The 57,496-nt window shown below is 56.3% G+C and carries 54 protein-coding genes, 1 riboswitch and 1 other annotated feature (1 of these 56 cut by a window edge); of the genes, 3 read left to right on the plus strand and 51 right to left on the minus strand.

Going from position 1 to position 57,496, the window contains the following annotated elements:
• Positions 1-144: 144 nt before the first annotated feature.
• The 8 genes from H6A20_RS08195 to H6A20_RS08230 form a co-directional block, all read right to left on the minus strand.
• Entirely contained in the window at positions 145-873 is a 729-nt protein-coding gene (locus tag H6A20_RS08195; RefSeq protein ID WP_204906642.1) for a 3-isopropylmalate dehydrogenase, read from the minus strand.
• On the minus strand, positions 833-1,084 hold the full coding sequence (locus tag H6A20_RS08200; protein WP_204906643.1) for a hypothetical protein: 252 nt from the start codon (positions 1,082-1,084) through the stop codon (positions 833-835). The genes H6A20_RS08195 and H6A20_RS08200 overlap by 41 nt, the downstream gene beginning before the upstream one ends.
• A 282-nt stretch (positions 1,085-1,366) precedes the next feature.
• A complete protein-coding gene (locus H6A20_RS08205) occupies positions 1,367-2,332 on the minus strand; it encodes a PfkB family carbohydrate kinase (protein ID WP_204906644.1) in 966 nt (321 codons plus the stop codon).
• A 134-nt stretch (positions 2,333-2,466) separates the two neighbouring features.
• Positions 2,467-3,798, minus strand: a complete 1,332-nt coding sequence (locus H6A20_RS08210) for a glycoside hydrolase family 32 protein (protein ID WP_204906645.1) — start codon at positions 3,796-3,798, stop codon at positions 2,467-2,469.
• A gap of 53 nt (positions 3,799-3,851) precedes the next feature.
• Positions 3,852-4,955, minus strand: a complete 1,104-nt coding sequence (locus H6A20_RS08215; protein ID WP_204906646.1) for an ABC transporter ATP-binding protein — start codon at positions 4,953-4,955, stop codon at positions 3,852-3,854.
• 4 nt (positions 4,956-4,959) lie between these two features.
• Positions 4,960-5,811, minus strand: a complete 852-nt coding sequence (locus H6A20_RS08220) for a carbohydrate ABC transporter permease (protein WP_204906647.1) — start codon at positions 5,809-5,811, stop codon at positions 4,960-4,962.
• A complete protein-coding gene (locus H6A20_RS08225; RefSeq protein WP_338106645.1) occupies positions 5,783-6,661 on the minus strand; it encodes a carbohydrate ABC transporter permease in 879 nt (292 codons plus the stop codon). The genes H6A20_RS08220 and H6A20_RS08225 overlap by 29 nt, the downstream gene beginning before the upstream one ends.
• A gap of 24 nt (positions 6,662-6,685) precedes the next feature.
• On the minus strand, positions 6,686-8,008 hold the full coding sequence (locus H6A20_RS08230) for an ABC transporter substrate-binding protein (protein ID WP_204906649.1): 1,323 nt from the start codon (positions 8,006-8,008) through the stop codon (positions 6,686-6,688).
• A gap of 269 nt (positions 8,009-8,277) precedes the next feature.
• Between H6A20_RS08230 and H6A20_RS08235 the strand changes: the two genes are divergently transcribed.
• Positions 8,278-9,303 carry a LacI family DNA-binding transcriptional regulator gene (locus tag H6A20_RS08235; RefSeq protein WP_204906650.1) on the plus strand — a complete coding sequence of 342 codons (1,026 nt, stop codon included), beginning with the start codon at positions 8,278-8,280 and terminating at the stop codon, positions 9,301-9,303.
• Between the two features lie 46 nt (positions 9,304-9,349).
• Here the strand turns inward: H6A20_RS08235 and dnaJ are convergent, their stop codons facing one another.
• From dnaJ to hrcA, 4 genes are all read right to left on the minus strand, one after another.
• On the minus strand, positions 9,350-10,534 hold the full coding sequence (gene dnaJ, locus H6A20_RS08240) for a molecular chaperone DnaJ (RefSeq protein WP_204906651.1): 1,185 nt from the start codon (positions 10,532-10,534) through the stop codon (positions 9,350-9,352).
• A gap of 134 nt (positions 10,535-10,668) precedes the next feature.
• Positions 10,669-12,558, minus strand: a complete 1,890-nt coding sequence (dnaK, locus tag H6A20_RS08245; protein WP_204906652.1) for a molecular chaperone DnaK — start codon at positions 12,556-12,558, stop codon at positions 10,669-10,671.
• A 44-nt stretch (positions 12,559-12,602) separates the two neighbouring features.
• Positions 12,603-13,241, minus strand: a complete 639-nt coding sequence (gene grpE / locus H6A20_RS08250; RefSeq protein ID WP_204906720.1) for a nucleotide exchange factor GrpE — start codon at positions 13,239-13,241, stop codon at positions 12,603-12,605.
• A 71-nt stretch (positions 13,242-13,312) separates the two neighbouring features.
• Positions 13,313-14,356: a heat-inducible transcriptional repressor HrcA gene (gene hrcA / locus H6A20_RS08255; protein ID WP_204906653.1), complete on the minus strand. Its 1,044-nt coding sequence runs from the start codon at positions 14,354-14,356 to the stop codon at positions 13,313-13,315.
• Between the two features lie 201 nt (positions 14,357-14,557).
• Here hrcA and H6A20_RS08260 point away from each other — a divergent pair, with 201 nt between their 5' ends.
• Positions 14,558-15,451, plus strand: coding sequence for an RluA family pseudouridine synthase (locus H6A20_RS08260; protein ID WP_204906654.1), 894 nt, complete (start codon positions 14,558-14,560; stop codon positions 15,449-15,451).
• 47 nt (positions 15,452-15,498) lie between these two features.
• Here the strand turns inward: H6A20_RS08260 and H6A20_RS08265 are convergent, their stop codons facing one another.
• The 33 genes from H6A20_RS08265 to H6A20_RS08425 all read right to left on the minus strand — a co-directional run bounded on the left by H6A20_RS08265 (position 15,499) and on the right by H6A20_RS08425 (position 51,535).
• The gene (locus H6A20_RS08265; RefSeq protein ID WP_191428191.1) at positions 15,499-15,792 is read right to left on the minus strand and encodes a hypothetical protein; all 294 of its coding nucleotides are present in this window, start codon (positions 15,790-15,792) and stop codon (positions 15,499-15,501) included.
• Between the two features lie 463 nt (positions 15,793-16,255).
• Positions 16,256-17,191: an MOSC domain-containing protein gene (locus H6A20_RS08270; RefSeq protein WP_204906655.1), complete on the minus strand. Its 936-nt coding sequence runs from the start codon at positions 17,189-17,191 to the stop codon at positions 16,256-16,258.
• Positions 17,192-17,200: 9 nt separating this feature from the next.
• Positions 17,201-17,926, minus strand: a complete 726-nt coding sequence (locus H6A20_RS08275; protein WP_204906656.1) for a HesA/MoeB/ThiF family protein — start codon at positions 17,924-17,926, stop codon at positions 17,201-17,203.
• Positions 17,927-17,944: 18 nt separating this feature from the next.
• Positions 17,945-19,852 carry a molybdopterin biosynthesis protein gene (locus H6A20_RS08280; protein WP_204906657.1) on the minus strand — a complete coding sequence of 636 codons (1,908 nt, stop codon included), beginning with the start codon at positions 19,850-19,852 and terminating at the stop codon, positions 17,945-17,947.
• A gap of 17 nt (positions 19,853-19,869) precedes the next feature.
• Positions 19,870-21,102 carry a molybdopterin molybdotransferase MoeA gene (locus H6A20_RS08285; RefSeq protein ID WP_204906658.1) on the minus strand — a complete coding sequence of 411 codons (1,233 nt, stop codon included), beginning with the start codon at positions 21,100-21,102 and terminating at the stop codon, positions 19,870-19,872.
• Entirely contained in the window at positions 21,099-21,704 is a 606-nt protein-coding gene (locus H6A20_RS08290) for an ATP-binding cassette domain-containing protein (protein ID WP_204906659.1), read from the minus strand. Before H6A20_RS08290 ends, H6A20_RS08285 begins: the two co-directional genes overlap by 4 nt.
• Positions 21,691-22,374 (minus strand): ABC transporter permease, encoded by a 684-nt coding sequence (locus tag H6A20_RS08295; protein ID WP_204906660.1) that lies wholly within the window; start codon positions 22,372-22,374, stop codon positions 21,691-21,693. Before H6A20_RS08295 ends, H6A20_RS08290 begins: the two co-directional genes overlap by 14 nt.
• A gap of 19 nt (positions 22,375-22,393) precedes the next feature.
• On the minus strand, positions 22,394-23,296 hold the full coding sequence (locus H6A20_RS08300; protein ID WP_204906661.1) for an ABC transporter substrate-binding protein: 903 nt from the start codon (positions 23,294-23,296) through the stop codon (positions 22,394-22,396).
• Between the two features lie 97 nt (positions 23,297-23,393).
• A riboswitch (molybdenum cofactor riboswitch) is annotated at positions 23,394-23,515 on the minus strand.
• Between the two features lie 71 nt (positions 23,516-23,586).
• Positions 23,587-24,564, minus strand: a complete 978-nt coding sequence (gene moaA / locus H6A20_RS08305; protein WP_204906662.1) for a GTP 3',8-cyclase MoaA — start codon at positions 24,562-24,564, stop codon at positions 23,587-23,589.
• Between the two features lie 44 nt (positions 24,565-24,608).
• Positions 24,609-25,355, minus strand: coding sequence for a 2Fe-2S iron-sulfur cluster-binding protein (locus H6A20_RS08310; RefSeq protein WP_204906663.1), 747 nt, complete (start codon positions 25,353-25,355; stop codon positions 24,609-24,611).
• A complete protein-coding gene (locus H6A20_RS08315; RefSeq protein WP_204906664.1) occupies positions 25,352-27,154 on the minus strand; it encodes an NADH-ubiquinone oxidoreductase-F iron-sulfur binding region domain-containing protein in 1,803 nt (600 codons plus the stop codon). The genes H6A20_RS08310 and H6A20_RS08315 overlap by 4 nt, the downstream gene beginning before the upstream one ends.
• Before the next feature lies 1 nt (position 27,155).
• Positions 27,156-27,629 carry an NADH-quinone oxidoreductase subunit NuoE gene (nuoE, locus tag H6A20_RS08320; protein WP_204906665.1) on the minus strand — a complete coding sequence of 158 codons (474 nt, stop codon included), beginning with the start codon at positions 27,627-27,629 and terminating at the stop codon, positions 27,156-27,158.
• 20 nt (positions 27,630-27,649) lie between these two features.
• On the minus strand, positions 27,650-27,925 hold the full coding sequence (locus H6A20_RS08325; protein ID WP_204906666.1) for a MoaD family protein: 276 nt from the start codon (positions 27,923-27,925) through the stop codon (positions 27,650-27,652).
• Between the two features lie 51 nt (positions 27,926-27,976).
• Positions 27,977-29,779, minus strand: a complete 1,803-nt coding sequence (locus tag H6A20_RS08330) for an aldehyde ferredoxin oxidoreductase family protein (RefSeq protein WP_338106648.1) — start codon at positions 29,777-29,779, stop codon at positions 27,977-27,979.
• Positions 29,776-30,255, minus strand: a complete 480-nt coding sequence (locus tag H6A20_RS08335; RefSeq protein WP_204906667.1) for a 4Fe-4S dicluster domain-containing protein — start codon at positions 30,253-30,255, stop codon at positions 29,776-29,778. Before H6A20_RS08335 ends, H6A20_RS08330 begins: the two co-directional genes overlap by 4 nt.
• Before the next feature lie 250 nt (positions 30,256-30,505).
• On the minus strand, positions 30,506-30,973 hold the full coding sequence (locus H6A20_RS08340; RefSeq protein ID WP_204906668.1) for an MOSC domain-containing protein: 468 nt from the start codon (positions 30,971-30,973) through the stop codon (positions 30,506-30,508).
• Between the two features lie 84 nt (positions 30,974-31,057).
• Positions 31,058-32,125, minus strand: a complete 1,068-nt coding sequence (locus H6A20_RS08345; RefSeq protein WP_338106653.1) for a branched-chain amino acid aminotransferase — start codon at positions 32,123-32,125, stop codon at positions 31,058-31,060.
• Between the two features lie 81 nt (positions 32,126-32,206).
• Positions 32,207-32,704: an acetolactate synthase small subunit gene (gene ilvN / locus H6A20_RS08350; RefSeq protein ID WP_476739009.1), complete on the minus strand. Its 498-nt coding sequence runs from the start codon at positions 32,702-32,704 to the stop codon at positions 32,207-32,209.
• A gap of 28 nt (positions 32,705-32,732) precedes the next feature.
• Positions 32,733-34,454, minus strand: a complete 1,722-nt coding sequence (ilvB, locus tag H6A20_RS08355) for a biosynthetic-type acetolactate synthase large subunit (RefSeq protein WP_204906671.1) — start codon at positions 34,452-34,454, stop codon at positions 32,733-32,735.
• 65 nt (positions 34,455-34,519) lie between these two features.
• Positions 34,520-34,784 (minus strand) — a binding site (T-box leader).
• Between the two features lie 56 nt (positions 34,785-34,840).
• The gene (gene aspS, locus H6A20_RS08360; protein ID WP_204906672.1) at positions 34,841-36,649 is read right to left on the minus strand and encodes an aspartate--tRNA ligase; all 1,809 of its coding nucleotides are present in this window, start codon (positions 36,647-36,649) and stop codon (positions 34,841-34,843) included.
• A gap of 27 nt (positions 36,650-36,676) precedes the next feature.
• Complete coding sequence (hisS, locus tag H6A20_RS08365; RefSeq protein ID WP_204906673.1) at positions 36,677-37,942, minus strand: histidine--tRNA ligase; 1,266 nt, start codon at positions 37,940-37,942, stop codon at positions 36,677-36,679.
• Positions 37,933-39,408, minus strand: a complete 1,476-nt coding sequence (gene hemZ, locus H6A20_RS08370) for a coproporphyrinogen dehydrogenase HemZ (RefSeq protein WP_204906674.1) — start codon at positions 39,406-39,408, stop codon at positions 37,933-37,935. The genes hisS and hemZ overlap by 10 nt, the downstream gene beginning before the upstream one ends.
• Before the next feature lie 124 nt (positions 39,409-39,532).
• Positions 39,533-40,153 (minus strand): MBL fold metallo-hydrolase, encoded by a 621-nt coding sequence (locus H6A20_RS08375; RefSeq protein WP_204906675.1) that lies wholly within the window; start codon positions 40,151-40,153, stop codon positions 39,533-39,535.
• A 21-nt stretch (positions 40,154-40,174) separates the two neighbouring features.
• A complete protein-coding gene (locus H6A20_RS08380) occupies positions 40,175-42,463 on the minus strand; it encodes a RelA/SpoT family protein (RefSeq protein WP_243426182.1) in 2,289 nt (762 codons plus the stop codon).
• Positions 42,464-42,598: 135 nt separating this feature from the next.
• Positions 42,599-44,365 (minus strand): single-stranded-DNA-specific exonuclease RecJ, encoded by a 1,767-nt coding sequence (recJ, locus tag H6A20_RS08385; protein WP_204906677.1) that lies wholly within the window; start codon positions 44,363-44,365, stop codon positions 42,599-42,601.
• Positions 44,366-44,431: 66 nt separating this feature from the next.
• The gene (gene secD, locus H6A20_RS08390) at positions 44,432-46,612 is read right to left on the minus strand and encodes a protein translocase subunit SecD (RefSeq protein WP_204906678.1); all 2,181 of its coding nucleotides are present in this window, start codon (positions 46,610-46,612) and stop codon (positions 44,432-44,434) included.
• 48 nt (positions 46,613-46,660) lie between these two features.
• Positions 46,661-48,073: a thioether cross-link-forming SCIFF peptide maturase gene (gene scfB / locus H6A20_RS08395; protein ID WP_204906679.1), complete on the minus strand. Its 1,413-nt coding sequence runs from the start codon at positions 48,071-48,073 to the stop codon at positions 46,661-46,663.
• A 130-nt stretch (positions 48,074-48,203) separates the two neighbouring features.
• Positions 48,204-48,347, minus strand: a complete 144-nt coding sequence (scfA, locus tag H6A20_RS08400; protein WP_033126632.1) for a six-cysteine ranthipeptide SCIFF — start codon at positions 48,345-48,347, stop codon at positions 48,204-48,206.
• 75 nt (positions 48,348-48,422) lie between these two features.
• Positions 48,423-48,785, minus strand: coding sequence for a TIGR04086 family membrane protein (locus H6A20_RS08405; RefSeq protein ID WP_204906680.1), 363 nt, complete (start codon positions 48,783-48,785; stop codon positions 48,423-48,425).
• Positions 48,786-48,865: 80 nt separating this feature from the next.
• Positions 48,866-49,414, minus strand: coding sequence for a stage V sporulation protein T (gene spoVT, locus H6A20_RS08410; RefSeq protein ID WP_204906681.1), 549 nt, complete (start codon positions 49,412-49,414; stop codon positions 48,866-48,868).
• Positions 49,415-49,504: 90 nt separating this feature from the next.
• The gene (locus H6A20_RS08415) at positions 49,505-50,041 is read right to left on the minus strand and encodes a hypothetical protein (RefSeq protein WP_204906722.1); all 537 of its coding nucleotides are present in this window, start codon (positions 50,039-50,041) and stop codon (positions 49,505-49,507) included.
• Positions 50,032-50,700 (minus strand): DnaJ domain-containing protein, encoded by a 669-nt coding sequence (locus H6A20_RS08420; protein WP_204906682.1) that lies wholly within the window; start codon positions 50,698-50,700, stop codon positions 50,032-50,034. Before H6A20_RS08420 ends, H6A20_RS08415 begins: the two co-directional genes overlap by 10 nt.
• Positions 50,681-51,535, minus strand: coding sequence for a DUF5685 family protein (locus H6A20_RS08425; RefSeq protein ID WP_204906683.1), 855 nt, complete (start codon positions 51,533-51,535; stop codon positions 50,681-50,683). Before H6A20_RS08425 ends, H6A20_RS08420 begins: the two co-directional genes overlap by 20 nt.
• A gap of 225 nt (positions 51,536-51,760) precedes the next feature.
• Between H6A20_RS08425 and H6A20_RS08430 the strand changes: the two genes are divergently transcribed.
• On the plus strand, positions 51,761-52,204 hold the full coding sequence (locus H6A20_RS08430) for a GatB/YqeY domain-containing protein (RefSeq protein ID WP_204906684.1): 444 nt from the start codon (positions 51,761-51,763) through the stop codon (positions 52,202-52,204).
• 73 nt (positions 52,205-52,277) lie between these two features.
• On the opposite strand, the gene H6A20_RS08435 is transcribed toward H6A20_RS08430, so the two are convergent.
• From H6A20_RS08435 to H6A20_RS14085, 6 genes are all read right to left on the minus strand, one after another.
• On the minus strand, positions 52,278-53,453 hold the full coding sequence (locus H6A20_RS08435) for an amidohydrolase (protein WP_204906685.1): 1,176 nt from the start codon (positions 53,451-53,453) through the stop codon (positions 52,278-52,280).
• 4 nt (positions 53,454-53,457) lie between these two features.
• Positions 53,458-54,642: a MalY/PatB family protein gene (locus H6A20_RS08440; RefSeq protein ID WP_191384637.1), complete on the minus strand. Its 1,185-nt coding sequence runs from the start codon at positions 54,640-54,642 to the stop codon at positions 53,458-53,460.
• Positions 54,643-54,667: 25 nt separating this feature from the next.
• Positions 54,668-55,402, minus strand: coding sequence for an amino acid ABC transporter ATP-binding protein (locus H6A20_RS08445; RefSeq protein WP_191384636.1), 735 nt, complete (start codon positions 55,400-55,402; stop codon positions 54,668-54,670).
• A 65-nt stretch (positions 55,403-55,467) separates the two neighbouring features.
• Entirely contained in the window at positions 55,468-56,151 is a 684-nt protein-coding gene (locus H6A20_RS08450) for an amino acid ABC transporter permease (protein ID WP_191384635.1), read from the minus strand.
• A 10-nt stretch (positions 56,152-56,161) separates the two neighbouring features.
• The gene (locus H6A20_RS08455; RefSeq protein ID WP_191384634.1) at positions 56,162-57,013 is read right to left on the minus strand and encodes a substrate-binding periplasmic protein; all 852 of its coding nucleotides are present in this window, start codon (positions 57,011-57,013) and stop codon (positions 56,162-56,164) included.
• A gap of 233 nt (positions 57,014-57,246) precedes the next feature.
• Positions 57,247-57,496: the 3' end of a hypothetical protein gene (locus tag H6A20_RS14085; RefSeq protein ID WP_338106650.1), read on the minus strand. 269 nt of this gene lie beyond the right edge of the window; 250 of the gene's 519 nt are visible here — the last part of the coding sequence; its start codon lies beyond the right edge, outside the window; it ends in the stop codon at positions 57,247-57,249.

Genomic DNA, 57,496 nt, shown 5'->3' on the forward strand with positions numbered 1-57,496 from the left:
CTAATTATACCACGGATTACGGGCTCTTCGGGGCCTGTTTTCTGTTTTTAGGTATAAAAAGTGGAGCTGTTGCTCCAGTAGATTATCTATCTACTTTTGCAACAGCCCCAAAATATTGTTTCAAATATACATGCAGACCGTCTATTACGGTTTCTTCACTTCCCTTGTCTCTTTTTTGGCAAGGGCTACATAGATTTGGTCTGCGTCATAGTCCGGGGCAAACCGGCGGGCCGTCTCACAGATAAGACTTATCTTTTCCTCCGGCTCTTCAAGCTCTTCCGCTATGACTGATACTGCCTTGTTTTTCCTGATCTTCTTGCAGACCAGTGATATAAGCTTTGTCTCCTCCCCCTGCTCCTTCCCCTTTTCTTTTCCTCTCTCCTCTGACTCCTGCAGCTCATCTGCAAACAACTCTCTCAACGCCTCGCACATTTCCTTCTCCTCCTTCATCCTGTCCCAGTTGGCACGCACGATCAAATCCATGGCCGCCTGGTACCACTTTGAATGTCTGTGCCGCTCGTATCTCTCCATCAGGTCCTGCAGCTCGCGGCCCTCCTCCAAGTCTCCCCTTAGGTGCTGCAGCCAGTAGTTGTCTCTCTCCGACAGCTCCCTTGTGACCAGGAGCTGCATCGCAAGGGCATCTCCCTCAAGATAGTAAATTCCGTCACCCTGCCTGCTGACCCGCATCCCCCTCGTCTTCTTCAGGTGCTCAAGCAGCTTCCTGGGGTAGCGCATACACACGAATGTCAGAGTGATCTCCTCCGGATCCACCTCCATCACCCGGTCCGTGTCCGACTGATACAGGCAGGCGTAGGCATACACCTTGTAAAAATCATTGATGCTCAGATAGTCCTCCGGGGGATTTGTACTCAATGATATTGTAGCTCTTGAATATCCTTCCGATATTCTTCTCTAGCCGGATGCCTTTCTCCTTTTTCACGACAAGCACATCCATCTGCAGGGGCTCCTTTGTGAGCTGACGCTCATCCACGATCTCCAGCAGCTCAAGCTCCTTTTCCAGTTCGATCCGCAGCACCGCGCCGAACGCCGGATGCCAGGACAGTCTTCTCTTCTCCTGCTCCATCCCTCTCCTCCTTGTCAGTATAATACAGTTTCTTCCCTCCGTGCAACTTTTACATAAATTTTTCATCATTTCCGGGTAATCCGGCAGATATGCCCGATACGTCAGATATGAATGGGAACCGCTTTTGAACGATGCGGTTCAAGAAATGTTTCCTCAAAAAAGAAGATACTCCAAGCTTACATCAGCTTATGTCTTCTGTCAACAAAAAACAGCGCAGCTGCACGCCTTTCCTCTATTTAGGCACGCATCCTGCGCTGTTCTTATTTCATTTTAAGTCCGGTCTTATCTCTCCCGGATAACCTTCTCGATCTCCTCTTTCTCCGGCATAACCTTCAGGGCTCCCTTTCTCGTGGTGATGATGGAAGCGCCCGCGTTGGCAAAGGTGAGCATCTCCTTTAAGTTCTCCTCTGTCAGATCCTCCAAGCCGTGCTCCAGGATGTAGTTCAGGGTGCAGGCCTCAAAGGTGTCCCCCGCTCCTGTCGTCTCGATGGTGTCCTCCCTCACAAAGGGGGCCGCCTCCACGATCAGATCCCGGTAGTAAGCCCGGCTTCCCTCTTTCCCGAGCGTCACGCAGATGAGGGGAATGTCAAACTGCTCCCGCAGCATCTCCACACCTTTATTGTAGTCTGTCGTTCCGGTCATGAACTCCATCTCGTTGTCCGAGATCTTCAGGATGTCACACTTGGACATGCCGTACAGGATCTCCTCTTTCGCCTGGTCCAGGCTTTCCCAAAGGGGCTCCCGCAGGTTCGGGTCAAAGGAGACGAGAAGGCCGTTCTCCTTCGCCACGTCAATAGCATAGCGTGTGGCCTCCCTCACGCCTGCATGGGTGGAGGAAAGAGTTCCAAAGTGGAAGATCCTTGCGTTTTTGATGATTTCCGGGTCAACCTCCTCCTTGGTCAGCATCATGTCAGCGCCCGGATTCCGATAGAAGGAAAATTCCCTGTCCCCGTCCGGAAATGTGTGCACAAATGCCAGTGTCGTGTGTACCTGTTCATCCATGGCAAGGCCGGACACGTCCGTACCGCTTTCCTCCACCACTTCCTTCAGCATCTTTCCGAACTGGTCATTTCCTACCTTGCCGATAAAGGCTGTCTTTTTCCCCAGCCTGTTCAGCATGGCCAGCACGTTGCAGGGAGCTCCGCCGGGATTCGCCTCCAGCAGAGGGTTGCCCTGGCCGCTCAGGCCATTCTCTGTAAAGTCGATCAAAAGTTCTCCGAGCGCCACCACATCGTATTGTTTATCCATCTGTGTCTCTCCTCCTCGCATGTTTTGCTCTAAATATCATATAACATTTCCCGCCATATTTCCATACTTTTCGTACTCTTCAAAACAGCAGCTTAAAAATGGCCGGGACGACCTCTTTTCCTCATGCAAGGATGTCAGCTCTGTGCGCTGAAAATGTGTATCCTCCTCTCTTTCCCCTCACCGCTGTACCCTACCTGGTCCTCCAGGCCGTACACAGCGTTGGTGATCACGTACTCTCCGTCGTTCACGAAGACCTCAACCAGGTTCTTGTCCACCACCACGTCCAGGTGGAAGCCCCCTTTCAGGGCCGGCGTCTCCGAGCGGATGTGGGCTCCCGGGAAGGAGGGGAACACGGCGCTCCGGTCCGTGCAGATGCAATCGCCCTCCCGGCGGATGACAAATCCGCCCACATCAAGCTCTTCCCCATCCTCCAGGTCAAGGGACACCAGATAGCCATCCGCCGCCCGCTGGGAGCCTGCCGGGATTTCCTCCGAGTAGGCAGCACGCACGTTGGGGTGCATGCGGAAGAAAATGTGGCCCTCCTTCATCTCTACAACCCTGGGGGTGGAGAACATGCCGATCCAGCCCTCGTCTGTGACCTTGGGCATCCTGACCCAGGCGGAGAGGACGCGCCTTCCCTCCCTGTCCATCGTTGTCTGGGGCGCATACAGGTCCAGGCCGTAGTCCAGGAACTGATACGTATCCGGTATCTCCATCCGACAGGAGGACTGGTCAAACTCCACATGAAAGCAGATAGACTGGTTTTTCTCCTTCTCCCCGTTCTTAAGGAAGCCCATGGCGGAGAGGATCAGCACCTTGCCGCCCTCTGTCTCAAAGTAGTCCGGGCACTCCCACATCCAGCCAAACTCGGGGCCCTTGAAAGCCTTGTCCACGTAGGTCCAGGTGTGGAGGTCATCGCTCCTGTAGAAGAGCACCTCCCCGTACTTCTCCTCCACAGTGCTCCCAAGGACGAGATACCAGTGGTCCCCGCTCTTCCAGACCTTGGGGTCCCTCGTGTGGGTCCGGTCCCCGATGGCCGGGTCCGTGATAGGCGGGATGATCACCTTTTTCCCGTTCTCATTGTCAAAGTGAAAGCCGTCCTCAGAGGAGATCATAAGCTGTGCAGACTCGAACTGCTCATCCAGACAGGTGTGCGGATCCTCCGGGTTCACCACCTCGTAGCGGACGCCCGTGTAGATCAGGTACAGTTTCCCGTCCTTCTCCACCGCGCTGCCGGAGAAGCACCCGTTCCGGTCCTCCCGCACAGTCGGATAGAGGGCCAGCTTTCTGTGCTCCCAGTTCACCAGGTCCCGGCTCACCGCATGACCCCAGTGCATGGTCCCCCAGCGGGGTTCAAAAGGAAAATACTGGTAAAACAGATGGTAGTATCCCTTGTAGTATATAAAGCCGTTCGGATCATTGATCCAGTTGTCCGGCGCTTTTAAATGTAGTCTCTGCGTCTTCATACTGCCTCCGTAATGCTCATCATAGTAATTCCTGTTCCGTCTGCTGCAGACTCCTACTGCAGTTCCGTATAGTTGACCCCCGTCTCCCTGTCAAAGAAATGCATCTTTGAGGGCATGAACACGAAGTCCACCTTGTCGCCGATCTGGCTCACCTCGTACTTGGATACCCTGGCGACAGCCTGGGTCCCTCCAAAGCTGAAATACAGGTTGTTCTCATTTCCCATGACTTCTGTGTCCGTGATCACCGCATGGAGATGGTTCTCATCATTGATGTCCATATTCTGGGCATCCATCTTGATGTCTTCGCCCCGGATGCCGAGGATCATATCGCCGCTGCGGCCGGCAAGCTTCTTCACCATGCCGTCGGAGAGGGTGATCTGGTTGCCGTCGCTGAAGTATACTCTGCCGTCCTCCACCTTTACATCAAAGAAATTCATCTGCGGGGAACCGATAAATCCCGCCACAAACTGGTTGACCGGGTGATCGTAGAGTTCCATGGGCCTGCCCACCTGCTGGATCACGCCCTCTTTCATGATGACGATCCGGTCCGCCATGGTCATGGCCTCCACCTGGTCGTGCGTGACATAGATGGTGGTTGCTCCCAGCTCCCGGTGCAGTTTGCTGATCTCCGTGCGCATGCTGACGCGGAGCTTTGCGTCCAGGTTGGAGAGGGGCTCGTCCATGAGGAACAGCTTCTGGTTCTTCACGATGGCGCGCCCCAGCGCCACCCTCTGGCGCTGGCCGCCGGAGAGGTTCTTCGGCTTGCGGTAGCGGTACTCCTCCAGGCCCAGGATATCGATGGCCCAGTCCACCTTCTTCCTGATCTCATCTGCGGGCAGCTTCATATTCTTCAGGCCGTAGCCGATGTTTTTCTCAACTGTCATATGGGGATACAGGGCGTAATTCTGGAACACCATGGCGATGCCTCTGTCCCTGGGTGCCATCTCGTTGACCTTCTTCCCATCTATGTAGAGCTCACCCCCGGTGATCTCCTCAAACCCCGCGATCATGCGCAGGGTTGTGGATTTGCCGCAGCCGGAGGGTCCGACAAAGGCAATGAACTCTTTCTCTTCGATCTCCAGATTTACGTTGTCGACTGTGTTTTTCTCTGAACCGGGATACCTTTTACATATATTTTTAAATTCTATAAAACTCATCTTCTTATCCTTCCTTTGAACCTGTTGATGTCACACCTTCCACGATCTGCTTGGAGAACAGGGAGTAGATGATGATGACGGGGATAGTTACAAGTGTGATGACTGCAAGGGTCTGACCCATTGTCGTGTTTTCATTGGATGTGATGGAGTTGAGGCCGATCTGCGCTGTCAGAAGATCGCTGGATGTAAATACCAGTGACGGCCAGAGGTAATCGTTCCACACATTCAGGAATGTAAATACGCTGACGGTCGCCACGACGGTCTTGGACATCGGAAGGACCATGGTGAAGAAGTATTTCACAGGTCCGCAGAAGTCCAGCTGCGCCGCCTCGTACACATCGTCCGGGAGGCTTACGAACACCTGCCGGAACAGGAAAATATTAAATGGATTCACGATGGCCGGCAGGATATAGCCGAGGATCGTGTTCAAAAGCCCCGCTTTGGCAATGATCAGGAAGTGGATGGTGATGACCGTCTCTGTGGGCACGATCAGCAGCATCATGATGATCAAAAGCCACTGCTCCCGGAAGGGGAAGTTGATCTTCGCCAGGGCGTACCCTGCAAGTCCGTTCACGATGATGCCAAGGACGATCAGGATCGCCGCGTAGAGGAGCGTATTGCCCATGTACCGCAGGAAGCTCGTGTTGGTGATGATCTCGATATAGTTGTCAAAGAAATTTCCGTCCGGCGCCGGCGGGATGAAGGCCGCCACCGAGTTCATGTCCGCCGTGATGGCCGCATCCGGCTTGAAGGAGTTGGCCAGCATCCAGATCACAGGGAAGAGGAAGAACACGGACAGCACCAGCAGCACGGCCACCAGGATCCAGTTAATTCGCTTTTGCTTTTTTGATACCATGCTTCTTTCCCTCCTTGTCTTTCGTCAGAACATTCTGGATGATCGTAAGAATGACGACAAATACTGTAAATACAATGGCCATGGTGGAAGCAAGTCCCATCTCCCAGTTGACCGTACCTGTCTCGTAAATATCGTACACGATCGTGTAGGTGGAGTGGTCCGGTCCGCCGCCGGTCATGACCATGGGCTGCACCAGCATGCGGAACGCGCCGATGGTGACCGTGATAAACACGAACACACACAGGGGCTTCAGTTCCGGCAGGGTGATATCCTTGAACTGCTGCCAGCTGCTGGCGTGGTCCATCTCCGCCGCCTCATAGAGGGCCGGGTTGATGTTCTGCAGGCCGCCCAGGAAGATGATCATCTGGTAGCCTACGCCCTGCCATACGCTCATGACGGCGATGGAGGGAAGCGCCTGGCTGGCATTGTGGATAAAGGGCTGGGCGTCGATGCCGAAGTTCGCCAGCAGCGTATTTAAGATGCCCTCCGGGCTGTAGATCTGCATCCACAGGGTGGAGACAACTGCCAGGGACATGACCACCGGCACGAAGAAGGCCACCTTGAAGTACTTCTTGCAGTGCGCCGCCTTGTTGATGGCCAGCGCCAGCACAAGGGCGCCGATGCACTGGCAGGGCACGATGATGATGACAAATTTGACTGTGTTCAAAAATGACTGTACAAAAAGTTCGTCTTTAAAAATATTCAGGTAGTTTTCCAGTCCCACAAAGTGGGTCAGCTCCGGATTCAGCGCGAAGTAGTCCGTAAAGCTGAACACGAGCGTGAGCACCATCGGCAGAAAGAGAAAGATGGTGAGCAGCACAAGCGCAGGCCCGAAAAACGCCATTCCCATGATTGAATTCTTCTTTTTCATCCTTTACTCCCTTACATATCGTTCCAGTTTCTGATCGATCCGTTCCACCTGCTTGTCCAGCTCTGTCTGCGCATCCTTGCCGCCCAGCGCCACGCTCTCCAGCACTTCCTGGAAGGAGGTGCTCACCTGGGGGTACACCGGCGTCTTCGGTCTCGGATGGCCGTAATTTGTAAGCTGCTCGTACAGGGCATTGTAGTTCTCATCGGTCTGGAACACATCAATGTTTTCAAATGCTTCATAGGTGGACGGGAAGTTCTTTGTCATCTCCCAGATGCGGATCCCGCTGTCCACGCCGCTCATCCACTTGACAAGCTCTGTGGCCGCCCCGATATCCTCCGTTTCGGATGAAGCCGCGAAAGCCCAGGATCCGGTCGGCGTGTAGGTGCCGCCGTCCCAGTCGTCGCTCACAACGTAGGGGGCGACTCCCAGATTGAGATCCGGATAACTTGTGTAGACTGTGTTGACCTCCCAGGCCCCGTCGAACTTGAAGGCCGCTCTCCCGCTCTCGAAGAGGTGGTCGATGGGCGCTTCAGACATGTAGCCGTTCTCAACGATCGTGCGGAAGTAGTCCATGGCCGCGGCCGTCGTCTCCGAATTGAAGTATCCGTCTACTTCCAGGCCGTCGTCGCTGACCAGCTCCCCGCCGCCGGACCAGACAAAGGGCGCATAGTAATAGATGCTCGTCTCGCCCACCGGGAAGGTCATATCCAGGGGATAGCCGTCCTTTTTATCCATCAGGGGCTTCAGATCCTCCAGGATATCCAGGAACTCGGACCAGGTCCAGGGGTGGTCCGCATCCGGGATCTCAATGCCCGCCTCCTCAATGATATCCTTGTTGTAGTAGAAGCCCACGCTGGACTCCATCACGCCCAGGGCGTACAGGTCGTCATTCACGGTCCCCTGCTCAATGATGGAGGGAAGATAGGCGCCCTCTTCCTCCTCCGTCAGATCTGCCAGGGGCTGGATGATGCCGTTGGCCGCATAGGCGGAGATGTTCGGTCCGTCCACAGTCAGGACGTCCGGCAGGCCTCCTGCCATGACGGAGGCGTTCACCTTGTCGGAATACCCGCCGCCGCTGTCGTTTCTTGGTACAAACTCGATGTCTGCAAAATACTGTCCGTCAAAGGCTTCGTTGAAGCTCTCCACCGACTCCCTGTAGGCCTGGCCTTCCTCTGTGTCCTCGATGGAGTGGACCCAGATGGAGAGGTACTCCTCCCCCTCGTCATAACCAGCCACTTCCCCGGGCTCCGGATCCTTCTGCTGACAGCCTGTGAGGCAGGCCGCCGCCAGGACCGCTGCGCCCAGGCAAAGCCTCCATTTCTTCATTCCATCTCCTCCTTTTATCTTTTACTTCCTTGAGTAACCGTTACAGTTACCGGTTAAGTAACCGGTTCCTTTAATGCAATCATAGTACGCGGATGTGAAAATGTCAATGAAAAATGCGTTCTCCACTCACTTTCGTCATTTGTCCCATTTTCCGTCCCCTCTTTTTGTACAGCTTATACAAAACCGGTTTTGTTACCGGTTACTTTATTGATTTCCCGCACCTCTCTCTGGTATACTAAAGACAATGTGATAAAGGAGGCGGATTCCGTATGAATCAGAAGAAGGTGACTTTCGCCGATATCGCGGCGTACACCGGGTTTTCCAAGACAACGATCTCCCGGTATTTTAACAGCCCCGATACCCTCACCCTGGAAAACCAGCAGAAGATCGCGGACGCCCTGGCGGCGCTTGATTATAAGGAAAATAAAGTGGGACGGATCCTGGCCAGCGGACAGACCGAGTTCATCGGCATCATCATCCCCAATCTCTACATGCACTACTATTCGGAGATGCTCAGCCAGATCCTCTCCACCTACGAGACGTACGGGTACAAGTTCCTTGTCTTTGCGGGGAACGACAAAAAGGATGTGGAGCGGCGGTACATCGAAGAGCTGCTCGCCTACAACATTGAGGGCATGATCGTCCTAAGCCCTACCATCTCCTCCAGGGAGCTGGCAGCCTGCCATGTGCCGGTTGTCGGGATCGAGCGGGAGGATGCATACATCTCCAGCGTCAACACGGACAACTACATGGGCGGCGTGCAGGCGGCAGGCCTTTTAAAGGAGAGCGGCTGCGATATCCTCATCCATGTGAATGCAGATCTGCCGGACAGCGCTCCCGCTTCGGGGCGGATCCGGGGATTTGTGGACACATGCAAAGACTACGGCCTCCCCTATGATCTGATCCTGACCGATCTGGGAAACACGTTTGAGGAGAACAGGGCAAATATCCTGCGCCTTGTGGACGATCTTGAGACCCGGTATCCGGAGCAGCGGAAAGGCGTCTTCATGCCCAACGACACCCACGCCAACGTGCTCCTCAACATCCTGTTCCAAAAGTACGGGAAACTGCCGGAGCACTACCAGATCATCGGGTTTGACGACTCTCCCATCTCCCGGGAGGCCGTCGTCCCCACCAGCACGGTTGGCCAGCAGATCCCCCTCATCGCGGATGAAGCCATGAAGATCCTGACAGCGCAGATCAGGGAGCGAAAAAAAAGAAGGCCGGCTCCCGCCGGGGATCCGGTCCACAAAGTCATCCCGCCCGTCCTGATTCGCCGGGAGACGACTGCCTGAGTCCGGCATATAAGAAGACAGCAGACAAAGGGGAAGCCCCTGATGATCACTCATCAAGGGCTTCCTTCATTTTATCGAAAAATCCTTTTTTCTTTTTCTTGTGGTTCTCCAGCTCCTCCGGGTTCTGGTTCAGGGTGTTGCCGGAGAGGGCGTCAAACTGGCGCAGGGCTTCCTTCGCCTCGGCGCTTAAGTGCTCCGGCGTCTGGATGACGAGCGTCACATAGTGGTCGCCGCGGATCTGGGCGTTGCGCACCGAGGGTACACCCTTGCCCCGCAGCCGGACTTTCGTGTCTGTCTTTGTGCCGGGCTTTACGTTGTACACCACATCCCCGTCCACGGTCTTGATGCGGATGTCCCCGCCAAGCGCAGCCTGGGCAAAGGAGATGGGCACGGTGGAGAAGATGTTCATATCCTGCCGCATGAAGATGGGATGGCGGGACACAGCCACCTCCACAAGGAGGTCGCCTCTGGGTCCGCCGTTCACGCCCGGTTCGCCCTTCTCGCGGATGCGGACGCTCTGCCCGTTGTCAATGCCTGCGGGAATGGACACGGCGATCTTCTTCTTGCTGGAAACATAGCCGGTGCCGCCGCAGTCCGGGCACTTGTCCTTGATGATCTTCCCGGTCCCGTGGCAGTCCGGACAGGTCTGCACATTCTGCACAGTGCCGAAGAAGGACTGCTGGGTGTAGACAACCTGGCCCTTGCCGCCGCACTTCGGGCAGGTCTGGGGGGAAGTCCCCGGTTTGGCGCCTGTCCCGCCGCACTTCGGGCAGGGATCTTTCAGGATCACTTCGATCTCCTTCTCGCAGCCGAACACAGCCTCCTCAAATGTGATCCGGACAGCCTTTCGGATGTTCATGCCCTTCATGGGGCCCTGGCTGCTCCTTCCGCCGCGCCGGCCGCCGCCGAACAGGTCGCCGAAGATATCGCCGAAGATGTCACTGAAATCAGCGCCGCTGAAATCAAAACCGCCGAAGCCGCCGGCCCCGCCTGCGCCGCCCTCAAAGGCCGCATGGCCGAACTGGTCATACTGCCGCCTCTTTTCCGGGTCGCTTAAGACAGCGTACGCCTCGGACGCCTCCTTGAATTTTTTCTCCGCTTCCTTGTCTCCGGGATTCACATCAGGATGATACTTTTTTGCCACCTTCCTGTATGCCTTCTTCAGAGTTGCCTCGTCGGCATCCTTGCTGACGCCCAGCACCTCGTAGTAATCTCTCTTTGATTCTGCCATTCTCTATCAACCTTTCGTTTTATCGGATCTGCGCAGACAAAGTTCTGCGGGACCCGGGGACAGGAGATGTACTCCCCGTCCCCGCGTTCCGCAGAACCAAAATGTATGTTCCGTCTGCCGGAAGGCCGTCTTACCTAGACCTCTTTGTAATCTCCGTCTACCACGTCGTCGCTGCCGTATCCCTCCGGGCCGGCTCCCGCGCCTGGGTTCGGACCTGCGCCTGCGCCCGGGTTCGGGCCTGCGCCTGCATTCGCGCCTGCGCCTGCCTGCTCATACATCTTGGCAAACACTTTCTGCGCGCTCTGCATCAGTTTATCCTTGCCTGCCTTGATCTCTGCAATCTGGGCATCGGAAATATCTTCCATGTTGACTTTCTCAAGCAGCTCCTTGAGGGCCTTGCAGTCCGCCTCAACCTCTGCCTTCTCGGAAGCGTCGATCTTGTCGCCTACCTCCTCCAGGGCTTTCTCTGTCTGGAATACGAACGCGTCCGCGTCGTTCTTTGTGTCGATCCCCTCTTTGCGCTTCTTGTCCTGGGCCTCGAATGCAGCCGCCTCTTTCACAGCCTTATCAATGTCCTCCTCGGACATGTTGGAGCCGGCCGTGATGGTGATGTGCTGCTCTTTGCCTGTTCCGAGATCCTTGGCGGATACATTTACGATACCGTTGGCGTCGATGTCGAACGTAACCTCGATCTGCGGGATTCCGCGCGGTGCCGGCGGGATGCCGTCCAGTCTGAACTGGCCGAGGGATTTGTTGTCTCTTGCGAACTGTCTCTCGCCCTGTACGACGTTGATGTCAACGGCTGTCTGGTTGTCTGCCGCTGTGGAGAAGATCTGGCTCTTCTTTGTCGGAATGGTCGTGTTCCTCTCGATCAGCCTTGTGGCTACGCCGCCCATTGTCTCGATGGACAGGGAGAGGGGTGTGACATCCAGAAGAAGGATGTCGCCTGCGCCGGCGTCGCCCGCCAGTTTGCCGCCCTGGATGGAAGCGCCAAGCGCCACGCACTCATCCGGGTTCAGGGATTTGCTGGGCTCCTTGCCTGTCAGCTGTTTTACTTTATCCTGCACGGCCGGGATACGGGTGGAACCGCCCACCAGCAGCACCTGGCCAAGCTCGGAAGCTGTGATGCCCGCGTCAGAGAGGGCTCTCTGTACAGGCTCCGCTGTCTTCTCCACCAGGTCGTGGGTCAGCTCGTCAAATTTAGCCCTTGTCAGGTTCATATCGAAATGCTTCGGTCCCTCAGCCGTCGCTGTGATGAACGGAAGGTTGATGTTCGTCGTTGTGGCGGAGGAGAGCTCCTTCTTCGCCTTCTCGGCAGCCTCTTTCAGTCTCTGGAGCGCCATCTTGTCTGTGGACAGATCCACGCCCTCCATCCTCTTGAATTCGGAGATCATGTAGTCTGTGATCTTCTGGTCGAAGTCATCGCCGCCCAGCCTGTTGTTTCCGGCTGTGGAGAGGACTTCGATGACGCCGTCGCCGATCTCGATGATGGATACATCGAAAGTACCGCCGCCCAAGTCGTATACCATGATCTTCTGCTCTTTCTCATTGTCCAGGCCGTAAGCCAGGGCAGCCGCCGTAGGCTCGTTGATGATACGCTTTACATCCAGGCCCGCAATCTTGCCGGCGTCCTTTGTAGCCTGGCGCTGTGCGTCGTTGAAGTAGGCCGGCACGGTGATGACAGCCTCTGTCACCTTCTCGCCAAGGTAGCCCTCTGCGTCCGCTTTCATCTTCTGCAGGATCATGGCGGAGATCTCCTGCGGGGAGTACTTCTTGCCGTCGATCTCTACCTTGTAGTCTGTGCCCATCTCTCTTTTGATGGATGAGATCGTCTTCTCGGCATTTGTAACTGCCTGACGCTTTGCAGGCTCACCTACAAGACGCTCCCCTGTCTTTGTAAATGCCACGACTGACGGTGTCGTCCTGGCTCCCTCTGTGTTTGCGATCACGACCGGCTGTCCGCCTTCCATAACCGCCACGCAGCTGTTTGTTGTACCCAAGTCAATACCTATGATTTTTCCCATGATGTGATTCCTCCTGTTATATTTTAAATTTTGTTGTCAGCCTCTTAGTTTGCCACCTTCACCATGCTGTGTCTCACGACGCTGTCACGGTACATGTAGCCTTTCTGGAACTCCTCCGCGACGATGTTCTCGCCGAGGTTCTCATCCTCCACATGCATCACTGCGTTGTGGAAGTTGGGATCGAATTCCTGCCCCACCGCCTCGATCGGCTTTACGCCCGCCTCGGCAAGTGTGGTCATCATCTGCTTGTAGACCTTATCCATGCCCTGCATGAAGGGGTGGTCCTTCTCCTCCTCTTTCACCGCGCCCAGGCCCCTCTCGAAGCTGTCCACGACGGGGAGGATCTTTTCTATGATATCTCTCGCGCCCACCTCGTACATCTGGGATTTCTCCCTCTCGGTGCGCTTGCGGAAGTTATCAAACTCAGCCATCTGTCTTGTGAGCTTGTCGGTAAGCTCCTCGATCTTCTCGTCTTTTTTGTCTTTCTTCTTTTTCCCGAAGAACTTTCTGCCTCCGTCCTTTTCTTCCTCCGAAGACTGCTGCTCTTCGTCTTCCTGGCCGTCCGGGGCGTCCTGGCCTTCCTCCTCCCCGGCGTCCCCGTCTTCGATGGGGATCTCCTCCCCCTCCTGCGGGTCTGCCTGGGCGGCCGTCTTCTTCGCCTCTTCCACAGCCTCTTTTACCATCTCTTCCTGGCTCTTTTCCTGCTTTGCCTCTTCTTTTTTTCTATTCTCTTCCAAGGGTTCATCCGCCTTTCTTATTCTTTCTTATGGAAAATCGCGTCCAGCTCACCCTGCAGGTGCTTCAGCGATTTTAAAACATGTTCGTAGTCCATACGCTTTGGTCCGATGATCCCGATCGTCCCTTTCATGCCGTCCCCCAGCTCATATGTGGCGGTCACCACGCTGCAGTCCTTCATGGTCTGCACCGGCGTCTCGTCTCCGATATACACCTGGATGCCTGTGTTGTCCTCCTGGGAGAGGGTCTGCGTGACCAGCTCGGTCAGCTGCTGCTTCTCCTCGAACGCGCTGATGATCTCCTGGGCGCTCTGCTTGTCGCTGAGTTCCGGATACTTGAAGATGTTCGTGGCGCCGCTGGTGTAGATCTGCATCTCGTCGTCGATCTGAATGGCGTCGGCCACCGCGTCCAGCACATCGCTGATGACTTCGCTGTGGATGCCCGCCTGCTCCTTGAGCCTGGCGATCAGCCCCAGGTTGATCTCCTCGATGGACATGCCGTTCAGGGTTGTGTTGAGCAGCATGTTCAGCTTCAGCAGGTTCTCGTTCCCAAGCGGCTCGCCCACGTTGATGATCTTGTTCTTGATGACGTTGCCGCCCAGAACGATCACCGCTATGATCTGCTCGTCATCCACCTGGGAGAGCTGAATGAACTTCAGCTTGTTGGCGCTGTTTGTCGGAGTGGATACAAGGGTCGCATAGTTGGTATTGGCAGCCAGCACTCTCGCGGCCTGCTTCAGGAGCTGATCCATCTTGTCTGCCTTGTCGAGCATCTGCTCCTGCATCTCGTTTAACTCCTGCTCCTTCTCCTCCATCAGCATATCCACATATAAGCGGTAGCCCTTGTCAGAAGGGATCCTGCCCGCCGATGTATGGGGCTGCAGGATGTATCCAAGCTCCTCCAGGTCCGCCATCTCATTGCGGATCGTCGCGGAACTTAAGTTCAGGTCTGTGTACTTGGAAATCGTCCGGGATCCGACCGGCTCCCCCGTCTCCAGGTAGTTCTGGATGATCGCGTGAAGGATCTTCAGTTTTCTCTCACCCAGTGTCTCTGTGGCCTGCATCCTCGCTGCCTCCTTGTCTTTTTGTATTGTTAGCACTCATTTAATCCGAGTGCTAATCTCTACGGTTATTAATGTATCACTCTGGTTTTTGTTTGTCAACAGGATTTATAATTTTTTTACAGTTTACGCGAAATTCGTGAAAATACGGATTTCCTGTGCTATACTTGGTTCTCAGAAGCGAGGAGGGACAAAGAAAGCGCCATGGACAGAACGATCGATTATATAATAGGAAAAGAGGCGGACGGCCTGCGGATCGCGCAGTTCCTGCGAAGGAAGGGATACTCCCGCCAGAATCTGGCCACGATAAAGCAGATGCCGGACAGCACCCTTGTGGACGGCGCCCCGGCCTACATGAACCAGTATCTGCGCGCAGGATGCCGCCTCACCGTGCGCATCCGGGAGACGGGTGTGTCCGGAAAGATCGTCCCCGTCCATCTGCCCCTTGACATCGTGTACGAGGACGGGGACATCGTCGTCGTCAACAAGCCCGCCGGCATGCCCATCCACCCCTCCGTAAACAACTACACGAACACCATGGCGAACGCCCTGGCCTGGTACTACAAAGAGCAGGGGAAGCCCTTCATCTTCCGCTGCTCCAACCGGCTGGACCGGGACACGTCCGGCCTCACGGTGGTGGCCAAACACCTGGTGAGCGCCGGGATCCTCTCCGCCATGACGGCGGACAAGACGCTGGGGCGGGAGTACCTGGCCATCGTCTCCGGCCACGTGACGCCCCCCGCCGGCACGGTCCGCGCCCCGCTCGCCCGCAGCGGCACGTCCATCGTGGAGCGGAAAGTGGATTTTGAACACGGGGAGGAGGCGGTCACCCACTATGAGACGCTGGGACAGTACGGGCCCCACAGCCTGGTGCGCCTGAAGCTGGAGACGGGCCGCACCCACCAGATCCGGGTCCACATGCAGTACCTGGGCTTCCCTCTCATCGGGGACTACCTCTACAACCCGGATATGAGATACATCAGCCGGCAGGCGCTCCACTCCCACCGGCTGTCCTTCCCTCACCCCATGACAGGGGAGCCCATGGAATTTACCGCGCCCCTGCCGGAGGATATGAAAAGGGTGCTGGAACTGGCATGACAGCCGGTCCGGCACCCTTTGTGTCCCTATCCTGTTATGTATGAAAATCAGCTGAGTTCGATCTTCGCGGCCTCCGCCGGTTTGAACTCGTTCTCCAGGTCGTAGATGTTGTGCCCCGTGGACTCGCCGAGGACCCGTCCCTCCAGGGAATAGCAGCGGATGAACCGCTTCGGCGCCACGCTGGACCAGTGCTCCACATCCCATGACATGTACCCGTCCTCGTCAGATTTCTTCTCCTTCAGATACAGGTCTACCTGGCGTCCGTCCTGCATGATCTTGATGAGATCCCTGTAATCGCTGATCTCAACGTCCTCTTTTTTTACTGTGTCATAGATCTTCATTTTCTCTTCCTCCTGCCCTCCCGGGGCTTTCACTCTAACATTCAGTGTACGCTTTTCGCCGTGCAATGGCAAGAAATTTTTCTTTTTTCATTTTTATGTATTCCAATCATCCCTGTCATGATATAATGGTTATGTTACCGCCCCACACCTGGTACGGGAAGGGGGTGCTGCTATTGGATCATATTGTATCTTTTCTTATCACTGTCATGGCTGGTGTAGCTTGCCACTACATCATCAAATGGTTAGACAGTGACGAATAACCGGTAACTGGCCTATGGACTGGTCCACCATCAAAAAACGGAACAGAACACCCCGGAGACTGCCTTCTCCGGGGTGTTCGTCTGTACTGCTATTGAATGATCATATCTTTTCTGCCTAGTGGCATTATAGCATATGCATTTTCTCTTTTCAATATTCAGGCAAAAACATTTCTCACGAAAAAACATTTCTCACGAAAAAAGAGTCACTTTCTGCCGCACTCCCCGGCTGTTCCACGCAGGATCCCCAGGCCGTGCTCCAGATGGGGCAGGAGGAACTCCAGCGCCTCCTCCACCGCCTTAGGACTTCCCGGCAGATTGATGATCAGCGTCTTCCCCCGGATGCCGGACACAGCCCGGCTGAACATGGCCCGTGGCGTGATGGTCATGGAGTAATTGCGGATGGCGTCCGCGATCCCGTTTGCCATCCGGTCGCAGACGGCGGTCGTTGCCTCCGGCGTTAAGTCCCTCTCTGAAAATCCGGTGCCGCCGGTGGTGAAGATCACATCCATCTGCCGCTGGTCCGCCAGGCGGATGAGCTGGCTCTTTAAGGGCTCGGTGCCGTCCGGGAGGAGCAGCGTCTCTTTCACCTCGTAGCCGGCCTCCCTAACCAGCTCACAGATCTTCGGGCCGCTTTTGTCCTCCCGCTCCCCTCTGGCCCCCTTGTCGCTCAGGGTGATGACTGCTGCCGTGAAAGGCCGGTCCGGGGCCGGCGGCTCCAGGTCCACCGCGTCCCCCCTGCGGATGCGCCCGCCTTTCACCACTTCTGTAAACACACCCTCCCGCGGCATGATGCAGTCGCCCATCGTTTTGTAGATCTCACAGTGGCTGTGGCACTCCTTCCCGATCTGGGTCAGCTCCAGGACGGCCTCCCCTATGTGAAAACGGGTGCCCACCGGAAGGCGGCGCAGGTCGTAGCCCTCCACGATCAGGTTTTCACCGAAGGCGCCGAAGTCCACTTCTGCGCCTCTTGCCCGGAAATCCTCGATCTTCTCAAAGGACAGAAGGCTCACCTGACGGTGCCAGTCCCCGGCGTGGGCGTCGCCCTCGATGCCCCAGTTTTCCTTGAGGAGCGCCTCCTCTACTTCCTTCTTCTGCGTCCCCCTCCTTTCACTGATACAAATGCCAAGCAGTTTTCCCATCGTACCCTCCTACTCTTCCCCGCAGGACAGATGCGCCCTGCACCGGGGATCCTTTTTGATCTCGATTTTGTCAAATTCGCAGCACAGCCCGTCGTACTGCAGCATCGTCCCAAGAAGAAGCTCCCTCCTCCCAAGAAGGATCTTGAGCGCCTCCGCCGCCTGCAGACTTCCGATCACCCCGGCTGCAGCCCCGAGAGCCGGAACCGGCGCAGGGCTTTTCCCCAGGTGATATCCGAGACACTCCAGGCAGGCCGTCTTGCGGGAGATATCCAGCACGTACCCGTAAAACCCCTGGACAGCGCCCTCTACGAGCGGGATGTCCCTGGCAAGGCACTGCCTTCCCACAAGAAGCCTTCCCGCAAGGCTGTCCACGCAGTCCACCACCACATCCGAGCCGGAAAGGATCCGATCCGCATTGTCCTCTGTCAGATAGAACGGAAACGTCTCCACACGGATCTGCGGATTCAGTCTCCTCAGCTTTTCCGCCGCTGAATGTACCTTCTCCTTTCCGATATCTTCTTCCCAGTGGAGAAACTGCCGGTTCAGATTTGATATTGAGACGGTGTCTCCATCTGCAATGCGGACTGTCCCCACGCCTGCCTGCGCAAGGTAGGTAAGAACCGGCGCCCCAAGGCCCCCGCAGCCGATCACAGTCACCACAGACTGCTCCAGCTTCCTCTGCCCTTCTGTGCCGATCTCCGGCATCCGGATCTGCCGGTCATATCTCCCGTCCATACATATCCCCCTCTGTCTCTATACGGAGATGATCTCCCCGATGCCTTCCGTGCCATACCCGCCGGCCTCCCGCACTCTGTCAAGAAACGGTTCTGACTGAAGAGCATGGATAAAGGCCTGAACAAAGGGCAGTTCCAGGTTTTTCTTCTCAATGGCGAAATCATATTCCTCTTCCCCCACCTCGATAAAATCCAGATCCATCGCCTTTGCCGCCGCATAGATTCCCATGGCGGCATCCACACCGCCCTCTTTCACAAGGGCCGCGGCCGCCATATGGGTCGCCGCTTCCAGCTCGTACCCGTCGATCTGCTCCGGGCGGATGCCCGCCTGTTTCAAAAGGTGATCCAGAAGCACCCGGGTGCCCGCCCCGCGCTGCCGGTTGGCGTACCGGCATCCCGGCAGGTCCTCAATACCGCGGATCCCTTTTGGATTCCCCTTTTTCACCATCAATCCCTGGATCCGGGTCACGCCTTTCATGAGAGCCATCTCCCGGTCCGGGAAGATCCGGCGCAGATAGGCAATGTTGTAAACGCCGGTCTCCTCGTCCAGGAGGTGGGTAGGCGCGATGTGGGCCTCGCCCCGCTTCAGCGCCATGAGCCCCGCCATACTTCCCACATGGGTGCTGGACAAATGAACGCCAGGGAAAAGATCCGGCAGAAGATCCGCCAGGAAATCCATGATCATGTCGTGGCTCCCTATAGAGACGATGGTATGCCGGATCTCCTCCCGGGACCGCCACAGTTCAACCGGCACCTTTTCTCCCGCTTCGTACCCCTCCAGATTCTGGCCGATCACGCACACGCCGTCCGCCCTGACCAGGCTGGTGGCTGCCGCCGCGCCTCTTGCGAGGGGGGAGGCGATCAGCCTGCCGTCCACCTCACCTACTTTTACCCGCACATATTCCCTGTGCTTCAGCGAGGAGACAAGGCGCCTGGATACCACCGCCTCCTCCACCGGATGCTCTTCCGGCGCCGCGCCGGTAAAGAGCTCCATGACAGGCTTCACAAACGTCTCAAAATCAATATACGCCGACACCGGGTAACCCGGAAGGCCGATCACCGGCTTGTTGTCCACGACCGCCAGGATCACCGGTTTCCCCGGCTTGATGGCAACGCCGTGGATGAGGACCGTCCCCAGCTTTCGCAGGACATGGACCGTGTAATCCTCTGTGCCGGCGCTGGAACCGGCGTTGACGATCACCACGTCATTGTCTGCCACCGCCCGCCTCACTGCCGCCAGGATCTTCTCATAGTCGTCCTCTATGATCGGGCTTACATCCGGCACCCCGCCATACTGCTGCACAAGCGCGGCGAACATGCCGGAATTGGAGTCAATGATCTGTCCCTCCCCCGGCTCCTGCCCCGGCGGGATCATCTCCGTCCCTGTCGGTATGATCCCCACCCTTGGCCGGGCGGTCACCTGCACATGGCAGATCCCTCCTCCCAGCAGAACGCCGATGTCTGCCGGGCGGATCCTGTGATGGCCCGGAAGGAGCATCTCTCCCGCCACAATGTCTTCCCCGATCGGGCGGATGTGGCTCCAGGGGGAGACGGCGGCCATGATCTGAACGGTGTCCCCGTCCACTTCCAGGAGGTCCTCCGCCATGATCACCGCGTCATAGGGATCCCGGACCGGGTCTCCGGTATCCACCACCTTAAAATCTTCCCCCCGCTTCAGCGTGAGGGGATGCTCCTCGCTGGCGCCGGCCGTGCGCGAGGCTGTCACCGCGATCCCGTCCATCGCAGACGCATTGAAAAACGGCGAACACAAGGAGGCGTATACAGCCTCCGCCGTGATCCGCCCCAGGCTGTCCCGCACAGGGATCTCCTCTTTCCTGGCCTTTACACACGCTCTGACCGCCTTTCCATATACTTCCTTCGCCTCATCAACCGGCGTTGTGTGCAGATATAAATTTCTCTTTTCCATACCCTTGCTCCAACCTCCTAAAGAAGGAAGACGTCCACTGTCTCTCCCTTTTTCAGTCCTTCTTTATTTTCAGGGATCATGATGTAGCCGTCCGCCTCTGTCAGGGTGCTGATCAGCCCTGATCTGCCAAACACAGGCACGGCCTTCCTCGTCCCGTCCCCGTCCGCCACAAGCCGGACCATCTGGCAGACAGCCCTTCCCGGCGCCGCGGGGATATTGACAGTCAGGGACGCCGGAACCGGCCAGGATGGCCTCTGGCCGCTTCTGTCCTCCCACAGCCATCCGATCAGGAGCTGGAACACGATCATAGCGGCGGCCGGATGTCCCGGAAGTCCCAGGAGGATCGTCTCTGTCGCCCCATCGTACCCCAGGATCGTCGGTTTGCCCGGCTTCAGCGCAAGCCCCTGGGTCAGGAGTTCCCCGCCCGCAAGCTCGCTGATCACAGATGCCGTCTCATCCTTTCGGCCCTTGGAACTGCCGCCGGACACCGCCACGATATCGCTCTCCTCCATGGCTTCCTGAACAGTCCTCCTCAGCAGTTCCCTCTCATCCCGGAGCACATAGGAGCCACGGATCTCAAGCCCCGCCTTCCTGGCGGCTGCCTGCAGACAATGCGTATTGATATCCCGCACCTTTCCCGGGCTCATCTCCCCGTCGGAGGGAATCAGTTCATCTCCCGTAGAGATGATGGTGATCCCCCACGGCTTTACTGTCTCCACCGTCTGTCTCCCCAGCGCGGACAGAAGACCGATCTCCTGGGGCCGCAGGGCCGTCCCCTTCAAAAGGGCAGGCTCGCCCTTTCGCAGATCGTCACCCCGGCGGACAATGTTCCCCCCGGACGGGACTGACGTGTACACTGCCGCCTCGGTATCGGAAAAGAGTTCGCAGTACTCCACCATGACAACGGCGTCCGCCCCCAAAGGGAGCATGCCGCCGGTCGGGATATACATGCATTCCCCCGGCCCGATGCCGTGCGCTGGAGCGCCGCCCATCTCCACTTCCCCGGTGATCTCAAGAAATGTGGGAAGACTTTCCGACGCGCCTGAAGTATCCGCGCTTCGGACTGCATATCCGTCCACGGTTGACCGGTCAAATCCCGGCACATCCTCCGCCGCATACACATCTTCCGCCAGCACCTTCCCGAGGGCTTCCCCGACAGGGATCCTCAGGGTCTTCACTTCCTGCCCCTGCAGGGCCTGTTTCAGTTTTTCCCTGGCCTGGGCCACGGTATCTACCTGCAGAAGTTTCATAGTTCCACCACGCTTCCTTTTTCCATATGATGAATGACCTCGCAGAGCTGACGCACCGCTTCCAGCTGATGGCTCACGATGATCCATGTAATGGGATCCTCCTCCTGGATCTTCCGGATCATTTCCATGAATAGAGCCTCGCTCTCCGGATCCAGGTTGGAAAATGTCTCGTCGATCATGACCAGTTTCGGGTGAAAGATCACAGCCCGCAGGAAGGAGAGCTTCTGCCTCTCCCCGCTGGAGAGGGACCTGGCATACTGCTTCTTCTGGGCGAGAAGCCCCGCCTTCTCAAGAAGCGCATCCACCTTTTCCTCCTCCGGCCGCATATGCCTCACCTGCAGGGGATAGACAAGGTTCTTATATACGGATGTATCCATCAGATAGGGCCGCTGGGACAGCATGGTGATCTCGCGGGGGCTGATCCCTTCATAATCGATCGTCCCCCTGTCAGGTGTGTAGATGCCTGCCAGCGTCTTCAAAAGGACAGTCTTCCCGCATCCGTTTGGCCCGATGATCCCGTGGATCCGTCCGGACTCTATCACAAGATGATCGATCTGAAGACGGAAAGTTCCGATCTTCTTTTCCAGATCAGTAATTTTCATGTTCCATTTCCTCCCTCTGCAGCATGTCGCAGATCCACTGAAGGACGAAGGCCATCAGAAGAAGCAGGATGCCCAGCGCCACACCCTCTGTAAAGATCCCCTGGCTTTTCAGGAGGGAGATCGTTGTCGTCATGGTCCGGGTCCGTCCCCTGATATTGCCTCCCACAAGCATGACAGCACCCACCTCGCTGATGGAGCGCCCAAACCCGGTCACCATACAGAAATAGATCTCTTTTCTCAGCTCCCGGATGATCAGTCTTGTCGTCTGCCACCTGGTCGCTCCCATGGTCACGGCAAACTCGCGGATGGAGGGCGCGGATCTTCTGAGGTACGAGTAGATCATGCCGCAGATGATAGGGGTGATGATCATCGTCTGCGCGATGACCATCCCCTGTATCGTAAACAACAGCGACAGAGGACCAAGCGGTCCTCTTCGCATCAGCAAAAGATATACGATCAACCCGACCACCACAGGCGGTGAGCCCATGAGTGTACGGTTGAGCCGGATCACGATCTTCTTTCCCGGAAACCGGAACCGTTCCAGCATAAGACCGAAGGTGATCCCCAGTACGGAAGCGATCCCGGTGGAGCAGACTGCCATCGTAAACGTCACTCTCACTGCGCTCAGTATATCCGGGTCCGAAACAACGCTTTTCAGCCACTCCAGCATTCTTCACTTCCTCCCTGTTCTATGCGTCTGTCCCTGCGTTCGGTGTGAACAGGGCCTGTCCATACTCCTCAACCCCGTATTCGCCGATCAGTTTCTGCACTTCATCCGAGCAGATCCACTCGATAAAGTCATTTGCGCCCTCATTGTTGACCTCCGGATATTTCTCCGGGTTGACAGCGATCACGCCGTACTGGTTCAGCAGGCTGTCATTGCCCTCACAGACGATATCCAGCTGATAGTCAAGGGTTGCATCCTGGCTCTGCTTCAGCCATGTGCCGCGGTCTGTCAGGCAGTATGCCTGCTGCTCGTCCGCCATGGTGATGGTCGCTCCCATGCCCTGTCCGGATTCCACATAGTTGGGGTCTGTCGCCGGGTCAAGCCCCAGCTCTTCCCAGATCCCTTTCTCTTTCTTGTCTGTGCCGGAGTCGTCGCCCCTGGAGACAAACGGCAGCTGATCGTTTATGATCTGCGTAAACACCGCGTTGATGTCATCTGTCTTCTCGATCGGCGAAGAAGGTCCTACCACGATAAAATCATTGTACATAACCGGAAATCTCTCGACCCCGTATCCCTCTGCCACAAATTCCTCCTCGCTGGATTTGGCATGGACCAGGACAACGTCCACATCCCCGCTCTCGCCCATGGCAAGCGCCTCGCCGGTTCCGACAGCCGTCCACTCCAGATCCCAGCCTGTATCCTCCTTGAACAGGGGCTGCAGATAATCCAGAAGCCCGGTGTCCTCCGTGCTGGTGGTGGTCGCCATCATAAGCGTACCTTTGTCTTCCGGCGCCGCCTCCTCTGTCTGCTCCTCAGCCGCAGCGTCCGTCTCTTCGCTTTCCGCCGGCTCCTCCGACTGTCCGCCGCAGGCTGTCAGACCGATACACATTACTGTCACAAGAAAAGCTGCTGTTAACTTCTTCATAAAAATCTCCTCCTTTTCAGTCAGCTGTCTCTAAAATTTGCGCCATTTTCTCAAAAGAAAAATGGCCTCTGAAAAAGAAGACCACACAAAAGGAACCTGTTCTTTTTGCGGATATTCTTTTCAAACGCGGAAGGCATCTTCTTTTCAGGAGATACCCGTTGGCCTGCCCCCATGGTCTGTACCGGCTTTAGGCTGACAGGCTCGAATTCCTGCAAACCATATGAAATTGTATATATTGCCATCAGACTGCCGCCGGATCCCCATCCCTCCTCTCCGTTGCTGTTTGACTCCTATCCACCGATCCTGAACATATCCTTATGTTCAAATTCCGATGAATCGCCCGCTTCAAAATGGTGGCAGGCCGGCTTGCGGTAGATCGCCTTCTCCACAGCCTGGAGAAGTTCCCTGTCAGATGCGCCGCCCCGCACAAGAGCTCTCACATCCTCTCCGTCTGCATACTGCAGGCACGGCTTCAGAAAACCTTCCGCCGTCAGGCGGATCCGGTTGCATCCGGAACAGAATTTGTGGGAGATGGCGCTGATAAAACCGATCTTTCCATCAAATCCGGCAAAGGCGACATACTGCGCCGGGCCGTTCCCGAAGTGACCGCTGCACGGACTCTCCGGCCCGAATGCCTCCCGCAGGCGCTCTAGCACATCTTCCTGGGAGCTGCCGCGGAAATCCCTGCCAAGCCCCACCGGCATCATCTCGATGAACCGGACGTCGATCGGCCTGTCTTCTGCGATCCCTGCCAGGCGGATCCACTGATTCTCGTTTATCCCCCTGAGGGGGACGCAGTTGATCTTTACTTTCAGTCCCGGGCAGGCCGCGGCTGCCTCCAGCCCCTCCAGCGCGGCTGCCAGGCAGTCCCTCCTTGCCACAGACGCGTACATGGCGGGATCCAGGGTGTCCAGGCTGATGTTGACTGCATCCACGCCCGCCCGCACAAGGTCATGGACCTGCTCTTTTAAGAGGACGCCGTTTGTCGTGACCGTCACTTCCCTGATCCCGGGGACCGCTTTCACAGCGGCGGCAAGCCCCGCCAGGTTCTTTCTGACAAGGGGTTCCCCCCCTGTCAGTTTGATCCTGGTGATCCCGGCTGCTGCCGCCGCGCGCACGATCCTGACGATCTCGTCGTAAGTCAGGATATCCTGATGGGACACCTGCTCGATCCCTCCCTCAGGCATGCAGTATATGCAGCGCAGATTGCAGCGGTCCGTGACCGATACCCTCATGTAATTGATCTGTCTTCCGTACTGGTCTTTCATGCCGGTATCCCTCTTTCTGGTTTTCGCAAATCACTGCCTTTATTTTACACGATTCCGTAGGTGTGCGCCATGGTATCTGTCATCTTTTTCTTTCTGCACGCCGGACAGAGCTCCTCCGGCTCTCCCCCGGATCTTACGGCGGCAAACTTAAGCTCCTCCCTGGTGCCTACAGGTGCGCCGCACTCGCGGCAGTGGACGATCTCAAAGGTCCGCCCCCACACTTCCCTCGTCTGCCCGTCATCCCTGTAGGAAATGGCGCCAGTCGGACAGATCGATGCGCAGCTTAAGCAGCCCACACAGTCTTTGGAGGGTTCATCATAGGGCGTGGAGATCTTCTTTGCCGTACCACGAAGCACGGTGGAGATGGCTCCCGTCCCCAGCTTTGCACAGGCCCCTGCGCAGAGGCCGCACATGATGCATTTCTCCCCGTCGATCTGTGCGAACCGGCTTCCGTCCGCCGCGCCGTAAGCCTTGCACAGCGCGTCGATCACGTCGCTTTCCGGGGCCCTCTCCTTCAGGAGCATGAGCACCACGGCCCGGTCTTCCCTGACGCGCTCGCTGTCGGTATAGACTTCACACGGCCGCTCCACCGGATACACGCAGGACACTACGATCTTACTCCTGCCCTTTTCCACGACTTCCACCAGGCACACCCTGCAGCAGGCCTGTCCGGGGATCGCAGGATGATGGCACAGCGTCGGGATATAGAACCCGTTCCGTCTTGCCACATCCAGAAGGTACTCACCCTTTTCGCAGGTGCATTTTTTCCCGTTGATGGTAATCTCTATCATGCTTCCTGCCCCCTTCCCACTGCTTTTACCGCGTCAAACCTGCAGGCCTCCCTGCAGCTTCCGCAGGAAATACATTTTGAGGGATCGATCCTGTGCGGCATCTTCTTTTCTCCGCTGATGGCGCCGGCCGGACATCCCTTTGCGCACATATCGCAGCCGATACACTTCGCCTCATCGATCTCAAACCGGGTCAGATTCTTGCAGACGCCGGCCGGACATCTCTTTTCCCGGATATGGGCTTCATACTCATCCCGGAAATACTTGATCGTCGTGAGGATCGGGTTGGGCGCGCTCTTGCCAAGACTGCACAACGATGCGTCCTGCACAGCGTGGCCAATCCGCTCCAGCAGTTCAATATCTCCTTCTTTGCCTCTGCCCTCGCAGATATCTGTCAGGATCTCCAGCATCCGCCGCAGGCCCTCCCGGCAGGGCGTACACTTGCCGCAGCTCTCCTCACAGAGGAAGTTTGTATAATACCTGGCCACTTCCACCATACAGCTCCTGTCATCCATAACGATCATGCCGCCGGATCCCATCATGGCGCCGTACTTTGCCAGGGAATCAAAATCCACCTTCAGATCCAGCATGCTCTCCGGAATACAGCCGCCGGAAGGACCGCCTGTCTGAACCGCCTTAAAGGGCCGGTCCCCGATGATCCCGCCGCCGATATCAAAGATCAGGTGCCGGAGCGATGTTCCCATGGGTACTTCCACAAGGCCGGTTCTTTTTACCTTTCCTACCAGGGCAAATACTTTGGTCCCCGTGCTCGTCTCTGTACCGATTTCGGCAAATTTCTTTCCTCCGTCCCGGATGATCAGCGGGATGTTGGCAAGCGTCTCCACATTGTTCAGGACTGTGGGCTGGTCCCAGAGTCCTTTCTGGACGGAGCGGATATACTTTGCCCGGGGTTCTCCTACCCTTCCCTCGACAGAGGCCATGAGAGCCGTGGATTCCCCGCAGACAAAGGCTCCTCCTCCGCGGACCACCGACAGATGCAGCCGTTTTTGTGAACCCATGACGGATTCCCCGATGATCCCCCGCGCCTCAGCGTCTTCCAGCGCTTTTTTCACATGCTTCACTGCCAGGTCATATTCATCCCGGATATAGAAGAAGCCTTCTTCCGCCCCGATGGCAATGGCCGCGATGGCCAGGCCCTCGATCACCGCATGGGGATCGCCTTCCAGGATCGACCGGTCCATGAATGCGCCCGGATCTCCCTCGTCGCCGTTGCAGGCCACATACTTGGGAAAGTTATCATAGGAAGCCGCTGTGCGCCACTTCCTTCCGGCAGGGAATCCAGCGCCGCCCCGTCCCCGGAGCCCGGACTCTTCCACTTCCGCGATCACTTCGTCCGGCGTCATCTGCAGCGCTTTTCGCAAGGCCTCATAACCGCCCAGTTCCAGGTAATCCTCAATATTTTCCGGATCGATCTTTCCGATATGGCGGAGAGCCAGTTTCTGCTGATGTGCGTAGAAGGGATTTTCCTCCTGGGAGCGGACCCGGTTCCCCTCATTATCTTTGTACATGAGCCTTGGGATCTCCTGGTCATCCAGCACGCTTTTCTCCAGGATTTCCGGCACATCTTTTGGTTTTACTTTATAGTAGACCAGATTATCCGGCATGATCTTCACGATCGGACCGTTTTCGCAGAAGCCGTTGCATCCCGTCGTCTTGATCTGCGGGATCACATCGGCGTCAGCGCCGCTTTTTCCTATTTCGCTGCGGAAGGCGTCTACCACGTTCATACTGCCGTTTGCCCGGCACCCGGTGCCGCAGCAGATCAAAATCTGTTTTTTCATACTACACAGCACCGCCTTCCCTGACTGTCTGAAGGATCTCTTTTAGCTTCTCCAGCGTCACTTTCCCGTAATAGACATCGTCCACCACCAGCACCGGCGCCAGGGCGCAGGAGCCAAGACAGTTGACTGTCTCCAGGGAAAACATGCCGTCCTGCGTGGTCTCCCCGGGTCCGATCTTAAGCTCTCTCCGGATCCCGTCGATCAGGGTTGACGCGCCCCGGATGTGGCAGGCTGTTCCGTCACAGCACTTGATAATGTGCCTGCCCTTCGGCACGAGACTCAGCGCCTTGTAGAATGTAGCCATGGCGTAGAGGGAAGACACCGGGCAGCCCAGTTCCTCCGCCAGCGCCTCCATGCCCTCCCTCGGCACATACTGGAATTCCCGCTGCATATCCTGCAGGATCGCGAGCGCGTATCTCCGGTCCGGCTGGTAAGAATGTATGATCTCTTCAATCCGCTTTTCGGATACTTCCATCCTGTTTCACCACCTTATCCTTAACCGCCAGCCACCACAGGGAAGATGGATACAACGTCTGTCGGAGACAGCTTCGTGTCGATCCCTCCAAGATGCTCCACGTGTCTTCCGTTCACCAGGATGATGATCTCCTCTCCCAGTTCTGTCCCGTCCGGGGTCAGCAGCTTTTCCCGCAGCCTGGAGCCGTAAGTCTCGCTCAGAGCCAGGGTCAGCTTCCGGACATCCTCCTGATACGGAAAGTCCACGATCTTACATTTTGTATACTCCCTGAGGTAGGCAAAAAATTTCACTGTCATCTTTCTTCTCCCGGCAGGCAGCCGTCAGGCCGCCCGCCTCACATGTGATCTCTATAATCCCAGCTCCCTGTCTTTCTCAGGCGTGGGCGTGCCTTCTGTATCCCAGCCCCTCACCTGATAGTACTCCTGGAGCATGGTGTGCAGTTCGTTGACTTTCCCCTGCGCCGGGCCGTCCGGCAGCTGCTCTCTCAAAAGTCTTGGCGGAAGGGTGTCCTTTTCCACACCGGCCGCGATGTTGAATTTCTTCTCCAGGTTCCAGACTCTCTCCCCTTTCAGGAGAATATCCGCGTCGCTCTCATCGCTGCCCACCGCTTCCCTGTACTGTGCCGCGATCTCCGGCAGACCGAGGGCAAAGGAGGTGAACAGGCACACGCCCGCAGAGTCGATCAGCGCCGTCAGATCCTGGAATGTCTTCAGCATGGAAGCCTTCCCTTCCGTTACCAGGGGATCCATCTTGACCGGAAGCCCGAGGACCTCCGGGGAAGTCATGTATCCGCGCACATGGCAGCCGCCCCGGTTGGAGGTGGCGTATTCCAGTCCGATGCCCTGCAGCGCACGGCCGTCATAGGCCGGCATCTCCTGTTTCTTTACAGACATGGACAGTTCCGGATGCCCGTATTTTCCCGCCAGCCGGTAGGAACCCATGGCAAGCTGCTTTCCGAATCCCTCGTTCTTTCCTGTCATCTCCGCCAGCTTCACCATGGTCGAGGCATCCCCGAAGCGCACCGGGATGCCTCCCGTATCCTCCTCGGTCATATAACCTGCCTCGAAGAGCTCCATGGCACAGGCGATGGTCGCTCCCAGCGTGATGGGGTCGAATCCGTATTCATTGCAGATAAAGTTTGCTTTGCAGACCGCCTCCAGATCGTCGATGCCGCAGTCCGCTCCAAAGGACCATCCCGCCTCGTACTCCGGTCCCTCGCCTCTGGACTTGAAGGGGCCGCTCGGAATATCCACTACGCGGCCGCAGCCGATGCAGCAGCCGAAGCATCCCTTGTTCCGGATCAGGTATTTCTCTGTCAGCGTCTCGCCGGAAATGTTGTCCGCCTTGTCATAGACGGCGCCGTCCCGGCCGTTGCGAAGCGGAAGTCCGCCGCTCTCATTGATGATATTGACCAGGATCTCTGTCCCGTAGGCCGCCAGCCCTGCGCCGGTAACCGGGTGGGCCTTTAAAGTCGTCCTCGCGTTCTCGATGGCTTCCATGAACTTCTCCGGCCTGGCCACATAGATAGATTTTGTTCCCTTTACAACAACTGCCTTCAGCTTCTTGCTTCCCATGACAGCGCCCAGACCTCCGCGGCCTGCCGCCCGGTGCTTGTCGTTCATCACGCCTGCATAGAGGCAGAGATTTTCTCCGGTCGGGCCGATGCAGGATACCCGGAAGGACTGTCCGCAGATCCGGTTCAGCTCATCCGTGGTCTCATAGACAGTCTTGCCCCAAAGTCCGGAAGCGTCCCGCAGCTCCACTTCATCGTCATTGATATAGAGATATACCGGGTGGTCGCTTACGCCTTCAAAAATGATCCCGTCGTACCCGGCATACTTCAGTTCCGGTCCAAAGTGCCCGCCGGAGTTCGCCGCTCCGATGGTGCCGGTAAGCGGCGCTTTTGCCACCACCTCAAACCGGCCGCTGCAGGCTGCCGCCGTACCGGTCAGCGGCCCTGTCATAAAGATCAGATTGTTGTCCGGTCCAAGAGGATCCACCTTCGGATCCACCTCGTCACAGAAGTATTTGGTCCCCAGTCCCCTGGCTCCCACAAAATCCTTTGCAGACTGCATATTCAGGGGTTCTTTCCGAATCGTTCCCGAGGAAAGATTAACACGAATGATCTGTCCCATATATCCGTTCATCATGCCTTTGCCTCCTCTCCAAATACGTCCTTAAAACGGTCGGCCACAGCGCGCTTCCTGTCCAGTCCCTCGTCCGGATCCTCAAACGTGATCGCGCCGGTCGGACAGAATTTAGCACATTTGGGTTCCCCGCCGCACAGATCGCACTTATGTACCTGCTTTTTCTCTTTGTTGAAGCTGATATTGCCAAGCGGGCAGGCGTTCATACACATCTTACAGCCGATACATTTCGCATGGTCCATGACAACCGCGCCGATCCCATCTCTGCTGATCGCCCCTACCGGACAGACCTCCAGACAGCAGGGGTCTTCACACTGCAGGCACATGACAGGGATATTGATGGCCGCTTCCTCGTAGGCCATGACCGTCACATTTGCATTTCTCGGATTGAACGCCTGGTCATGTCCAAACGAACAGACCAGTTCGCATGTTCTGCATCCGATGCATTTCTCGGGCTTGATCATCAACTGTTTTCCCATTCTACACTGACCTCCTTTACACAAAAAAATCCATTATCATATCTTCCGATATAATAATGGCTCCTTCGCAATCAGGCAGGCAGCCCCGTTCCCGCGGCTACCCATTGGTCCTGCCTTCCCGTGTGCCAATCGGCCCGCACACGTCGGAAGCGCCGGACTCGGAGTTTGTATACTGTTACTTTTCATTATTATAATACAAATCACCTGATTATTCTATATTTTATATCTTTTTTTCTAATAATTTGTATTTTTATTCGTTATTTTTTTGACGTATTTCCACCAGATCACCCTCGCGGATGATCCCGCCTGATACACAGACCGCATACCAGCACGCTTCCCGCAGCAGACAGGGAAGTCCCTGCTTCACTCTGGCGCATTCCGGAAAGCATCTGCCTTTCCCGTTTGTAATTTCCAGGACCGCTTCCCCGCATGTCAGCTGCGTCCCTTTTCCAACTCTCTTCAGCTCCTCCTGCGGGATCCGGATCCACAGATTGGCTTTGAACCGTTCAAAGCACAGTCCCTGCGTGTCCTGGCCCGCCATCCAGTCCTCTATATCCGCCGCAGCTATGCTCACCGGAGCCCTTGCATCTTCAAAATGGGCATCCCCAGGGATCCCTTTTCCCTCCACGACCTCCACGGCTTTTGTTTTTCTTCCGGGTTTCCCCTTCCCTGCGAGTATATACAGGGCGCTGACCCTGCTGCTTTTCTCCCGGCTCATATGACGCCTCCTGCCATTGTAAAAAAGGCAGGGATCCGCAGATCCCTGTCTTTCGTATGTTTCTGTGTCCGCAAGATGCGGCTGTTAGCAGATCCTGTGGATCCATCCCTCCGGCGCCTCGATGTGGCCCATCTGGATGCCGGTCAGCGTGTCGTACAGCTTCTGGATCGTGGGGCCCATCTTCTCCATACCGCTGGGGAAGCAGATCTCTTTGCCGTGATCCACGATCTTGCCGACCGGGGAGATGACGGCTGCCGTGCCGCACAGGCCGCACTCCGCGAAGTCTTTCACCTCGTCCATGTACACTTCCCTCTCCTCTGTCTTCAGGCCGAGGTAGTGCTCTGCCACATAGAGGAGGGAGCGTCTTGTGATGGACGGAAGGATCGTCGGGGACTTGGGCGTCACGACAGTGTTGTCCTTTGTGACAAAGAGGAAGTTGGCGCCTCCTGTCTCCTCCACCTTCGTCCTTGTGGCGGAGTCAAGGTACATGTTCTCATCGTATCCCTTCTCGTGGGCGTCCACGATGGCGTACAGGCTCATGGCGTAGTTGAGGCCCGCCTTCACATGTCCTGTCCCGTGCGGGGCCGCTCTGTCATAGTCGCACACGCGGATGGTGATGGGCTTTACGCCGCCCTTGAAGTAGGGGCCGACGGGGGTTGTGAATACACGGAACTGGTACTCGTCAGCCGGCTTCACGCCGATGACCGGGTTGGAGCCGAACATGTAGGGCCGGATGTACAAGGTGGCGCCGGATCCATAGGGCGGAACATACGCCGCGTTGGCCTCCACCACTTTATGTACCGCGTCAACAAAGCGGTCCTCCGGGAATACCGGCATCTTCAGCCTCTCAGCCGTCGTCGCCATTCTCTGGGCGTTCAGGTCCGGGCGGAATGTCACGATGTGCCCGTCCTCTGTCGTGTAGGCTTTCAGCCCTTCAAAACAGGTCTGCGCGTACTGGAACACGCAGGCGCACTCGTTGAGCACCACATTGGCGTCTGTCGTTAAGGTTCCCTCGTCCCACGCCCCGTCTTTGTAATTGGAAACGTACCGCTTGTCCGTCTCCATATAGGAAAATCCCAGGTTTGACCAGTCGATGTTTTTCTTTTCCATGGATGTATTCCCCCGTTCTGTATTGTATTGGTCATTGGTTATCTTTTTGATCTTTTTTCATTATAGTACGGTCATCTGCAAAATTCAAGAGTGCGCTCTGTTTTTTTGCCATCAATTTCAGAGCTACCTCTCCATCATGCTGATGGACTCGATGCCCACGCTTCCGCCCCGGACTACCTCGATGCTGCGGAACTCCTCTTTCATGAGCTTGATCACCGCGTCGTTCTTCGTGGCGGTCTGCACGAACTCGAGGAGCAGGCTGTCCCTGCCGTAGTCGATGACCTTGGCCTTGAAGGTCTCCGCGATCTGGAACGCCTCCACCTTGCCCTCCGGGCTGCAGTTTTTGACCTTTACGTACAGGATCTCCTTCATGCGGACGAAGACATCCGTAAAGTCAATGACCTTAATCACTTCCACCATGCGGTTGAGCTGCTTCTTGATCTGCTCAAAGGTCTCGTCGTCGCTGACCGTGGCAATGGTCATCCTGGACACGGTGGGATCCTCTGTGGTCCCGACGGTCAGGCTGTCCAGGTTGTAGGATTTCCCGGAAAAAAGGCCGGAGATCTTGGAGAGAACGCCTACCTGGTTCTCCACATAGAGGGATATCCATCTTTTCTTCATTCCGTTGCTCATATCGCTTCTCTCCTTTCTAACAGTCCATGATCATATCCTGCAGCGTGCCGCCTGGCTGGATCATCGGGTATACAAGATCCTCCGGATCGATGAGGAACTCGATGATCGTGGGCGTCTTCGTGCTTCTGGCCGCCTCCTCGAAGGCCGGGCGGATCTCCTCCTTCTTCGTCACCCGGATCCCCTTCGCGCCGTAGCTCTCAGCCAGCTTCACAAAATCAGGCGTGTAGGGCGGACATTCCACCTCCCCGCATTTGCCCCGGCAGGCCGCGCCGGAGCGGAGGCAGGTCATGGAGTACCGCTTGCCGTAGAAGAGCTTCTGCCACTGGCGCACCATGCCGAGCACGCTGTTGTTGAACACGCAACTGATGATGGGCAGCTCCTCCAGCACAGCCGTGGCGATCTCCTGGCTGTTCATCTGCATGCCGCCGTCCCCGGAGATGGAGATGACTGTCTTGTCCGGGTTGCCGATCCTGGCCCCGATGGCCCCGGGCAGGCCGTAGCCCATGGTTCCCAGGCCGCCCGACATGAGGAGCTGCTTCTTCGGCGTCATCTCCAGGAACTGGGAGACGAACATCTGATGCTGTCCCACGTCGGTCACCACGATGGCGTCCTCAAACATCTCGTTCATCACATCCAGGATGTCCTTTGGAGTCATGATCGGTCTCGGCTTCATGGTCAGCGGATGCTCCGCCTTCCAGCCGGCGATCGCATTCTGCCACTCTTTCGTCTCGCAGGGCTCCACATACTCCAGCATCTTGTCAATGGCCTCCCCCGCGTCAGCCACGATGGGGATGTCTACCTGCACGTTCCGCGAGATGGCGGATGTGTCGATGTCAATGTGCACGATCTTGGCCTTCGGGGCAAAGGAGTGGAGTTTCCCCGTGATCCGGTCGTTGAACCTTGTCCCGATGGAGAAGAGCAGGTCGCACTCGTTGACCGCCATATTGGCGGCGTAGGCCCCGTGCATGCCCAGATTTCCCACAAACAGGGGATGCTGCGTGGGCAGGGCGCCCCGGCCCATCACGGTGGTCACCACCGGCACATGGGTCTTTTCCACCAGCTCCGTGAACGCGCCGCCGGCATGGGCGATGTTCACGCCGCCGCCCGCCAGGAACAGCGGTCTGTCCGCCTTGGAGAGCATCTTGATGGCCCGCTTGAGCTGGCCGATATGTACGTGGGTGTTCGGCTTGTAGCCCCGGATGTTGACGTCCGTGGGATAGTCGGCGCTTCCCAGTTCTCCCATCACATCCTTGGGCAGGTCAACAAGCACCGGACCCGGGCGTCCGGTCCGGGCGATGTAGAACGCTTCCTTGATGATGCGCCCCAGATCCTCCCGGTTGCGGACCGTCACACCGTACTTTGTGATGCTGCGCGTGATGCCGACGATATCCACCTCCTGGAAGGCGTCGTTCCCGATCAGATGCCGGGCCACCTGGCCCGTGAAGCACACGAGGGGCACGCTGTCATAGTTGGCCGTGGCCAGTCCTGTCACCAGGTTCGTGGCGCCCGGTCCGCTTGTCACCAGGCACACGCCCACTTTCCCTGTGGAGCGGGCGTAGGCGTCCGCCTCGTGGACGAGGGCCACCTCCTGCCTGGGAAGGATCACCTTCGTATAGTCCTGCTTGTAAAGCTCGTCGCTGATGTCGATGGTGCAGGCCCCCGGATAGCCGAAGATGGTGTCCACTCCCTCTTCCTTCAGGGCTTTCACAAGAAGTTTGTTGCCAGAAATTTTTCTCATACTCTTTCCTCCTTCTATCGCAAACTCTGTCTGTCACGCGGAATGAAAAAGCCCTAAGCCTTACGGCTTAGGGCGAATGTCTCATCCGTGTTACCACCTAAATTCAGAGAAGATCTTCTCTGCACTCTGTCAGTACGGGACTTTCCATAAGGAAAGATCCGATACCGGTTCCCATAACGGGGGAATACCGTTGAAGTCTACTGACAGCATCTGCTGCGTTCGGTCCACTGCTCGAAGGCTACTTCCATACATCCGTCACGGAGATTCGCACCGTCCATCTCCTCTCTGGGCTTCCGAAATCTATGTACTCCTCCTTGTCATAGCATTTAATCAGATAATTTCTCTTATTATAGTTGATATACCTGTCAATTGTCAACTGACTTTTTTTATTCTCTTTCCCCGCCGGCAGTCTCCTCCGGCACGATGGCCAGTCCCAGCTCGTCCAACTGCTTCTGGTCGACCGTGGTCGGCGCCTCTGTCATCAGGTCGGAGGCGTCCTTCACCTTCGGGAAGGCGATCACGTCGCGGATGCTGTCCTGCTTCGCCATGAGCATGACGAGGCGGTCGAGCCCGTAAGCCAGCCCGGCGTGAGGCGGAACCCCGTATTTGAAGGCGGTCAGAAGGAAGCCGAACTGCTCCTGCGCCTTCTCCTGGGTGAAGCCCAGCACCTCAAACATCTTGTTCTGGATCTCCTGGTTGAAGATCCGGACGCTGCCGCCGCCGATCTCGTTGCCGTTCAGCACAATGTCGTAGGCTTTTGCACGCACCCTGCCCGGGTCTGTGTCGATGTACTGCAGATCTTCCTCCATGGGCATGGTGAAGGGGTGGTGCATGGCCGTGAACCGGTTCTCCTCCTCGTTCCACTCAAGGAGCGGGAACTCCGTGATCCAGATGAACCTGTACTCGCTCTTGTCAAGGAGCTCCATCTGGCGGGCAAGCTCCAGGCGCAGGTTGCCGAGCACGTCCCACACGACCTTGTTTTTGTCCGCCGCGAAGAGGAGCAGGTCGCCGCTCTCTCCCTCCATGGCTTCAATGAGGCCCTGCATCTCCTCATCGGTCATGAATTTGGAGAAGGAGGATTTCACTGTGCCGTCCTCCTGGATGGCGATATAGGCGAGTCCCTTCGCTCCGAAGTCCTTGGCGAAGGAGACCAGTTTGTCGATCTTCTTCCTGGGCATGGCTCCCTGCCCTTTGGCGTTGATGCCGCGGACTGTGCCGCCGGCCTCAATGGCGCCCTTGAACACAGCGAATTCGCTGTCTTTTACGACGTCTGTCACGTTCTTCAGCTCCATGCCGAAGCGGATGTCCGGTTTGTCGGAGCCGAAGCGGTCCATAGCCTCCTGCCATGTCATCCGCGGGATCGGCAGGGGCACGTCCACGCCCAGCACCTCGCGGAACAGCTTCGCCAGAAGCCGCTCGTTTACATCGATGACGTCGTCTACATCCACGAAGGAGAGCTCCATGTCGATCTGGGTGAACTCCGGCTGGCGGTCCGCCCGCAGATCCTCATCGCGGAAGCATTTGGCCAACTGGAAGTAGCGGTCGCAGCCCGCGCACATGAGGAGCTGCTTGAAGAGCTGCGGGGACTGGGGCAGCGCGTAAAAATGCCCCCGGTGGATCCGGCTCGGCACGAGGTAATCCCTGGCGCCCTCCGGCGTGCTTCCGATGAGGACCGGCGTCTCGATCTCCAGGAATCCCTCCTCTGCCAGGAACTGCCTTGTCAGGGTGGCGACGCGGCTGCGCATGAGGAGGTTCCGCTGCATGTCGGGCCTTCGCAGGTCCAGATAGCGGTATTTCAGGCGCACTTCCTCTTTTGTCCTGGAATTCTCCTCCACCTGGAACGGGGGCGTCTCCGCCTCGGATAAGATCCTGAGCTCCTCCGGGATGATCTCGATCCCGCCTGTCGCGATATTTTCATTGACAGCGCCGGAGCGCTTCTCCACTTTTCCGACCACAGCGACCACATACTCCGCCCGGAGTCTTGCCGCCTTCTCGAGAAGGGCGGCCTGCGTCCTTCCCTCCTCAAATACAGCCTGTATGATGCCGGAGCGGTCCCGGATGTCTACAAAGTCCAGGCCCCCTTTATTGCGGTTTTTCTGCACCCATCCCATGACGGTGACGGTCTGTCCGATATGGGCCTCGGAAAGCTCGCCGCAGCGGTGCGTTCTCTTTAAGCCCTGCATACTCTCTGCCATTGTTTTTTCTTCTCCTTTATCTGCATTCTATAATTTTTCATAGGAGTCCGCGTAGCAGTCGATGATGGTCTCGTACCCCTCCTGCGCTAGCTGCTCCTTCTGGAACTTCTTGTTCTTTTTCATGTTTGCGACCAGCACCTGCTGCCCGGCTGCGCGGCCGTCGCGGGCAAGCCCCAGCACTTTGAGCACGCCCTCTTTTGGCATGTTCTTCTCCAGGAGGTACGCCGTCCTGCCCCCTCTTCTGGGAACCTGGTAGCCGTTCTCCAGAAGCAGCATGACAATGCGCTCAAACCCGATGGAAAAGCCGCAGGCCGGCGTGTCCTGACCCGTGAATTTCCCGATCATCTTGTCATAGCGCCCGCCGCCTGCCACGGAACCGCCGAAGTCGTCCATGACAACCTCGAAGATCGTCCCTGTGTAGTAGGACTGGCCTCGCACCATGGTGGGGGTAAAGCGGATCTGGAAATCCGTATCCTTTGCGGCCTCGACGCTGGACAGGATCATCTCCATATTTTCCGCGGTCGCGTCGCTTAAGTGACCGCCCAGCTTCTCTTTCAGGAAGCGGATGCCTGTCACATCGCCCGGCGTCTCCTCGAAAAGCCTGAGGTATGTGTCCACGTTTTCCTGCGTGTAGCCGAGCTCTATAAGCTCCTGCGCCACAGCCTCCGGGCCGATCTTGTCCATCTTGTCCAGGATGATGAACACCTCGTCGTAGTCCTCCTCCCGGAAGCCGCTGTAGGCGGCCATGGCCTTCAGGATGTTGCGGTCGTTGATGCAGACGGTGAAATTCTTAAATCCCATCTTGCCGAGCATGGCGGTCGTGGCCAGGATCAGCTCGATCTCCGCCAGGTTGCCGGCCTCGCCCAGGATGTCGATATCGCACTGCACGAACTGGCGGAAGCGCCCTTTCTGCGGGCGGTCTGCCCTCCACACATTCCCGATCTGCAGCGCCTTGAAGGGCGAGGGGAGCTCGTTGGCATGGTTGGAGTAGTACCTGGCGAGGGGGACGGTCAGGTCGTAGCGGAGTCCGCCGTCCACCACGTCATTTTCCTCCTGGGCCTCTTTGATCTTCAGCTTCTCCCCGCGCTTGAGGATCTTGAAGATCAGCTTCTCATTGTCTCCCCCCTGCTTGCTGCACAGATTTTCAATGTGCTCCACGCAGGGCGTCTCCATGGACATGAATCCATATGTCCTGTATGTGTCCTTTATCATCTGGATCACGTAATCCCGGATCTCCATCTCGCGGGGAAGGATGTCCTTCATGCCGGTAACCGGCTTTTTCTTCAGCGCCATAGCCACTCTCCTTTTCGCTCTATCATTTCATCAATGCGGGTGATGTACTCCCGGATGTTCTTCACGTTCTCCGCCCGCACAAGTGTTGTCTTTGTGCCCTTTCTTCCGCCCGGTGCGTCAAGAGGCTCATCCAGAAGGATCTTCGTTGATGCGCCTGCGCCCGCGGCGATGATGGACTGCTTTTCTTCCATAATAAGTATATTGTATATTCCTGCTTTGTCAACCTTTGCAAAGCCAACATTTTCAAAATTGCCGGCCATGTTTTTCTGCCGGTACAGGTAGTAGGGGGAAAGCCCCATCTTCCCGGCGGCCCCGTAGGCCATCCGGATCATGGCGGACATCTCCCGGGCCATGACGGCCGGATCTCCCGCAAGGGAGGCGATGCTGCCGGTTGTGCTCTTCTCCTGCCCCATCCTGGCCGCCCGCTTGATGGCCAGGGAGTGGACGGTCAGGCTGTCGGGGCCGAGGGCGCGGATCTGCTCCAGCGTGTCCGCCATATCCGCCGCCGTCTCCCCGGGAAGGCCGGCGATCAGATCCATGTTGATATTGTCAAACCCGAGCCCCCGGGCCATGTGAAAGCTCTCTTTGATCTCGTCCACCGTATGCCGCCTTCCGATCAGGTCCAGCGTCCTCTGCTGCATCGTCTGGGGGTTGATGGAGATGCGGGTGATGCCGTGCCCCCGCAGGACCTGCAGCTTTTCCTCCGTGATGCTGTCGGGCCGCCCCGCTTCCACCGTGTATTCCAGAAGGTGCTCCCTTGAAAAGCAGCGGTCGATGCAGGACAAAAGCTCCTCCAGCTGCCCGGCCGTCAGCGTGGTGGGCGTGCCGCCGCCGATGTAGACGGTGTTCATCTTTTTCCCGCAGAGAGCGGCCCGCTCCCCGATCCACGCCAGCTCTTTTAGAAGCGCCGCCAGGTAGTCCCCGATGTGATCCTGCCACTGTGCGAGGGAGCCGGAACTGAAGGAGCAGTAGCTGCACACGGACGGGCAGAAGGGGATCCCCACGTAGAGGCTGTAGCCGTCCCGGCAGTCCAGCCGGTCCAGAAGGCTTTTCTCCCTGCCGGCAATTTCCCAGGCAAGCTGTGCCTTCTCCCCGCTCACATAGGAGTCTTCCCGGAACCATCTCACAAACGCATCCCGGTCCATCCCCTCCTCCAGCTTCTGCATGGCCAGCTTCGTGGGGCGCACCCCTGTCAGGAGGCCCCAGGCCAGCTCCCGGCCCGTGTAGGCGCGGCACGCCTCGTACAGCCGCGTGTCCACGGCATATTTGCCGGCGCTCCGGTCCGCCCCGGCCGGGATCTCCTCCCGTTTCACCGCAAACTCCCTCCCGTCCGGGAAGGTCATCCGGAACGCATCTTCCATGTCCTCCGCGACGTTTTGACACACTTCCTCCTCCGGGAAGAACGCCTTGACAAGGTGATAAGTATTATATGTATACATATTGTGGCTGCAGTTTAATTGGATCATGATCTTGTATGTTCGTCCTCTCTGTTGTTTGTATTGTGTGGAACAGGATGCACAATAGCGCAGGGGTTGACGCAATTCCGGACGTAACACTTTTGAAAAGTGTTACGTCCGGAATTGCACTGCATTAAACAAACGGATTATATATCTTCTCATGCCCGATGGTCGTCTCGCCCATATGCCCCGGATACACGGTCACATCCTCCGGCAGACGCAGCAGCTTCTCCCGGACCGAGCGCACCAGATCCGAGGTGCTGCTGTTGGGGAAGTCCGTGCGGCCCACGGAATTCTGGAACAGGGTGTCGCCGGAGAAGAGGGTCTTCTCCTCCTCCACGTAGTAGCAGACGCCGCCGGGCGTGTGTCCCGGTGTGTGGATCACCTGGAACCGGTACCCCGCCAGGTCAAGTGTCTGTCCGTCCCGGATGCTGGTCGCCCCGCCGAAGGTATACCCGTTCGTATAGATCATGGACTGGTTGAGGGACGCGTCGAGCAGCGTCTCCTGATCCGCCTCGTGGACATAGACCGGCACCGGGAATTCCTTCCGGAAATCATCGATCCCCATGATGTGGTCGAAATGCCCGTGGGTGAGGAGGATCGCCTCCACCTGGAGCCCTTCGCTCTTTATGTGGCTCATGAGGTAGGAGGGGCAGGCCGCCGGGTCGATGATGACCGCCCGCTTTGTCTCCTCATTACGCACCAGGTAGCAGTTGGTGCTTATGATGCCTGTGACAAATTTTTCTATTTTCATGCAACACACCTCTCTTTTGCCTTATCCGGCCGCCCGCTCAATGTCGATGACGCCGTCGAGCTGCTGCAGCTTCTTGGAAATGGCGGCCAGCTCCTCCCGGCCGTGCACGATAAACCCGGCCTCGATGGTGGCCGTCCCCTTCTTGCTGGTCCGCACGTTCAGGGACTTCACATCGATCTTGGCCTCCGTAAAGATCCTGGATATCTCCATCAGCAGCCCCTGCTTGTCGTAGGTGTACATCCGCAGTTCCGCCAGATACTGGCCTCCCTCTTCCTCGGCCACCTCGTCCTCCCACTCCACGCTGATCAGGCGGGCCCGCTCGGCCTCTGTCAGGTGGATGACATTGACACAGTCCGTCCGGTGGATGGACAGTCCCCTGCCCCTCGTGACAAACCCGACGATCTCGTCGCCCGGAACCGGGCTGCAGCATCTGGAAAACCGCACAGCCATGTCGTCGATCCCCTTGACAACGATGCCGCTCTTGGACTTGGCGATATGCACCTTGTTCTTCGCCGCCTCGGCAACCCGCTCCAGGACCACCTCGTCCGTGATCTCCTGCTTGTGCTCCTTGCCGTACTCCTCCACCAGGCGGTTCACCACCTGGCCCTCCTTGAGGCCGCCGTGGCCGATGGCCGCCAGCACGGAATCCCAGTCCCGGAACCCGTACTTCCTCTGGACGATCTCCTGGTACTTCGGCTTCAGGATGTTGGACAGATTGATGGTCTTCGCCTTGCAGTAGGCGGAGATCATCTCCTTGCCGCGGACGATGTTCTCCTCCTTAAACTCCTTTTTAAACCACTGGTTGATCTTGTTCTTGGCCTGCGTGCTCTTGACAATGTTCAGCCAGTCCCGGCTCGGCCCCCGGGAATTCTGCGACGTGAGGATCTCGATCCTGTCGCCGTTCTGTATCTTGTAGTCGATATTGACCAGTTTTCCGTTGACCCTTGCGCCCACCATCTTGTTGCCCACCGCGCTGTGGATGGCGTAGGCGAAATCCACCGGCGTGGAGCCGTTTGGCAGGCTCTTCACATCCCCGTTCGGGGTAAAACAGTACACATCCTCGGCAAACAGGTCCAGGTCTCCCTTCAGCATGCTTAGGAACTCCCGGTTGTCCGACATGTCCCTCTGCCACTCCAGGATCTGGCGCAGCCAGTTCAGCTTCTCCTCCTCCTGGTCCTTCACGGTCTTCTTCCCGTCGTTGGACTCCTTGTACTTCCAGTGAGCCGCGATACCGTACTCAGCCGTCTTGTGCATCTCCTGGGTCCGGATCTGCACCTCGAAGGGCTGCCCCACCGAACTCATCAGCGTCGTGTGGAGGGACTGGTACATGTTTGCCTTGGGCATGGCGATATAGTCTTTAAACCGCCCCGGAATGGGCGTGTACATCTCGTGGATGACGCCGAGCGCCGCGTAGCAGTCCTTCACCGTGTCCACGATGATCCGCACCGCGAACAGGTCGTAGATCTGGTCCACAGTCTTGTCCTGGTTCACCATCTTCTTGTAAATGCTGAAAAAATGCTTGACGCGGCCGTTGACTTCGGCCTTGATCCCCGCGTTGCTGATATGCCGGGAAACCTCCTCCACGATCTGCTCCACGAACTCCTCCCGCTCAGTCTTGCGGCGGTTGATCTGATCCACCAGATCGTAGAACACCTCCGGCTGGGAATACTTCAGCGCCAGATCGTCCAGCTCGGTCTTGATCTTGGAGATACCGAGCCTCTGGGCGATGGGCGCGTAGATGTCCATCGTCTCCCTCGCCTTCTCCTTCTGCTTCTCCGGCCGCATGAACTGCAGGGTCCGCATATTGTGGAGCCGGTCAGCCAGCTTGATGATGATCACACGGATATCCTTGGCCATGGCCAGGAACATCTTCCGCAGGTTCTCCGCCTGCACCTCCAGCTTGTCCGACGAGTAGGACAGCTGTCCCAGCTTGGTGACGCCGTCCACCAGAAGGGCCACCTCGTTCCCGAACTCCTGCCGGATCTGTTCGTATGTCACATCCGTATCCTCCACCACGTCATGGAGCATGCCGGCCACGATCGTCTCCTTGTCCATCTCCAGATCCGCCAGGATGATGGCCACCCAGAGAGGATGGATGATGTAGGGCTCGCCCGACTTCCTGCACTGGTCCCTGTGCGCGTCTTTGGCCAGCCTGAACGCCTTCCCGATCATGGAGACATCCGTGGAGGGATGGTACTTGCGGATACGGGCGATCAGCATCTGGTAAAGCTGCTCCGGATCCTGGTAATCTTCCGGCGCCTTTACGGCGTGGCCGTCCACGACCTCCAGTCCAAGCATCTGATTTTCCATGATCGACTCCGGTGCAATACGGTTCTTGCTGTCAGACTCGTACGTCATCACACCCGTCATAGCAGTTCCCTCCTCTTCATCCTTCTCCTGTCAATAAAATGTCATCTTTTAGTATATCATCTGTTTTCTGTTTTTTCAAACAATTTGATAGTGGGTGATGACAATCTGCATGGTTTTCTGCCCCATATACTCGTTGACGCCGGGGTAAAAGGTGACAGAAATCCGCACGTCCCTGTATCCGCCGGCGAAAAAAGCCTCCCGGGCATCCCGTCCCCGCTTCTCTTCCACCTGGTCGAGAAACGCCTGCGCATCCCCGAAATACACGGCCTCCATCACCGTGCTCCCGTCAAAGAGCTGCAGGCGCAGCATGTTCCGGTTCTTCCCGATGAGCCTGGCCGAGCGGATGGCCGCGTTCCTGCAGGCAAACACCGGCTTGGGATTCCCCTTTCCGAAGGGCTCCAGAAGCTCCAGCTGCGCGAGGAACTCCTCTGTCACGCAGGAGAAAGGCAGCTCCATGTCTATGGCCACCTTTTCCGCCATATCCTGCTCTGTCAGGGTGCAGACCGCGTTGATGTCCTGCCGGAATCTCTCCACGTTCTCCCGCTTAAGCGACAGGCCCGCCGCCTGCCGGTGGCCGCCGAACTTTAGAAATAGCCGGCGGCACTTGTTGAGCTCCTCGTACATAGAATACGCCTCAATGGAGCGGCCGGACCCCTTGACCTCCTCCCCGCTGTCCGTGAGGACAAAAGTTGGCTTCCCGTACAACTCCCGGATCCGCCCGGCCACGATCCCCGCCAGGCTCTCGTGGCAGTCCGGCAGGTAGAGCACCAGCACCTTCTGCCGGCCGGCCGGAGTGCGCTCCACCAGCTCCCTGGCCGCCTCCACCGCCCGCTCCGTCATCTCCTTGCGGCTGTCGTTGAGGACCTTCAGGTCCCCGGCCAGGATGTCCGCCTCCTGCCTGGTCCGGGCCTGCAGAAGCTCCAGCGCCCGCCGGGCCGAGTCGAGCCGCCCGCTGGCGTTGATGCAGGGCCCAAGGACAAAGCCGATGTGGTAGGCACTGAGCCTCTCCTTCTCCACCCCGGTGCAGGCGATGAGGGAGGCAAGCCCCCGGCCCGGGGAGGTCCGCAGCATCTCCAGCCCCTGCCTCACAAAAATGCGGTTTTCCCCGGTCAGATCCATCACATCCCCCACGGTGGCGATGGCCACCTCCTCCAGAAGATCGTCCAGATCCGCGGAGTCCTGTCCCATGGACTCGTAGAGCGCCTCCATCAGCTTGTAGGCCACGGCGGCGCCGCACAGTCCCTTAAAGGGATAGGGGCAGTCCGCCCGCTTCGGGTCCACCACTGCGTCCGCAGGCGGCAGGCGGTAGACCTTCTCCCCCTCCCGCTCCTCGTAGGGCACTTCGTGGTGGTCCGTCACGATGACGGTCATCCCCAGCCCCTTCGCGCAGGCGATCTCATCAAAGGCCGCAATGCCGTTGTCGCAGGTGAGGATGGTGTCCGTCCCCGCGTCAAACGCCCGGTCGATGAGGTTCCTGCTCAGGCCGTAGCCGTCCTCCATCCGGTCCGGGATGTCCATGTCCACGGACGCCCCCAGCCTCCCGAGCCCCTCCAGCAGGATGTAGGTGGCGCAGACCCCGTCGATGTCGTAATCGCCGATGACGCGGACAGGCGCGCCCTCCCGGATCTTTTCCATGAGGATCTCCACCGCCCGGTCCATGTCCCGCATCAGCATGCCGTCCTCCAGATCCGCAATGGTGCCGTGCAGATAGGTCTCTATGGCCTCATCCCCTATAATGTCCCGGTTCCGGATGAGGCAGGCCAGCCGGGGGCTGATGCCGAACTTCTGCCCGATCCCCGCGAAATCCGCTCCCTTTCTAAGTAACACCCATCTCTCTTTCATATCGCTTCCTCTTCCAAAAAGAGGCATGCGCCTGTGCGCACACCTCCCTGTTTTTCCCTGTACTGTTTATTTCTTCTTCGCCCCGGCCTGTTTTGCCGTCCCGGCCGCTTTCCCGCCGATCTTCGTGCGCATGACGTACCACAGGGATCCTGTGATGCACACGGAGGAGTAAGCGCCGCACACAACGCCCACCATCAGGGGCAGGGCGAACTCGCGGATGGAGCTCACGCCCATGACAAAGAGCACCGCAATGGTGATAAAGGTCGTCAGGGACGTGTAAATGCTCCTCGTCAGCGTCTGGGTGATACTCCTGTTCACAAGGTATGCCAGGTCCGTGTTCTTCGGCGCCAGCTTCAGCTCCTCGCGGATCCGGTCGAAGATGACGATCGTCGCGTTGATGGAGTAACCGAAGATGGTGAGGATGCAGGCGATAAAGGTATTGCCCACGGAGATCCGCGCCACCGCGTAGAAGAGCGCCACGATCAGCACATCGTGGAGCAGGGCCAGCACAGCGCTTGTGGCGAACCGGATATCCTTGAACCGGAACCAGATGTAGAGGAGCATGAGCACCGTGGCGATGGCCACCGCCACGACCGCATCCTGCCGCATCTCGCTGCTGACGGTAGAGCTGATGTTCTCAAAGGTGATGAGCGAGTCATCCACCTGGAAATTGTCCACAAGGGCCTGGTCCAGCGCCTCGCGGGTCTCCAGGTCAAGCGTCGTCGTCTTGAAGATGATCTGGTCTGTCCCCTCTACCTTCTGGGCCTGCACGTTCTGATCCCCCGTCGCCTCCGTGACCACGGGGATGATCTGGGAATCGATCTCGTCGATCGTATAATCCTCGTTAAATGTCACATTCGTGGAGGTGCCGCCCTGGAACTCCAGGCTGTAGTTCATAGCCCCGTTTCCGCGGGAGGCGTTGAAGCCTGCCACGCTGATGCCTGCCGCGATGATGACAAGGGAGATGGCAAAGAAAAGTCCCTTTCTCTCCACAAAGTGGAAGGGCTCCCTCTCCTTCCTCGGGCGGTAGTACAGCTTCTCGCTGCGGATGCCCACGGCGTAGAACGCATACACGATCATGCGGGTGATGACAAGCGCCGTAAACATGGACACAAGGATACCGATGGCCAGCGTCTGGGCGAAGCCCTTCACGCTGCCGCTGCCCCGGAACCAGAGCACGGCCGCCGCAATGAGGGTCGTCACATTGCCGTCCACGATGGCGGACATGGCCTTGTGGAAACCGGATTTCAGGGCGTTGCGCACGCTCTTGCCCTTCGTCATCTCCTCTTTCACGCGGGCAAAGATGATGACGTTGGCGTCCACCGCCATGCCGATGCCCAGGATGATGCCCGCGATGCCCGGCAGGGTCAGCGTCACGTTAAATGCATTCAGGATCACCAGCACGATGCCCGTGTAGATGAGGAGGGCAAGGCTGGATGCGAGACCCGGGAGCAGGTACACAAAGCACATGAACACGAACACGAGGGCAAGGCCGACCGCGCCCGCCTGCACGCTGGTGGTGACTGCCTGCTCGCCAAGCTGGGCGCCCACCACATTGGAGCGGAGCTCCTCCAGCTCCAGGGACAGGCCGCCGATGCGGATGGTGGAGGCAAGGTTCTCCGCCTCCTCGTATGTAAAGTCGCCTGTGATGTAGGCCTGGCCGCCCGTGATGGCCTCGTTCACCACCGGGCTGCTGATAGTCTCCCCGTCATAGACGATGGCGATCTGGTTGCCCACGTTGGCCTGTGTGGCCTCCGCGAACTTCTCTGTCCCTTCCTCCGTCAGGTCCAGCTCCACCGTGTACTCCGTGTTGCCCATATCGTCCTGGCCGCCTCTGGCGGAAGCCGTCTCCACGTCAGCGCCGGTGAGGACCGTCTCCCCGTCCATCGTCTGGAACGACAGGGAGCCCGGTTTGCCCAGCTCCTCCAGGATCGCGTTGGCGTCGGTGACGCCGGGGATCTCGATGTTGATCCGGTCGTCCCCCTCCTGGTAGACGGTGGCCTCCGTGCTGTACTGCTCTACACGCCTCTGGAGCTTGTAGATCGTATCGCTCATATCCTCGTCCGACGGGTTGTCGTCCTTCACCTGGTAGGTGATGCTCACGCCGCCGGCCAGGTCAAGGCCGAGCTTTATGTTTCTGGCCGCCCCGGTGCCCGTGGGGCCGAAGCCGACCGCGCAGGTAAACGCCAGCAAAATGATCAGCGCCGCTGTCACGACCAGGCTGACTATCCCTTTTTTCTTGTTCATGGTTCTTCCATCCTCTTTTCTACTTCATTTTCTGTGGGGCAGACTCTCTTACGCCTGCTCCTCCCCGGCCGCCGCATCCGCCAGCGCCGCCTTCATCATGATCGCGCACTCTACGCGCTTGCGCTGCATCTCGCAGCCGATGTCGTAGGCGTCCTGGATCGTGCCGTGGAAATTGTAGGAGTTTGCCATACAGCCGCCGCTGCAGTAGAACTTTGCAAAACAGTTCCTGCACTTCTCCTTCGTGTACACATTGCAGCCGCGGAATTCATCCGCGATCTCCGGGCGGGTGATGCCCTCGTCCACATTGCCCATGAGGAACTCCTCTTTCCCGACGAACTGGTGGCAGGGATACAGATCTCCCCAGGGCGTCACCGCCAGGTACTCCGTCCCGGAGCCGCAGCCGGAGAGCCGCTTGGACAGGCAGGGCCCGCCTTCCAGGTCGATCATGAAGTGGAAGAAATTGAAGCCCTTCCCCTCTTTCTCCCTCTCGAGCATGATCTTTGCCAGCCTGTCGTACTCCTCGCAGATCTTCGGGAGATCCTCCTCCCGGATGGCGTAGGGATCCGTCTCGTCCCCCACCACAGGCTCGATGGACATCTGTTTGAACCCGAGATCCGCAAAATGGAGCACATCGTTGGAAAAGTCCAGATTATTCCTTGTAAACGTGCCCCGCACGTAATACCGCTCCTGGTTCCGGCTGTCGGCCAGCTTCTGGAACTTGGGGACGATCAGGTCGTAGCTTCCCTTCCCGTTCCGGAACGGCCGCATCCTGTCGTTGATCTCCCTGCGCCCGTCCAGGCTGAGGACCACGTTGTCCATCTCCCTGTTGATAAAATCCTGGATCTCGTCGTTTAAGAGCACCCCGTTGGTCGTCACAGTAAAGCGGAAATGCTTGTCGTGCAGCTTCTCCTGCTCCCGCCCGTAGGCTACCAGGTCTTTGACCACCTGCCAGTTCATGAGGGGCTCGCCGCCGAAGAAGTCCACCTCCAGGTTCCGCCTGTTCCCCGAGGAAGCGATGAGGAAGTCCAGCGCCTTCCTTCCCACCTCGTAGCTCATGAGCGCCCTGCGGCCGTGGTACTCGCCCTCCTCGGCAAAGCAGTACCTGCAGGCCAGGTTGCAGTCGTGGGCGATGTGGAGGCAGAGTGCCTTCACCACCGTCTTCCTCTCTTTGACCTGCGCAAGCACCGGCTCGTACACATCCTCTGTAAAGAGGCGGCCCTGCTGCGCCAGCTCGCAGATATCCTCCCATGCCTCCCGGATCTCCGACGCCTCGTAGCGGTCCTTTAAAGCCTCCACAAGCGCCTCCTCTGTCTGCGGATCCTCAAGCGTCGCCGGATCCGGCTCCTGCCCTTCCGTCAGCTTCGCGATGGCGTCGTAGCAGAGGTCGTCCACCACATGCACGGCGCCGCTGTTGACGTCCAGGACGATATTGTATCCATTGTTACGGTACTGATGTATCACTTCAGATACCCCTTTCTCTTATCTTCTGATCCGCAGGCCCTGCCCCGGCAGCGGCCGCAGATACTTGTCAACGCAGAAACAGCGGCCGAAAGCCGCTGCCCCCTTCTTAGTCCTGATTAAGACCGATTGACTATTTCTTCTGCTCGCAGGTCTGGTTTCCCACGGTGCAGGATGTCTTGCAAGCTGACTGGCAGGATGTCTGACATTCTCCGCAGCCGCCTTTTTTCATCGTGTTCGTCAATGTCTGTGTGTTCAGTGTCTTCACATGTTTCATTCCAGTACACCCTCCTTCGCATCTTTGACTTATGATATTATAGCACAAGGCCTCCTGTTTTGGAAGTACTTTTTATCAGGAGATCATCCCCCCCACCATGCCGCCCCCGGCGCAGAGCACAAAGGTCGTGAGCAGGTGGACGCCGCTGCCGTCCAGCGTGCGGTACACCCCCAGGGTGATGAGAAGGAGGAGCGCAAAATAGAGGACGCCCGTGGCAAGCCCCCACAGGAACCGCCGGGACTTAGCCATCTTCCCGGCGGCCAGCCCCCCGGTCAGCGTGGCCGTCAGGTACACCGCCACGATCCCCGCCGACACCTCCTTTTCGCCCAGCTGCATCTTATAGAGAAGAAGGGCCAGAAGAAGCAGCAGGACCCCTGTCACCACGTAGGACAGAAGCAGCGCCTTCAGCACCCGGATGATCGTTTTATCCACACTCATAGTTCATTCTCCTTGTCCGGTTCATTTCTATCTAATGGATATGAGACATCCGGACAGATTATGAATCCCGCCTCTTCTTTTTACTGCTCCATCTGCCTGCCCAGGAAACCGGCCGCGCAGGAGGCGAGCTTGTGCTCTGTCTCGCCGAGCCTTCCCTTCTCCTCCCTCCCAAGGATCATGACGCCGCCGATCACATCCCCCTCGCAGAGGATGGGGCAGATGACCTGCTGGGTGCAGCCGTCGTCCTTCTCCCCGGTGACGCGGACAAACTTCTTCTCCCCCTCCGCGGCCACGATGTCCTTCCTCCCCTCCAGCGCCTTCTCCAGGGCAGGGTCGATGTACTTCTCCTGGAACTCCCGGCGCCCTGTGCCTGCGGCCGCCACGATCTGATCCATGTCGCAGATGCACACAAGGTACCCGGCCGCCTGGGCCAGGCTGTCCGCATACTGTCTGGCAAAGGCGGACAGTTCCCCGATGGGCGAGTATTTCTTCAGGATGATCTCCCCCTCCCGGTCCGTGAAGATCTCCAGTGGATCCCCCTCCCGGATCCGAAGCGTCCTTCGTATCTCTTTGGGGATCACGACCCGCCCCAGGTCGTCGATCCGTCTGACTATCCCTGTCGCTTTCATAAAAAAATCCTCCATCTTACTGTACTTTCCTTAACTGGGAATAGTATCTGTAGATGAAGGATTTTTATACTTCTTTCCGGCACGCGGCCGTCACATCCGGAACATCCGCCCCCGGATCCCCGGCCAGATCCGCGCCTGCACATACTCGTAGGCGTGGTCGTAGATCCACAGGGCCGCCTGCCCCGCCAGGAGCACGCCGGCCAGCAGGAGCGCCGAAATCCGCCTGGAAAAGAGGATTTCCTGAAACAGCAGCACAGCCGGGATGTACATGGCGTTAAAGATCAGGTACTTGAAGCACCAGAACACGCCCCTTCCCTGCCATCTGCCCGGGCGCCGCGCCAGCAGGCGCCACACCCCCTCCACGGCAAGAATGTAGAGCGCCATCCCCGCGAAGGAGATCACATAGAACTTGTTCGGCGCCAGGAGGAATCCCAGGATGACAGCCGCCAGATAAAAGGCAAGCCCCGTCTTCATCCCCATCTCCCGGATGACGATCCCCTCGAAAAAGGAGGCGCACGCCAGGAGGAACAGGGTGCTCGATTCAAAGACGCTGCCAAGCGCCATAAACAGGACGCACAGCGCCAGCATAAGGCCCCCGAAGGCCATTTTCCTCGCATTTACATGCATGAGCAAAGATCCCCTCCCATACACTCACAGCACTGGTCCGCGATAAAGAGGTCGCAGCACATGTTTCCCGTCCCGCAGGTGCTGCCGCCGCCGGCGTAGCCGCCCCCGTAAGGGTTGTTCTGGTAGCGCCGGCTGTTGAACTCGATCTGGTTCAGCAGCTGCCGGTACTGGACGTTGTTCGGTTCCATATTGACCGCCGTGGCCGCCTGGTCCCTGGCCAGCACATTGTTCCCCAGGCCCGCGTTGGCGAACGCGCTCGCGTAGTACCACATGGACGTGCGGTTCTGCATGCGGTTCAGCACATTCAACGCCTCCTGGTAGCGGCGGTTGTTGATAAAGTTGATGGCCGCCTGCATCTCCACATCCTCGCTGCCGGAGGAGGAAGCCTGCCCGCCGCCCTGGTAGCCGTATCCGTAGCCCCCTGCCCGGGATCCCCCGTAGGAACCGCCGTAGGAGCCGCCTCCCGACGACCGCTGCCGCATGATCTCATCGTAGGCTTCCTGGATCTCCTTAAACTTCTCTTCAGCCAGGTCTGCCAGCGGATTGTCCACATTGGCATCCGGATGATACTTCCGGCTCAGCTCCCGGTAGGCCTTCTTGACTTCATCATCTGACGCGCTCTGGGGAACACCCAGCACATCATAGGGATTCTTGCTCATTTTTATCTCTTTCCTCCTGTTTCTTCTTCTGTATGAGACGGTAGCGGTTCCACACGCCGTCGTACAGAATATTTCTCAGTATCTCTATATCCTGCAGGCAGGGGAGCTGTTCAAACGCCCCGCTGCACTCCCCAATCATCATGCAGAGAATGTCGCCTGCCTTCTTCTCATAGTCTGTCTGTGTATATAAGTTGCGCAGCGGATTGTAGCGCCCCTTCGCAAGGTCCTCCTCCAGATCGTCGTAGGCGTCCATGATGTAGATGAACTTTCCAAGGAAGAAACCCATCCGGCGCAGCGTCTGCTCCCACGCGTCCTTCCTCCAGACGAACAGCTCCTCCATGAGCCGCCCGAAGCATCCGGCCGTCCGGTCTATATCCGTGCTCTTCTCCCGCTCCAGGCGGGCCAGCTCGCCAAGCGCCGCCTCAAAGACCCTGCTCTGGCGCCTGTACTTCTGTGCGATGCGCTCCGCCTTCCTGCGGATGACGCCCCCGGCTGCCAGGCTGGAAATCTTTCTGTCATCCTTCCAGTCGTCCTTCAGATGGTGCCAGGCAAGCAGAAGATTCATATCCGCCGCGTACGCTGTGACCTCGCTTCGCACCATGCGCTGCCGCTTCACCGGATGCACTCTGCACCTGTGCGCCTCCTCCCGGATGGGGGTCTCGTAGAGAGAGGTGAGCACAAGGACGAGGAACGTCATATCGTAGGTCAGGGTCATCTGGCCGCCCAGGCCGTACCGCTCCCGCAGCTCCTCGCAGAGCCCGCAGTAGTATGCCTTGTATTTTTCAAAATCCTTCACCTTCAGTTCCGGCTTGCAAATGGTAACATATCCGAACATATCTCTCTCCGACTGTGCGCGCCTGTGGACGCACCTGTCAGTTATTGTAACAGATTTGCCGCCGTCCTGCATTAGTTTATTCCAGATTTCACAAAAAATTCCCATCCTGCGCCCTGCAAAATCTGTCTGGAAATCTGTTTTTTGGATATCGGCCTTTCCTTTTGCCCGGCTCTTAGCTATAATAAAGAAGGAATTTTTATCAAACAACAGTGGGAGGAATATCATATGAGCAAGATCGATGAAGTGAGAAGCGCCATGGTGCAGGCCATGAAAGCCGGCGACAAGCAGACGAAGGAGACACTGTCCATGCTCCTGTCCGCCCTCAAGAACAAGGCCATCGACAAGCGGGCCGATCTGACAGAGGAGGAGGAGACGCAGGTCATCTTAAAGGAGATCAAGCAGACAAAAGAGACGCTGGAGATGACGCCGGCGGACCGCACAGACATCATAGAGGAGTGCAACCACCGCCTGTCCGTCCTGGAGCAGTACGCGCCGCAGATGATGGACGAAGCGCAGATCCAGAGCATCATAGACGCCACGCTGGCGGAGCTTGGCATCGATGCTCCCACCCCGAAGGACAAGGGCCGCATCATGAAGACGCTGATGCCGAAGGTAAAGGGAAAAGCCGACGGCAAGCTGGTCAGCGACCTGGTGGGGAAATTATTCTAAGCAGCATAATATAAGAGTACCGTCAAGACACCCGACAGGATGTATAAAAACGGTACTCTTTCTTTTTCCTATATTAAAGCCGATTCTGGGGCAGATAAAATGTCAGGAGAAAACGACTAATTACCCTTATGGCAGGTTCCAACATATTCTCATCCGCGTAGAATCTGGGGTTATGAAGAGGGAATTTCGGACTGTTCTCCTTCCCTCCCACCCCCGAAAACAGAAAAAAAGCTGGAACTCTGTCAGATATTTCTGCAAAATCTTCCCCTCCCATAAATACCCAGGGATCTGTTTCAAGAGCATCTGATCCCAGTTCTCTACAGATAATCCTTTTCATTCTCTCCGCCATATCCGGATGATTATATACAGAATTCATAGACGTTCTAAATGAAATATCAACTTTTACCCCAAAAAACCTTTCCGCTTCTGCGCACACATCCATCAAATCGGTTCTGATCATCTCTGTCTTATCACTTGAAAAAGTGCGTACTGTTCCTGCCATCTGACATGTCTCCGGAATAACATTCTGCACTTCCCCTCCATGGAACATTGTCACTGATATTACCGCCCGCTTCTTTCTATATATTTCTCCCAACCGGCTAATCTTTCCGTAAATATAGTGGCCAGCCTTAATCGGATCTATACATTGTTCCGGACAGGAAGCATGTCCACCTTTTCCTGTTATCGTAATTTCAAACCAGGATGGCGAAGAAGTGACACCGCCGCTTAAAGCAAAAAAGTGGCCGGCTTCTACATCCGGCGTAACATGCATACCAATCGCCGCATCCACCTGGGGATTTTCTAATACCCCCGCCTCTATCATCTGTTTTGCTCCTCCTGGTTGACGTTCTTCACAGGGCTGGAACATAAATCTGACACTTCCATGCAGTCTGTCTCTAAAATGGTGTATGACTCTGGCCGTCCCCACAGCACAAGCCATGTGGAGATCATGTCCACAGGCATGCATTACTCCTTCATTCCGGGATGCAAAGGAAAGCCCTGTTTCCTCTTTTATAGGGAGTCCGTCCATGTCTGTGCGATACAAAAGAACAGGGCCCTCATATTTCCCCTTTATTGTGGCAACAATACCTGTGTGATGCATTTTCTCTGTGTTCAGCCCAATTTTCCGCAACTCTGACTCAACACGCTCCGAAGTTTTGTATTCTTCCAGTCCAAGTTCCGGGTATTGGTGAAATTCCCTGCGCAGATCTACAACTTCTTTTAAAATTGATTTTATATATGCTTCCACCCTTTCACACTTCCTCTCCGTACCCAGACTCATGGAAAACCATAGCCATTTGCTCTAATACCTTTTTCAGAGACTCTCTCTGACAGGCAACATTAAAGCGGACATACTGGCTGCCTCCTGTCCCAAACTCTCTGCCATCACTCAATGCCAGGTGGCAGCGCTGTATCCAGAATTTTTCAAGTTCCTCATCGTCTAAATCCATAGAATGACAATCCACCCACATAAGGTAAGTAGCCTCCGAGGGGACTACCCGCAGAACAGGTATATTAGCCGAAATAAAGTCCGTAAAAATACGGCGGTTTTCGCCAAGGTAATCAAGCAGTTCATTCAGCCACTGTTCGCTTTCCAGGTAAGCCCCAACTGTAACTGCTTCCGCAAAGCTATGTTCAAACGGATACGACATGGCTTTCATTTTCTTCTGCACATCTGAGCGGATACAGGGATCTTCGATAATCATACTGGCTGTCTGCATCCCTGCAACATTAAAAGATTTCCCCGGAGACACAAAAGTGATAACCTTCACATCTTCTCTTCTATTCTGACATGCTGTCATACAATGTTCTCCCTCAAACACAAGGTCAAAATGTACCTCGTCAGAAAATAGCAAAAGATGGTGACGCCGACAGAAATCTATAATCTCTCCCAGCTCTTTTTTCGTCCAGACTCTCCCTGTGGGATTATGAGGACTGCATAGCAGAAATGCTTTTGTTCTATCGGATACCGCTCTCTCCATTCTTTCCATATCAAAAGTCATCTTTCCCGCTTTTTCTACCAGAGGGATCTCAAGCGTTTTTCGCCCACATCCTTGAATAGTCTGAAAAAAGTTCCCATATATGGGCGGATTGATAAGAATTTCATCCCCTTCTTTTGTAAGAGCCTGCAGAGCAGCACTCAGACCAGTCATCACAGAAGAGCAGTATACAACCCACCCTTCGTCAATCTGATAACCATGTCTCTTTCCAAGCCAGTGCTTTACAGCCTTTCCATACTTATCTGACAGAAGCTCATACCCAAATATTCCCTGTTCCGCCCTCTCAAGTATCCTTCTTTTAACAGCAGGCGCAGTCTCAAATTCCATATCCGCAACCCACATCGGATACAATTCCTCATCTCCGTATAGATTTTTCAGCGCTTTCCATTTAAAAGCATTTGTCTTTTTTCTGTCTGTACTTTTATCAAAATCATACATAGCCGGTTCTCCCGATTTTATCGTTTTATTCCATATTTGTCTGAATAAACTGTCGCGTCCTTTCTTTCTGTGGATTAGAAAAGATCTTTTCAGGCGGCGCCTGTTCCACAATATGACCTCCTTCCATAAAAACAATTTCATCTGCTACACTTCTTGCAAATTTCATTTCATGTGTCACGATCAGCATCGTTGTATGCTGCCTTGCCAGTTCTCTAATCACATCCAATACTTCATTTACAAGCTCTGGATCCAACGCTGAAGTCGGCTCATCAAACAATATAATATCCGGGTTTACAGCCATCGCCCTGGCTATTCCTACTCTCTGCTTTTCTCCTCCCGAGAGTGTTTCCGGGTAGGCATCCTTTTTTTCCAACATTCCCACTTTTGCCAGAAGTTCCACCCCTGTTCTCTCCGCTTCCTCCCGTTTTATCTTTTTCACAAGTATCAGTGGCGTTGTGATATTTTGCAGGGCAGTTTTATTTCTGTATAAATTAGAATTCTGAAAAACCATAGATGTTCTTGATCTCAGCGTCTGTATATCCTGTTTTGAGATAGCAGAAAAATCTGCTTCAAATCCTTCAAGCCGTATATGGCCTTCCTCCGGCTTTTCCAGTACATTGATGCACCTTAGAAGTGTAGATTTACCGGTTCCTGACGGTCCGATCACCACCACTACTTTTCCCTTTTCTATCTTCAGGTCTATATGGTCCAGCACCTGTTGATCGCCAAATTTTTTGCATAGCCCTTTAATTTCTATCATATTTTACTCCTAATATCATTTTTAGATTTTTTAGAAAAAGATGCCGCACAAGCGGCATCTGAAAATCATTTCCGATAGGCAGCACTCACCTTTTTCTCTATCTTCTTTTGGATTTTGCCCAGAATAATCGCTAAAATCCAATAAAATGCTGCCGCAATAATATAGGTCTCAAAGGTTTTATAGTAGGTGGCAGCCGTCAACTGTGCCTCCCCCATAATATCCTGTATCCCTATCGTCATACCAAGGGATGACATCTTAATAATATCCATACAGGAGTTTGTTATAGGTGGTATAGCTGCCACAGCCGCCTGCGGAAGTACAATTTGAGTCATCATCTGATATCGTGTCATACCAAATGCCAGACTGGCTTCGTACTGTCCTTGATCCACGCTGTCAATAGCCCCTCTGATTGCCTCCGAAATATAGGCTGCACTATTCAGCGCAAGGCATACGATCAAAGCCACCGCTTTCGGGCATTGTTTCATAACATCAAATACCATCGGAAGTCCATAGTAAAACAGGAAGAGCTGTATCAGCAGAGGAGTTCCTCGAAAGTACGAAATGTATAATCTTACCAGCCACGCAAATCCTTTTACCCTAAAGTGCTGAACAACCGCAAGAACAGCTCCCAGAATAACACTGAGCACAAAAGCTGCCGCTGACACATACAGCGTAATCTTCAAACCTTCAACAAGAAGAGGGGTCAGAATGCGGGCATATGGCAAAAAAGTTTCTGTAATATATTCCATTCTCCGCACCTTATTCCTTTGCTACTGATATATCTTCTCCTATCCATTTTTCTGATATTTCTGATAATGTTCCATCTTCCCGAAGATCAGCCAGAAACGTATTTACAGCGTCCGCCAGTTCTGTGTTACTCTTATCCATAACAAGGCATCCTTCTGAGTACTGGAACGGTTCCAACACTTTTATTTTCAGTTCTTCATTTGATTTCATGGCCATATAGGTCTGAATATCCTGGGCAAGAACAGCGTCGATCCTGCCATATACCAGATCAGTCAGCATAGCCTCAAGTGTAGCGGAAGTATAGGTCTCAAATGTAACGTCTCCATCCGGATACATTTCCTCAACAATCTGCTGCATATTGTTTCCGGATCCGGTTCCCACCACCTTTCCTGATAGATCCTCCACACTTTTGATCTCATCATTGTCTTCAGCCACTACCACCGTAGAGCCATAATAAGACACAGGGTCTGAAAAGATAAAGCTCTCTTCTCTTTCTTCAGTCGGAGACATCTGTGCCGCTACTACATCTGCCTTCCCCGACTGCAAAAGCCCAAGAAGGCCACTGAAATCTGTATACTCCCACTCCACTTCAATTCCGGTACGCTCTTCAAATTCTTTCCAGATATCTACATCATACCCCTTCAGTTCTCCGTCTTCCTCATATTCGAAAGGTTCATATCCCGGAGAAGTAGCTACTACAATCTTGTCCATATCAAGCCCATACGTATTTGTACCTTCTTCTCCTTCTGTCTCAGACGCATCTGTTTCCGCTGCATCTGTCTCTTCTGTGTTTCCACTGCACCCTGCCATTACTGTAACGCCCATAGTCAGACACAGCATAATGCTTAACATTCTCTTTTTCATTTGTTTTCCTCCTCAGCTTTTTAGGTAGTGTCAAAAACTACCATGCTTTTTATTGGTTAAAGTTACGTTTTACCTTGATCTTTTGGAGGTTTGCAAATAAAAAGAGCATTGACCTCCCTTTTCGTGTATAATGTCATCGACCAAAACAACATCCCCGAAAGGAGCCAATGCTCATGGACATTATACTTTATCTTCTCACCATCATTCAATACCTTTATCAGATGAATTGCTGGTTATTTAATTTTATCTGCAGATACATCCCACTCAAACAGTGGGCGTTTGATGACTCCCATTCCCCGAAATACCAGAAGTTCAAGATTGATGAACTTCCAAGGGTCCAGTTCCACCAGCATGACTGGCACTGGCAACTCCTCATCCCTTACTTCAAGCATCGCTATGATCAAGATATCAGGCCCATCGTCAGGCGCAAACCCTGTGACATCCCCGATGACTTCTGTTGCCCTTCCTGCGGTGCTCCCAAAC

Source organism: Mordavella massiliensis (genome assembly GCF_016901695.1).
Lineage (GTDB): Bacteria > Bacillota > Clostridia > Lachnospirales > Lachnospiraceae > Claveliimonas > Claveliimonas massiliensis_A.

Coding starts and splice junctions, on each gene's coding strand:
- H6A20_RS08200 (WP_204906643.1), bottom strand. CDS start 1,084: ATGGAGCAGGAGAAGAGAAGACTGTCCTGGCATCCGGCGTTCGGCGCG.
- H6A20_RS08205 (WP_204906644.1), bottom strand. CDS start 2,332: ATGGATAAACAATACGATGTGGTGGCGCTCGGAGAACTTTTGATCGAC.
- H6A20_RS08210 (WP_204906645.1), bottom strand. CDS start 3,798: ATGAAGACGCAGAGACTACATTTAAAAGCGCCGGACAACTGGATCAAT.
- H6A20_RS08215 (WP_204906646.1), bottom strand. CDS start 4,955: ATGAGTTTTATAGAATTTAAAAATATATGTAAAAGGTATCCCGGTTCA.
- H6A20_RS08220 (WP_204906647.1), bottom strand. CDS start 5,811: ATGGTATCAAAAAAGCAAAAGCGAATTAACTGGATCCTGGTGGCCGTG.
- H6A20_RS08225 (WP_338106645.1), bottom strand. CDS start 6,661: ATGGGAATGGCGTTTTTCGGGCCTGCGCTTGTGCTGCTCACCATCTTT.
- H6A20_RS08230 (WP_204906649.1), bottom strand. CDS start 8,008: ATGAAGAAATGGAGGCTTTGCCTGGGCGCAGCGGTCCTGGCGGCGGCC.
- H6A20_RS08235 (WP_204906650.1), top strand. CDS start 8,278: ATGAATCAGAAGAAGGTGACTTTCGCCGATATCGCGGCGTACACCGGG.
- dnaJ (WP_204906651.1), bottom strand. CDS start 10,534: ATGGCAGAATCAAAGAGAGATTACTACGAGGTGCTGGGCGTCAGCAAG.
- dnaK (WP_204906652.1), bottom strand. CDS start 12,558: ATGGGAAAAATCATAGGTATTGACTTGGGTACAACAAACAGCTGCGTG.
- grpE (WP_204906720.1), bottom strand. CDS start 13,241: ATGGTAAAAGAGGCTGTGGAAGAGGCGAAGAAGACGGCCGCCCAGGCA.
- hrcA (WP_204906653.1), bottom strand. CDS start 14,356: ATGCAGGCCACAGAGACACTGGGTGAGAGAAAACTGAAGATCCTTCAC.
- H6A20_RS08260 (WP_204906654.1), top strand. CDS start 14,558: ATGGACAGAACGATCGATTATATAATAGGAAAAGAGGCGGACGGCCTG.
- H6A20_RS08265 (WP_191428191.1), bottom strand. CDS start 15,792: ATGAAGATCTATGACACAGTAAAAAAAGAGGACGTTGAGATCAGCGAT.
- H6A20_RS08270 (WP_204906655.1), bottom strand. CDS start 17,191: ATGGGAAAACTGCTTGGCATTTGTATCAGTGAAAGGAGGGGGACGCAG.
- H6A20_RS08275 (WP_204906656.1), bottom strand. CDS start 17,926: ATGGACGGGAGATATGACCGGCAGATCCGGATGCCGGAGATCGGCACA.
- H6A20_RS08280 (WP_204906657.1), bottom strand. CDS start 19,852: ATGGAAAAGAGAAATTTATATCTGCACACAACGCCGGTTGATGAGGCG.
- H6A20_RS08285 (WP_204906658.1), bottom strand. CDS start 21,102: ATGAAACTTCTGCAGGTAGATACCGTGGCCCAGGCCAGGGAAAAACTG.
- H6A20_RS08290 (WP_204906659.1), bottom strand. CDS start 21,704: ATGAAAATTACTGATCTGGAAAAGAAGATCGGAACTTTCCGTCTTCAG.
- H6A20_RS08295 (WP_204906660.1), bottom strand. CDS start 22,374: ATGCTGGAGTGGCTGAAAAGCGTTGTTTCGGACCCGGATATACTGAGC.
- H6A20_RS08300 (WP_204906661.1), bottom strand. CDS start 23,296: ATGAAGAAGTTAACAGCAGCTTTTCTTGTGACAGTAATGTGTATCGGT.
- moaA (WP_204906662.1), bottom strand. CDS start 24,564: ATGAAAGACCAGTACGGAAGACAGATCAATTACATGAGGGTATCGGTC.
- H6A20_RS08310 (WP_204906663.1), bottom strand. CDS start 25,355: ATGATAGAGATTACCATCAACGGGAAAAAATGCACCTGCGAAAAGGGT.
- H6A20_RS08315 (WP_204906664.1), bottom strand. CDS start 27,154: ATGAAAAAACAGATTTTGATCTGCTGCGGCACCGGGTGCCGGGCAAAC.
- nuoE (WP_204906665.1), bottom strand. CDS start 27,629: ATGGAAGTATCCGAAAAGCGGATTGAAGAGATCATACATTCTTACCAG.
- H6A20_RS08325 (WP_204906666.1), bottom strand. CDS start 27,925: ATGACAGTGAAATTTTTTGCCTACCTCAGGGAGTATACAAAATGTAAG.
- H6A20_RS08330 (WP_338106648.1), bottom strand. CDS start 29,779: ATGATGAACGGATATATGGGACAGATCATTCGTGTTAATCTTTCCTCG.
- H6A20_RS08335 (WP_204906667.1), bottom strand. CDS start 30,255: ATGGGAAAACAGTTGATGATCAAGCCCGAGAAATGCATCGGATGCAGA.
- H6A20_RS08340 (WP_204906668.1), bottom strand. CDS start 30,973: ATGAGCCGGGAGAAAAGCAGCAGGGTCAGCGCCCTGTATATACTCGCA.
- ilvN (WP_476739009.1), bottom strand. CDS start 32,704: ATGAAGAAAAGATGGATATCCCTCTATGTGGAGAACCAGGTAGGCGTT.
- ilvB (WP_204906671.1), bottom strand. CDS start 34,454: ATGAGAAAAATTTCTGGCAACAAACTTCTTGTGAAAGCCCTGAAGGAA.
- aspS (WP_204906672.1), bottom strand. CDS start 36,649: ATGGCAGAGAGTATGCAGGGCTTAAAGAGAACGCACCGCTGCGGCGAG.
- hisS (WP_204906673.1), bottom strand. CDS start 37,942: ATGGCGCTGAAGAAAAAGCCGGTTACCGGCATGAAGGACATCCTTCCC.
- hemZ (WP_204906674.1), bottom strand. CDS start 39,408: ATGATCCAATTAAACTGCAGCCACAATATGTATACATATAATACTTAT.
- H6A20_RS08375 (WP_204906675.1), bottom strand. CDS start 40,153: ATGAAAATAGAAAAATTTGTCACAGGCATCATAAGCACCAACTGCTAC.
- H6A20_RS08380 (WP_243426182.1), bottom strand. CDS start 42,463: ATGGAAAATCAGATGCTTGGACTGGAGGTCGTGGACGGCCACGCCGTA.
- recJ (WP_204906677.1), bottom strand. CDS start 44,365: ATGAAAGAGAGATGGGTGTTACTTAGAAAGGGAGCGGATTTCGCGGGG.
- secD (WP_204906678.1), bottom strand. CDS start 46,612: ATGAACAAGAAAAAAGGGATAGTCAGCCTGGTCGTGACAGCGGCGCTG.
- scfA (WP_033126632.1), bottom strand. CDS start 48,347: ATGAAACATGTGAAGACACTGAACACACAGACATTGACGAACACGATG.
- H6A20_RS08405 (WP_204906680.1), bottom strand. CDS start 48,785: ATGAGTGTGGATAAAACGATCATCCGGGTGCTGAAGGCGCTGCTTCTG.
- spoVT (WP_204906681.1), bottom strand. CDS start 49,414: ATGAAAGCGACAGGGATAGTCAGACGGATCGACGACCTGGGGCGGGTC.
- H6A20_RS08415 (WP_204906722.1), bottom strand. CDS start 50,041: ATGCATGTAAATGCGAGGAAAATGGCCTTCGGGGGCCTTATGCTGGCG.
- H6A20_RS08420 (WP_204906682.1), bottom strand. CDS start 50,700: ATGAGCAAGAATCCCTATGATGTGCTGGGTGTTCCCCAGAGCGCGTCA.
- H6A20_RS08425 (WP_204906683.1), bottom strand. CDS start 51,535: ATGTTCGGATATGTTACCATTTGCAAGCCGGAACTGAAGGTGAAGGAT.
- H6A20_RS08430 (WP_204906684.1), top strand. CDS start 51,761: ATGAGCAAGATCGATGAAGTGAGAAGCGCCATGGTGCAGGCCATGAAA.
- H6A20_RS08440 (WP_191384637.1), bottom strand. CDS start 54,642: ATGTATGATTTTGATAAAAGTACAGACAGAAAAAAGACAAATGCTTTT.
- H6A20_RS08445 (WP_191384636.1), bottom strand. CDS start 55,402: ATGATAGAAATTAAAGGGCTATGCAAAAAATTTGGCGATCAACAGGTG.
- H6A20_RS08450 (WP_191384635.1), bottom strand. CDS start 56,151: ATGGAATATATTACAGAAACTTTTTTGCCATATGCCCGCATTCTGACC.
- H6A20_RS08455 (WP_191384634.1), bottom strand. CDS start 57,013: ATGAAAAAGAGAATGTTAAGCATTATGCTGTGTCTGACTATGGGCGTT.